Below are 50,442 nucleotides of genomic sequence, written 5' to 3'. Positions count from 1 at the left end.
CAAGAAGGTGTGCATAGAGCTACTCTCACAAATGTAGATAATAGTAAACAAGAGAGTTTTGGAAAAAAAGCCATGTACGAAGTTACAAAAGAAGGCCTGAAGAAAGTAGAGAAAATGCCAGAAACAACAGTTTTAGATGGAAATCAATTTGCGTGGTCTTTAAAAGGATATAATGATCGAGAAATCGCAAAAGTAGAGTATAACAAAGCAACAGAAAAAATGCAGATTAAATTAGAAGCGGGTATACCCCATTCCTATTTTACTAGTACGTATGCAAGCATTAAAGTCCAGAACTCATCGGGCAATATTTTGTACAATAAAGAAATTGTAGGAAATAGACAACAAGCTGTTGAAGGCTAAACCGTTCCCGTCAAAGTAGGAGATTATATTGAGTTTACTCATATAGAGGGAGAAGCACAAAAGGAAAAGACACGTGCCACACTTACAAATCTTGAGAATAGTAAACAGGAATTTGTGGGTAAGAAAAAAACATATCAAGTTACTCCTACGGGATTATTAATAAAATAGATTAAAAGGATGTCTAAAAAAATAGAATTTTTTTGGACATCTTTTTTATTATTAAAAAAGCATTAATTATTGATAGTGATGTATGATGAATTCTATAGGCCCATTAAATATTATATATATCTATACATAATCAAAAAATTAAGTTATAACTAATGTTCCAAGGATCGACACATCTATTTTTGTTTAATCATGTTATACTTTTCACAAGTGAAACGCTACAATATCAAATCCTAGTTTTATGACATCCTTCTGTTGCCACAGTCTATAAAAGGTCAATTCCATTGGGGTTGACTTTTTATAGTTGTAGCAGAAAGCTATAAACGTCCATATTTTTTTATAGGATAAATGTTGTAATTTCACGTACCGTACTTATGAATATATAAATAAGTACAACAAACATTAGTCTATATGTAGCTTTTATGGTATATAACTTTTAAAGAGATAATATTTGATATTCTCGTGATATTTTAAATTATGGTTAAAAGAAAAGACAGTAAAAGTAGTTTGTTAATACATAAAGTTATTGGTAATATTTAGTGGTTAATCGAAGTGTTGTTAAAAGCATGAATAGAATTAATACACCAAAATTGAAGAACTAAGGCATACCATTGTGAACATCTTCACAATGGTATGCCTTAGTTCTTCAAAATTATTTCAAAAGGAGGTCATAGGTAATGAAAAGAATTATAACACTGAGCACTTGTAAACTGCAAGATACTATAAAACATGGTGGATGTGGTGCATGTCAGACATCTTGTCAGTCCGCTTGTAAAACCTCATGTGGAGTTGCAAATCAAAAGTGTGAAAATACAATAAATAGATAGGAAACAAGTAGTATTGTACGCAGTTATATTTTATTGGGCGGCAATCTTTATGAAAAAGGAGTTTGATTATCCAGTATGATTCATCAATATAAATTAAATGGATACAATATCGTATTAGATACTTATAGCGGGTCGGTACATGTTGTTGACGATCTTGCTTATGAAATAATTATGCTATATGAGAATACTCCTATGGAAGAAATCCTGTCAACGATACAAGAAAAGTATAAATATGATTTCCACGTTTCCGAGAAGGAAATTCGAGAAACAATTGCGGATATTGAAGAACTAAAAAGAGATGGGAAGCTTTTTACCGATGATGATTATAAGGATCTTTCAATTGATTTGATAAATCGTCCCACTTATGTGAAGGCTCTTTGCCTTAATGTCGCGCATACATGTAATCTGTCGTGTGAATACTGCTTTGCTAGCCAAGGAAAATACAATGGAAATAGGGCCATCATGAGTTATGAAGTTGGAAAAAGAGCCATCGATTTTCTATTAGAAAACTCAGGTAATCATCGAAATCTCGATGTTGATTTTTTTGGTGGGGAGCCACTCATGGCGTGGAAGACTGTCAAACAGATTGTCGTCTATGCAAGAAATAAAGAAAAAGAGTACAAAAAAACTTTTCGTTTTACCTTTACTACAAATGGTATGCTGCTTAATGATGAAATTACTGACTTCTTGAATCAGGAAATGCACAATGTTGTATTAAGCCTTGATGGAAGAAAAAAAGTTCATGATTATCTACGTAAAACTGTCAATGGGAAGGGTAGCTACAATTATATCGTTCCAAAGTTTCAGGAATTTGTTGAAAAGCGTGGAGATAAAGAATACTATGTACGTGGAACCTATACTCATAATAATGTTGATTTTACCAATGATATTTATCACATCGCTGATCTAGGTTTTAATAAGATCTCAATGGAACCAGTTATCTGTAATCCACGAGAACCATATGCACTCGGTGAAGAAAATCTTTTGGAAATTTACAATCAATATGAAATTCTCTCGAAGGAAATGCTAAACCGTGAAGAAAAAGGCAACAGTTTTACTTTCTATCATTACATGCTTGACCTTTCAGAAGGCCCATGTGTTCAAAAGAGAATTTCTGGTTGCGGTTCTGGAACTGAATACCTTGCTATTACCCCATGGGGGGAGATATTTCCTTGTCATCAGTTTGTTGGGGAAGAAGAATATAGTATGGGGAATATCTGGGATGGCATTACAAAAACAGAGATACAGTCTCAATTTAAGGAGAATAATTGCTATTCAAAACCGGAATGTCAGGAATGTTGGGCACAGCTTTACTGTAGCGGCGGTTGCCCAGCTAATACAATACATGCAACGGGTTCCCTTAAGGGAACACATGAGTTCAGCTGTAAAATCTTCCGCAAGAGGATAGAATGTTCTATGATGGTTAAAGTAGCTCAATCCATTAGAGCTATGAAGAAGGAAGAACAAGCCATAGTTCAGTAAATATAAAAGTGCACAAGCGTTGTTATAGCATAAATTTATAAAGATAGTTACAAACAAAAATTCTTTAGTCCAATTTAGAATAAACGAGTTTAAAAGAAGATAGCCATTTGTAATGGCTATCTTCTTTTGTAAAAAATATATAATTTATTCAATTATTTTTTCGATAACAGGCATAACAGCGATTGGTGGAATAGAGTGAGTCCATCCTACGGAAAATATATTTAGTTTTTCACCTACGCTATAGTTATCTTTGCTAGTAATAGGAACACGTAAAATTTTATTCTGAGAAGCTAATTCCCACCAATTATTTTGATAAGAAAGTGCCTCCTCTTTTGTATTAGTGTCAGCTACAACCAAATAATTATCATCTGCTGAAATAACATATCCAGTGAAAGGTATCTGTATTCTTACTTGTTCTTCCTTAATAGGAGTAGGATTACTTATAGAATCTGCTGAAGTAGGAGTTAATCCGAAAGCTAATCCACATCCTAGCGTCAGAGTGGTAACCACTGTTACTAATTTTTGTTTTTTTGAAAACATAATATAAATCCCCCTTATATTTTATCCGTACACCATCACCTTTCTATTTTTTATATAGAAAGCCTTTTTGTATCCCTAAATTTAACAATTATGTCACAGATAATCCATTATTTTTTAAAATGGGTATTATTTAAAGATAACATATGTTATAATTTACCAAATTAAATATTAATTGTACCTGTATCTTCTAGTGAACATATATTTTTGAAAAAAATGATAGCGTTATCTTTTGTAAATGTTCTTATTTGCATGATTACCTAATTTTTATGTACAATAAAGAAAAGAGAGTTTCTTAGACAGGAAGAGGAAGTCATGACCAAGTCATTAGTAAATTTACGAATTGATTTTGCTTTTAAGCAATTATTTGGAACAAGTGGTAGTGAGGATATTCTTATCACATTTTTAAATGCCATGCTAAAGAATTCATTAGAATCACCTATTATGTCACTACAATTAGAGGATCCACATTTACATCGAGAACACGAGGATGATAAATTATCAATTTTAGATGTCTCAGCCACGTTAGACACAGGTACTAAAGTAAACGTAGAAATTCAGCTGAATAATAATCACGACATGATTAAACGAAGTTTATATTACTGGGGTAAATTATATACTTCACAGTTACAAAAAGGGATGCCGTACAGCTCTCTTAGTAAAACAATTACTATTAATTTGTTAAACTTCGTACTTTTTCCCGAATATGAGGAATTTCATACTACGGGAAAGCTATGGAATGTACAACAGCAAAAGCAGTTTAGTGATGATATAGAGATTCATGTTATAGAGCTTCCTAAATTAATGGAACAATGGCGGGAAGAGAAAGTTAATCCGTGGGAAGATTCATTTGTTCGTTGGCTGTTATTACTTCCGGCAAATGAAGATGAACACTTAACTCAAACATTGGAGGACATTGCGATGAATCAAGATCCGATTTTACAAAAAGCAATGAATAAGTGGGAGCGAATGAGTCAAGATTCGACTTTCCGACAAGCCTATGAAGCGAGGGAAAAAACCCTAATGGATGAAGCTGCAAAGTTTGCTCACGCAGAGGAGCAAGGAATCAAAAAAGGTATTGAAAAGGGTATTGAAGAAGGCAAAAAAGCCGAACGTATACAATTGGTGTGTGGTATGTATAAAAACGGAATGTCTGTAGAGGATATTGCGAAATTTACGAAGTTACCTATAGAAGAAATAAGAGAAATTATCCAATTATAAATAAAAAAGAACACCTACAGCATTTGTAGGTGTTCTTTTTTATGACCAATAATGTCCGGAGTATAATTATTAGTTGATGTATCGTCAGGAAAATAAGAATGTATAACATTAAATATTTTTTAAAGAGCTTACATGGATTTTACCTTAAATACATGCTCTATATTCCATCATAAGATTATTAATAATTGTTTGGACGGGCAAAATCTCTTTGACTTCATTTACTCGTGCACCTGCGAAAACAAGACCATTTTCACAATCACCATCCATAGAGGTTATCAAAGAATCTAGCGTGCAAAAACGATAAGAACAGTTTTTTAAGCAATTTATACACTTTTTTATTTTTATCTTTTTATTATTATCAGCTATTAATTTAGTAAAGTTATTTTTAACCGCACGACCTTGGAGACCGACAGTTGTTTTGACTAATATAGTATCTTCTAATCGAGCATTTATATATTTTTCCTTAAAGGATAGTGGTGCGTCACACTCATTACTTGCAACGAATCTTGTACCCATTTGCACACCAGATGCACCCATTTTTAAGGCATGAGCAATATCTTTTCCAGTCATAATTCCTCCAGCAGCAATTACGGGGATTTTGACTGCTGCGACTACTTCCGGTAATATATCGAATAAAGGTCGATCGGTACCCAGATGTCCTCCTGCTTCATGACCCTCTACTACAACAGCGGCCGCACCCAAGCGTTCAGATAATCTAGCGAGTTTGGCTGAGGATACTATTGAAATAACTGGTATGTCGGCATTTTTTCCCCAAGTATACATATCTCGTGAAATGCCAGCACCAGATATGATGAAATCAATTTTTTCCTCAATAGCTGCTTTCATTTTTTCAGCAAAATCATTCATTGCAAAAAGGACATTTACTCCAATATAACCAGTATTCCGGATCTTTTCTTTCGCCTTCCTAATATGCATTCTCATTTCATCTATGGAAATACCAGTTCCTGATATAATCCCAATTCCTCCAGCATTTGCAACTGCAGATGCAAGGTTACTTAATGAAATGCCTACGCCCATTCCTCCCTGCATAATTGGGACCTTTGGCATCATATGACCGATTTTTAATTGTGGAAAGTTCAAGTAAATACCCCATTTCATTAATGTTATTAGAGTAGATCTGTTAAACCCTCTCAGTTTAACACAGTGTTTGGAACAAACACTAGGAAATTAATACCTACTACTAGTAGTTTGTAATGTTTTTTGCTGATTTTCACAAAATGTTCGAATAGTGCGCTATAAACTTAGAATAATATCAAATGTATATTTAGGCTTCTGGATAAAAAAACAATGAAATTTAGATTTTCTAATAAAAAATGTCTTTAAAGAATTGATTTGTCAAAAATGAAGTGGGGTGTAATCATTAATTATTTTGAGTGGGGATATGAACAGATCTAAATAGAAATTTATATCCTTTTTAATAAAAGGAATTTTTGTATTATAAGTGTTAAATAATCATTAGTTATAAAGGGAAAAATCTATATTTTTAGTAATCTACACAATTGGATTAGAGACAATTAGATGTGCAGTCCATTTTAGAGGTATTAAATATCAATATTCCAAAAATCTTGATAATCAATATGCTTATCAAATTTTTTTAGTATTCTAATGATTTTAGTTGCAGATGTTAAAGTGGGAATACGATCCTTTTTATTTGCTAAATCACTTATTAGAGATTTACTTAATCCAGTTCTTTGTACAAGCCATTGTTGTTTGATTCCTCTGTGATCTAAATACTCACCAAATGGAGTTCTTTTTTTTCCTAGACCAAACATAAAGAATCCCTCCTAATTAAGAATGACGTATAAATAGCTTGTACAAAATTCCATAAATTTAAACTTTTGTCCATAAATATGGAATTATAATTTATAACAAAGCATAGAATAATATAAAAAAATGAAAAAATATGGAATAATTTTGAGGAATCTAGCATTCATAGTAATAGCTACAAGTTGCTGATACACTATCCTAATGGCAACTTGTTGCAAAGGGTATTACTAAAATAAAAAAATCTGAAACTCCTTACGTCAGAAGGATCTTCAGATTTTTTCTTTTTTAAATCTTTAATTTATAGATACGTATTTTATAGATTATTATGCATAATATGGCGAATGAGTAGAATGGATTATCTGCTTAAATAGTTTGATTGACCTTGTCACTAAGCATATAAATCTGTTGTAGATATGATGAAAGGAAATACTAACAAAAAATGTGAAATCCGAAATCAGTCATATCTGGTCCAGTATATTCATCACTTTCTACCCAGCTGTTAAGTTATGAGTTTGTAGTGAAAAAAGTACAGTCGGCCAGTTTGTGTAACAAAAAATATTTCTATCCCGTCTACAAATTTAGTTACTTTTTCACTGATATGACTAGGCTTGTAGGATTCATATTGTTTTTTAATGTAATTTAAACAACTTTAATATCTCTGTACCCCATATTATGTTTGGGTTGCCATACCCAACATAATATGAAAAATCTCAATCTCATTTTTATAGGATGAAATGAGATTGAGACTCTTTTGTTGTTTATTTGCTGGATAATGGAATGGTAACTAAAAATTCTACGCCTTGTTTGGTATTATTTATAGAATACGTGATAAAAAGGGATTCAAAAATTTGTTTTACAATATATAACCCTAATCCACTCCCTCCTGTATTTCGATTTCTTGACTTTTCGATTCGATAAAATGGTTTGAAAATATGTTGTATATCTTCTTCTTTTATTTTGACACCTGTATTGATAACTCGCATTTGGATGTTGTTTTGTTTAGAATCCTTTGTTAACTTTATATAGACTTTTTCGTTATACGGTGAATACATAATCGCATTATGAATGATGTTTTTACAAGCTTTTTCTAAAAGAACATAATCCGTATAAACAAAAATATCAGAATTGACTTCTTTTATTATTTGAATGCCTTTTTGAGAAGCAAAAAATTCGAGGCTTTTTGTGATTGCATCTATTGATTTCGAAAGATTTACTTCTTCCACTTGAAGTTTAAAGGTATGTTGTTCTAATTTTGACATGCTTAAAATTTCGCGAACCAGTTGTTCCAGACTTTCAATTATTTGATAATTTTTCTTTAAATACTGGTCACGATTTTGATAAGGGCCGATATTATATATCATCCCTTCTAGATATCCCTTCATAACAGTAAGAGGGGTTTTTAATTCATGTGCTACAATAGCAAAGAATTCCCTTCGCTTTGTTTCTAGTTCTCTTTCTTTTTCAATATCACTTTTTAATTGCTGATTCGCTTTTTGTAAATCAAAAATTGCTTGTTGTAAATTTATGGACATATCATTCAAGCTATTGGACAATTCTCCTAATTCATCCATAGAACGAACCTCAATTTTTTCGGAGAAATCCAAGTTTGCCATCTTTTGTGCACCTTTATTAATATAAATAAGTGGTTTAGTAATAAACCTTGAATAGAGATAAGCACTTCCTAAACCAATAACCAGTACAATGATACTAATATAGGGTAGAAAACGTACCAAGACCTGTGAAGCTTCATCGATTGGCTGAAATGTTGCGAACACCACAAGCGTTAAGTTAACATCTTGGAATTGTATTGGCTTGGTAGCCTCATATGAATTGCGAGATTGAGCCAAACCCTTTATTGGTACTGTTGTAACAAAACCTTTTGCCGGAGTCCCCCCCTGAACAGGACTCCCCCGAACAGTACCCTCTTGAATAGCGCCCTCTTGAATAGTACTCCCTTGAAAAGTACTTTGAAGAAAAGGATAATAAATAATTCTTCCCTCATTATCTTGAAGATATATCACTGCATTATTTTTTTGTGCGTATTCATCAACAAGTGGTGTTGCATTTTGAAGCGTAAGATCTTTAGATTTATCAATTATTTCTTGGATTCCCGTTTGAAGCTGATCTGTTTTGTATTTCTCATAAAATTTAGGGAGAAAGAAGTATAAAGTTACATAAATTAAGGTTGCAAAGGCTAACAAAATGAGGGATGTAGTCATAAAGAGTTTATAGGTAATTCTCTTCATCTTCATGATTTTTACAATCTTATTCATCGATTTTATAACCAATGCCCTTTACTGTTTTAATATAGGGTATATCTAATTTTTTTCGTATGTTTTTCATATGCGTATCAATCATTCTTGTGTCTCCGGCATACTCATATCCCCAAATTTTTTCTACAATATTTTCTCTTGTGAGTACCTTTTTTTCATTCTGAAGTAGTAGTTGCAAAATTTCAAATTCTTTTGTCGTTAAGGGAACTTCAACCCTATTTACATATACTTTATATGCATCGCCATCGACATGTAGTTCTCTAAATATGAAATGATTATCCGTACTTTGATTATTGCTTCTTCTCAGTACTGCTTCGACTCGTCTCATCAAAACATGAAAAGAAAAAGGTTTCGTAATATAATCATCGATTCCAAGATCGAATCCTTTCATTTGATCTTGTTCTTCTTCTAGCGCAGTTAGCATAATAATTGGTATTTTTGACTGACTTCGAATCATTTTGGCAACTTCAAATCCATTCAGGTTTGGCATCATCACATCTAGAAGAATTAAATCGAAGGATTGCTTATTAAATTGTTTCATGCCCTCTAACCCATCTGATGCAACTATAACTTTATACTGTTGTGTCATTAAAAATTGTTTGATTAATTCTTGTATTTCTTGATCATCTTCTACCACCAGAATGTGATAGTTCTTCATAATATCACCTCTTGTAGTCATTATAACCTTCCAATCTGGAGTTGATGTGGAGATGTATTAGAAACACTATAAAAACTTCACAAGAAAACTACATGTATTTCAAATCAGCTCCAGATGCATGAGATAGGTTATATACATAACAAGACAGAGGGAGGTAATCAAGATGTCACTGGAATCAAACATCATTCTTTCTTTATTAGATGTACAACTGTGGATGGCCCCTCATTCGAATAATAGTCGCATAAAAGAGAAAAAACAAAAATTAAAATTAGCGCCGTGCTTTAATAAATACACAAGTGTAAATAAAAGAAAACTATATAGGTCTAGTGAACAAAAATAGAGAGGATCAAATTGATTCTTTTTTTTTTGCATTCAATAACGAGGTACTGAAAATCTTTACTATAACTCTAGATTAACTACATATAGAATACAGATTAGATTTGTATGCTACATGTATCAAATAGAAAGGAATGATACATGATGTTGACGATTTACACAATCTATCAAATTTTATCCCTTCCTTCTTATTTACACACAAACCTATTACCATCCATTCTCACGAGAACGTTCGGCTCTAAGTTTATAATAAAAGAGTAAAGAACCTAATTGAGGTTATGATTCCTTCTTGCTGCTTTGTGCCAATACCCGTATAACATGCTATGTACATTGAATAATTGATTTGATGAGAGCCGAATAGGCTCTTTTTTTAGAGAACAGATCGAAGTAAGTTTGAATATCTTCATGTTAATATTTACAGAAAAACCAAAATATACAGTTACCTCTACAAAAAAATAGTTGATTTATGTCTAAACTATACCTAAAGTTAACATTTTATTTTTGGGAAATGGTGACTCTTAAATATCATATCCATACATTGGAATTTAAATATAAAAATGAAAATACTCAAGTAAAATAAAAGGTGAAAGGAATGCTTACAATGGAACATTTTGATACAAATCAAACAGAAAACAATGGGAATAAAGCCTATAAAAAAACAGGTTATTTTTTTACCGGAATAATTGGTGCAATGATTGGTGCAATTACCATTGGATTGACCTCCCCTTATATAAATGAAAGTAAAGGAAGTGCAGGGCAATCTCCTAAACATAATGAAGTAAACCAGGCTACTCCTACCTCTCACAAACCAGAAGATGTGAGCAATCTTCAAAATATGATTGAATCTGCAAAAGAAGTTGTAGTAGGTGTCATTAACTATAAAAAAAATACAGATCCATTTAATACGCAAGCACAATCAGAAGAAGCTGGTTCAGGGTCAGGGGTCATATATAAAAAAACAGGTAATAAGGCTTTTATTGTCACAAATAATCATGTGATAGACGGTGCGAATAAAATAGAAGTGAAATTGAATAATGGTAAAAAGGTGACCGCTAAAGTAGTAGGAACAGATCCCTTATTAGATTTAGCTGTATTAGAAATTGACGGTACAGATGTAAATAGAGTCGCAACACTTGGAGACTCAGAAAAAATTCGTACAGGGGAAACTGTGATAGCCATTGGGAATCCATTAGGGCTAGAAGGGAGTGTAACAAAGGGGATTATTAGTAGCAAGGAACGAGAAATACCTGTTAGTACCCTTGGAAATCAACAAGTTGATTGGCAAGCACAGGTCATTCAAACAGATGCAGCTATTAATCCTGGGAATAGTGGAGGAGCTTTGTTTAATGAACAGGGTGAAGTCATTGGAATTAATTCGAGTAAAATTGCACAACAAGCAGTGGAAGGAATTGGATTTGCAATCCCAATTCATATAGCCAAAACAACCCTAGAGTCTCTTGAAAAAGAAGGAACAGTTAAACGCCCAATGATGGGTGTACAGTTATTGGATGTGGAGAAAATAACAGATTCTGCACGTAATCAATTAAAATTACCAAAAGAGATAACAAGTGGTGCCATGTTGGGGAATATCTCAAGTCAATCACCAGCAGAAAAAGGTGGATTGCAACAATATGATGTTGTGATTGCATTGGATGAACAAAAAATAGAGAATGTCGTTCAATTCCGTAAATATTTATATGAAAAGAAAAAATTGGGGGATACAATTAAATTAACCGTTTATCGAAATGGTGAAAAACTAACAAAAAATGTGAAATTAACCGATCAAACACGTGCCGCTTAAAAATACAGCCACCTTACGGTGGTTTTTTCTATTTTACTAGTTTTAATATGTGCTTTTTGTGTGGGTACTAGATATATCAGAGGTGGTACATGTGATGAAGCAAAAAGAATGCTCACATTGTTATTCCATGCAGGAGGCTAATTTTCCAGCTATAGTATCCCATCCTGAACTGTATGGGTCATAAATAAAGAGAGTTATCCCGTGTTTGTATTCCTTCCTCAAGTTAATCGGTTGGTGACTGATATTTTATACCTATTATTATTATCCCGTTTGCCCTCATTCCACATTAAATGGACTGACTCCTTACCAATGTTCAAAATCGATTACGTATTTTAATTTGTGTTCCAGTTTTTCATGACTATATTAACGAATCACTACATATGCACTCCAGATAAGCCCTAATATCTTTAGGTAATCTACTCAATATCTACATATAAACTCCAGATAGTGTATTTAGTATAACAACTATCAAGGAGGTTAGGAAAAATGAATTTTATAAAACGCGCAATTCTCAGTATGAAAAAAAGAATAGGAACATCATTAATTTTGATGGCGGTCTTTCTGATTGTTACAAATTTAGTGTTGGCAGGATTCACAATTCAAAATGCATCAAAAAAAGCTGCGGATACAGCAAGAAAAAAACTAGGTGCAGATGTCACTTTAGGTCTTGATTTTGATAAATTAGGTCAAGAAGCTAGGGAAACTGGAGAGATGCCTAAACCACCAAAGCTCAACACAAAAGAAGCAGATCAATTAGCGAAGTCCAAGTATGTAAAAGACTATAACTACATAACTAATACTTTTGGAATTTCGGATGGATTTAAACTAGTAGGTGCTTCAGAAGGAGAAGACGAAGGAAAAGGTAGAGTTGGAATGGTGGCAGCAGCGGGTGGATCAGGTTCGGGCTCAGAAATAGATATGAATTCTTCTCTTATAATAGAAGGAGTTCGTAAAACTGTATTACAAGAAAGTTTTAAAAATGGAAAAAGTAAAATCATTGATGGGAAACCAATTACAGAAAAGATGAAAGATCAGAATGTAACTTTAATGGAAAAACGATTAGCGGAACAAAACAATTTAAAAGTAGGAGATAAGATTAAAATTCAATCAGGGGATAAGAAGCAAACTCTTGAATTTGAAATTATTGGTATTTATGAAACGAATGAGCAACCAATGGGTCAGCATGCCCCTCCTATGATGGACCCAGCTAATAAGCTATATATGCCTTACTCTACTTTAAAAAAATTAGAAACAGATGACGGTATGGGTAATAGTATTCAAGCCGTGTACTTCTTAAACGATCCACAATACATTGATGGATTTAAAAAAGAAGCAAAAAAATCTGATATTGATTTTGATTATTTTAAGTTAGATGCACATGATTCATTGTACAAACAAATGATTGGTCCTATCGAAAATATCGCTTCTACTTCTCAAATGATTATCTATATGGTATCTATTGCAGGTGCAATTATCTTAGGATTAATTATTATGTTATCGATTAAAGCACGTCGTAAGGAAATGGGAATTTTATTGTCCATTGGAGAGAAAAAATGGAAACTGATGGCGCAGTTCGTAGTAGAAGTAGTATGTATCGCTATTTTAGCATTTGGATTATCTCTAACAACAGGAGCTAAAGTTTCTCAATTCGTAGGGGATAATTTACTTTCGAGTGAAATTGCTACAGCAAGCGAAGAAACAGATACACCACAAAATGGTACTGTAATGATGTCTGGACCTGGTGGTACGCTACAAGACCAAAAAGAAGAGCCAATTGATAAAATTGATGTAAGTGTAACAGGAGAAGATGTAGGGAAAATGGGGGGAATTGGACTAGCTATTGCTATATTAGCAACGCTTCTTCCGGCATTATCTATTCTACGCTTAAATCCAAAACAAATTCTTTTAAAAGATGAATAAGGAGGATCGATATGGAGACAATTTTACAATTTAAAAACTTAGATTATTATTATGAAAGTAACGGAAAAAAAGTAAAGATACTAGATAATGTTAATTTTTCTTTTCAAAAAGGGCATTTCTACACGATTTTAGGGCCATCTGGATCTGGTAAAACCACAACTCTTAGCTTAGGTTGTGGGCTGGATATACCTAAAAATGGTTATGTACTGTATAATGGCAAGGATATTCGAAAAATTGGTTTGGATCGATACCGTAATCAAAATGTATCTGTAATTTTCCAATCTTATAATTTGATTACCTATATGACTGCTCTTCAGAATGTATTAACGGCAATGGAAATTACAGGTGTGAAGGTACAAAATAAAAAAGTAAGAGCATTAGAATTATTAGAGAAGGTAGGACTTACAGAAGTAGAAGCGAAACGAAATATCTTGCAACTAAGTGGTGGACAACAACAACGTGTAGCAATTGCTCGAGCACTATCTTGTAATGTTGATTTACTGATTGCGGATGAGCCGACAGGAAACCTTGATGAAGAAACAGCAAATGACATTATTGATTTGTTCCAGGAGCTCGCTCATCAAGAAAATAAATGTGTAATTGTTGTTACGCATTCACAAGAAGTTGCAAAAAAATCGGATCGAGCAGTTTATTTAAGTAAGAAAAAATTAGTAGTAAAAGACGCCCCTAGCGTCTAAAAAACAAATTCTATGATTAGAAGAGTATGAAGGATAAGGAGATCGGGAAAACGTATAAACGAAGACGGATCATATACAGAGATTGATGATGATGGGAATGAAAGACTCCTAGATTCTAAAGAGATAGGAAAATAGAAAAAAGGTATAGATAGAAATCTAGGAGTCTCAAACATGAATTAAGATATGATTTTAACTACTTTAAGGAATGTGAGAATATCCTTATTGCCAGCGAATGAAGATGAACATCTTACACAAACATTGGAGGATATTGCGATGAACCAAGATATGAATTTACAAAGAGCTATGAATAAGTGGAGGCGCTGTTAATATTTGTTATATAATGGAGTCAAACTATTATATAGGTAGTTTTCCTTTTGTGTCTGTTGAAATATGTTGTTTCCCCCTTGCGGTTATTTCGCAAAAAGAACTTGTAGTAATTCCTACAAGTTCTTTTTGTTTTTCTAGTTAAACATGGGCAGTAACTTTCAAATATTATTCCGCTTGAGATGTGTCTTTGATTATTTTCTAAAAATCGATTATAAAATTAAAAATTACCCTGTTTTAACATGAAAAGATTTGGTGGCTGAATTTATTTATATGTACTATCATTCCGTTCGTTCTCATTCCACATTAAATGGACTGACTCCTTACCAATATTCAAAATCGATTGCATATGCTAATTTGTGTTCCAACTTTTGTTGACCAGGTCAATGAATAACTCCAAATAAACTCCAGATAAACCCCTGATATCTTTAGATAAACTACTGAATATCTTCATATAAACTCTAGATAGCCTATATAGAATACAAGGTATCAAGGAGGCAGAAATAATGAATTTTATAAAACGAGCAATTCTCAGTATGAAACAACGAAAAGGAACAACATTTATTTTGATGGCAGTTTTCTTAATTGTTGTCAATTTAGTATTAGCAGGCTTCACAGTCCAAAACGCAACTCAAAAAGCAGCGGATGCTGCAAGAAAAAAATTGGGGGCAGAGGTTGATCTAGCTCCTGATGTAATGAAGCTACTAGAGAGTGGGCAGGGAGATAAATTTACTCCTCTTACTGACCAATTAGCCGGTAAATTAGCAAAATCAAAGTATGTTAAAAATTATAATTACTTGTTCACAAGTAATGGTACTCCCGATGGATTTAAACATATTGAACCAGCTAATAAAGAGAACAATTCTTCATTTACTAAGATGGCAGGAGAAGGAGACATTCCGACCCTAAGTATATATGGTGTTAGAGAAATGAGTTTACTGGACACATTTAAAAGTGGAGAAAGTAAAATGGTGGATGGCAAACCAATTACAAAGGATGTAGTCGATAAAGATGTTGCTGTTATTGAAAAAAGATTAGCCGCTGAAAACAACTTAAAAGTCGGAGATAAAATTAAAGTAAAAGGAAGTGATTCCAAAACTACACTGGAATACGAGATTATTGGGATTTATGAAACAAGTCGAAAATTGGAAGGGATTTTAGCTAATTTGGGTGACGCTATGTTAGAACCAGCTAACAACATATATACTACCTATAAAGCCGCTCAAAAGAACGCGGGGGGAAAGAACGAGAAGGCAAAAGCAGGTAGTCCTGATGCTACTTCACTTCAAGCGGTATATTCTTTAAAAGACCCATTATTTATTGATGCATTTAAAGAAGAAGCAAAGAAATCAGGTCTTGATTTTGAAGTATTCAAGTTAGATGCACATGACGAAGTATATAAACAAATGGTTGGCCCAATTGAAAACATCGCCTCTACTTCACAAATGATTATCTATATTGTATCTATTGCGGGTGCTATTATCTTAGGATTAATCATTATGTTATCAATTAAAGGGCGTCGTAAGGAAATGGGTATCTTATTGTCCATCGGGGAGAAAAAATGGAAACTAATGGCCCAGTTAGTAGTAGAAGTAGTATGTGTTGCTGTATTAGCGTTTGGATTATCTGTCACAACAGGATCTAAAGTGTCCCAGTTAATAGGAGATAATTTACTCTCTAATGAAATTGCTACAGCAAGCGAAGAAAAAGATGATTCAAGAAATGGGGTATCAATGATAATTGAAGCTAATGGTAAGATGCCAAATGAAAAAGAAGATCCAATTGATAAAATTGATGTAAGCGTAACAGGAGAGGATTTAGGAAAAATGGGGGGAATTGGACTAGCTATTGCAATATTAGCAACGCTTCTTCCTGCATTATCTATTCTACGTTTAAATCCAAAACAAATTCTTTTAAAAGATGAATAAGGAGGTACAATATGGAGACGATTTTACAATTTAAAAACTTAAATTATTATTATGAAAGTAACGGAAAAAAAGTAACGATACTAGATAATGTTAATTTTTCTTTTCAAAAAGGGCATTTTTACACGATTTTAGGGCCATCTGGATCTGGTAAAACCACAACGCTTAGCTTAGGTTGTGGGCTAGATATACCTAAAAATGGTCATGTACTTTATAAAGGCAAGGACATTCGAAAAATTGGTTTGGATCGATACCGTAATCAATATGTATCCGTGATTTTCCAAGCATATAACTTAATTACCTATATGACTGCTCTTCAAAATGTACTAACAGCCATGGAAATTACAGGTGTGAAGGTACAGAATAAAAAAGCAAGAGCATTAGAATTATTAGAGAAGGTAGGACTTACAGAAGTAGAGGCGAAACGAAATGTCTTGCAACTAAGTGGCGGGCAACAACAACGTGTAGCAATTGCTCGAGCACTATCTTGCAATGTAGATTTACTGATTGCCGATGAACCAACAGGAAATCTTGATGAAGAAACAGCAAATGATATTATTGATTTGTTTCAGGAGCTCGCCCATCAAGAGAATAAATGTGTAATTGTTGTGACGCATTCACAGAAAGTTGCAAAAAAATCGGATCGGGCTGTTTATTTAAGTAAGAAAAAATTAGCAGTAAAAGATGCGCCTAGCATCTAAAAAACAAATTCTATGATTAGAAGAGTTTGCAGGGTATGGAAATCGTGAAAATGATAAAAAACTAGTTAATTATTTTCCGAAAAAATATATGATTAATCTAAAAAGGAATGGAGATAAAAATCTCCATTCCTTTTTAGATAGATAATTTAATCCTTATTTAACAGCCTCTTTTAAAGCTTTCCCAGCTTTAAATGCAGGTACTTTTCCTCCTGGGATATGCATTTCTTCGCCCGTTTGGGGATTGCGCCCAGTGCGTGCAGAACGCTCACGTACTTCAAATGTACCAAATCCAATTAACTGTACGGATTCCTCTTTTTGAAGAGATTGTGTAATTTGATCTAGGATAGCTTGTACAGATGCGGTAGCATCTTTTTTAGTAAGTGATGTTTTCTCGGATACTTGGTTAATTAGTTCGGTTTTATTCATTATGAACCTCCATTAAATAATATTTATTAATTTAATTTTATAGTATAGTATGTTTTCAAGAAAGGGTAAATTTTATATAAATATAATATTAAAAGGTTGAAGATACTCTTACAGTTTTGTATAGGGGGATTAGGTATGTTTACTTTTAAATCTATACTATATAAATAGTTAAATAAGGGGAATTGTATTGTAGAGAAGATACAGGCTACCCATTTGCATAATTTTAAACTAGAAATAAAAATTAATTAATTGAAGTAGTATCACCTAACTATAAATTTAAGAGCAAATAGACCCAAACAAAAAAATTCACACCTTTTAATTAAAAGTGTGTGAATTTCTTGTTTTGGGTGCTTAATAATTTTTAAGTCAATGATTAAATGTCGGAAATTAAGTTATATATTAGACTTCTCAGCAATATTAAACATATATGGCGTAAAGATTAAAAAGAAACCCAATATTACCATCAAAGAATTTAATGAAAATAAAGAAGAATCGTTAATCAAAGATGATCCAAAAATAATTACAAAAGTCATACCAGTTCCACGCAAAATAGATTTAAAAGAAAAAGAATTTGTCATCATTTCAAAGGATTTCAATTGCAAATTTTGAATTGATTTAGCTACTTTGGTTTTCATGTTCAATCCTTCTTTCTAAAAAATAAGGTATATACTATATTCATTGTATTCCTGGGAGTGTTGAAATTCAAATTTTTATGGAATTCAATTTTGTGTAACACTTAAAACACATGGGGATGTTTTGTTAGGGTGATATTAAATAAGATTGACAAATCTAGACTACAAATGTAATCTAAATATAAGATTACATTTGTAGTCTAGATTTTTTTAATAATAAACCTATTTTAAGTAATTTATTCCAATGTTAAAATAGGAGTTGCAAATTTAAGATTACAAATGTAGTATCGACATTAGGATTACAAATGTAATCGAGGAAAGGAGGAAATTGGAAACGTGAAAAAAATACCTAAGATATCTGAAGCTGAGTTAGAAGTAATGAAAGTCCTTTGGTCAAAATCTCCACAAACGGCTAATGAAATAATTCAAGCTCTTGAAGGACAAATGGATTGGAATCCAAAAACGGTTAGAACATTAATTAATAGGCTAGTGAAAAAACAAGTGATTTTTTCTCAGCAGAAAATAGGAAGAACGTATATGTATGGCCCTTTGATCTCACAAGATGATTATTTACAAGTAGAAACAAAATCTTTTATTAAACGTTTTTATGGTGCTGCTTTAAAACCTTTACTTGTTAATTTTTTACAAGAAGAGAAGTTATCTTCAAAAGAAATCGATGAGCTCAAACGTATTCTAGATGATAAAAATAAAAATAATCAAAAGGAGGGAGAATAATTGTAATGGATATGTTAATACATACGTATCTCTCTACTCTTTTTGATTGGTTATTAGAAACTACTATTATGGCCAGTATATTGGTAGGTTTTATCTTATGTGTCAAGGTTCTACTAAGGAATCAACTAACAGCAAGATGGCATTACGCATTGTGGTTAATTCTAATTGTAAGATTAATTTTACCTTGGTCACCGGATAGTTCTTATAGCCTATACTCCATACTTTCACATGGATATGTAACTTCTACTTCTCTAATTCAGAAGGAAGCGAACGTTTCTGGTGTAAAAGTGATGAATGAACCTGCAAAGTATGCTGTTAATTCAAATGATACCAATAAATCATTGGTTGAATCGAGTTCCAAAGAAAAAGAAAAGGTTGCCAAACACATATCTATGTATGAAATCTGTCTATATGTATGGATACTAGGTATTTTTTGTTTAGGGGCTTTAACAATAATTGCAAATAGACGTTTATATTTATACATACAAAAGCAACCAATTATAACAGATGAAAGGATTTTAAATATTTTTGAGGGTTGTAAAGAAACGATGTCTATAAAAGAAGATATTCCTTTACAATTAGCCGGCAAGATTGCTAGTCCGACACTCCTTGGGTTTAGAAAACCTAGAATATTATTATGTGAGCATCATATACAACGATTAAATGATAATCAGATACGGTTTATTTTCTATCATGAATTAGCTCATTTTAAACGTAGAGATGTTGGGGTTAATTGGCTTATGCATCATCTGCTTATACTAAATTGGTTTAATCCAATCCTTTGGTATGCCTATTATTCAATGCGCGAAGATCAAGAAATTGCATGTGATGCATTGGCCCTTACCTTTATTGATTCGGAAGAAAGAATCGAATACGGGCATACAATCATTACATTATTAGAACACTATTCAAATTATTATCAAATGCCTAGTTTAGCAAATCTAAGTAAAAATAAAAAAGCATTAAAAAGGAGAATTCTTATGATAAAAAAATTCAATAAAAAATCGTATCGTTGGTCAGCTTTAGGATTGACAGCTGTATTAGGTATATCTACTTTTTCTTTAATGAATGCAAATGCTGAGGAGTTTAAGGGTGAATCACAGGCTACAAAAAATAAAATTGAACAAGCCGCAAAACAATCAGAAATGGACAGGCTTAGTAAGGCAGAAGAAGCCGCAAAACAATCAGAAATGGACAGACTTAGTAAGGCAGAAGAAGTCGCAAAACAATTAGAGATGGACAAACTTAGTAAGGCAGAAGAAGCCGCAAAACAATCAGAGATGGACAAACTTGAGCAAAGTAAAAAGAACACAGAGATTTCTGAAGCAGCAGTACTTAAACTTACCGAAAAACAAAAGCAATATCTTAAATCTAAAGGACTTCCAGTGAAGCAAACTTCTAAAGAATCTGAAGTTACGGGGCTTATGTTAGTTTCTTTAGTGAAACCTATTGATAATGGAGATGGAACAGGATTTCAGCCAGACCATGTTGGAGAGGTTGATATAATTCACCAAGATGAATATAAAAACAAATATGGTAAAGAAGATTATGTAGCATTTGCTGCATGGGAATAAGTCTAGTTATATTATCAATACGCTAAGATGAATTTATGATTATAATTAATAGGAAGCGTCATTCTTTTTATAGAAATCTATAGAAAGGAGGGCGCTTTTATTAAAAAATGAATATCATTTGTTTGCTAAAGAACTTCGGAGAGATATATTTATCCATCAAGAAATATTTGGCAAGCATATCAAAATATTAATTTTATTAATAATTGGAAGTGAAATGTTGTCATACTTGCTTTTACAGTTATAATCCGTTTTGATGAGCTTAGCCTTTAATTGTGTTGTAAGCAGTTATTAAACCTTATTCACCTATTATTTTTAATTGAATAACAAGTAATAAAATATTATGGAGATTGGTTAAAGAGTGGATTTCAAATGCCTTTTCTATTGTTCCTTTTTGTTTTTTGATGAAAAGAAGCGAGCTAGATATAATCAATAAAATTAACCGATTGTGCTTGTAAATAAAAATAGCATGATAGCAATTGATAAAAACAGGTATATTATATAAATTGTTAGCAATATATATCATCCCTTTCTATTGATATACGTATCATACAAACATAATCTGTAGTATATATGGAGTTTATGGGTAGTTATTGTAGTGATTATTATAATAATTTTTTAGCTGTGAGAAAGAATAGGAGAATCAACCATTACTTATTGATTTTATATCGTAATTTTAAGAAAATAGGATGTGTTTTACTGTCAGTTTTTCTATGCTATAACTATCATTAAGGTACGATAGTTACTGCTCATTGGTCATAAGTAGTTATTTGAAATTAAGAAGGAACGCCTTTACTATAAATAAATTATATAAAGAAAGGTGATATGATTATGTACTGATATGAAAGTAAAGGGGAACGAAACCAAAAAATGTTATTTTCTATATAATGTGTTTCCGCGATTAAAGTTGAAATAAATCAATTACCAAAATGGAATGAAATCGTAGTCATTGTACTGTTACTTTTAGGATGTTCAGCGGTTTGTTAATTTGTATTTTAATTGTTTTTATAAAATAAAAACATTTTAATCTAAATATGAATTGTTTCCAAAAATAAAAAAGAATCTAGTGGAATTTCTAGATTCTTTTTTATTTTATAATCCTAAAGATATGTCACATGAAATTTTTTTAAGTTCGCTGGATTCTTTATTTCCTTTAATATAGCATACCTGGAGAGAATACTCTTTTGGATATATAAGGTAATTGAACTTCTTCAGCCTACGGAGGGATAAAGGAACCCTTCAAAAAAATTAATTGGTGATAGCATATACTTTTACTGTAAATGGGTGATTCACACCACTTGGATTTGCGATATAATATTTAGAATTTGTATCTGCTGCAGTCCTGGACTCATTTGAAATATTGCTCCAACTAACACGATCTAGACCCAGAGAAACATCGACCATAATATTGAAAGAGATACTGTCAGAAGTCTCTCCCTGGGTAGGTTCAATAATCCATTTTAAACCGATTGTCCCTGGGGGTAAATTATTTATACTAAAGTTTTGGCTGGATCGGTTCTTTTCTCCAGGCAATGGCTTAGAGTCAGAAGAAATTTGGGAAATTAATATCTCTTTTTCATTAACGTTTATCCCATTTAATTTAATGATACTATCTATTAAACCTGGACCTGGAAAATCAGCTGCAATGATACCAGAATGTCTGATACCACCTTGTAGTATGAAATCTGTCCCCATTGTATTCATTCCACCATAAAATACTTGACCATTTGTATCACGAGGGAAGTCTTTCCATTCATTTGTTGTGTTTTTTTGAATTAACTGTGGGTTACTACCAGTATCTCGATTTTCCTTTCCACTTGCAACAAACCAAGGATAATAATTATTCCATAATGCTGTAGCGCCACCTGTACCACTAAAATGGTTGAGATAGATATGATTATTGTTAGAGTAGTTATTTGCCTTTAGAAGCTGGTTTTTTACTGCACTCCATTTCTCATACATTCCATCCGGTCCAGCGCTAACTTCAAAATTATCTTGGATATTTAATGATTCATAATTAATTCCGTATTCTTCAACTGCTGAGAAGTTTTGTAGTATTACAATTTTTCCACGGATATCTCCTAACTTAGGGTTATTTCTTTCTGAAAATGGCACAGAATTAGGTTCCCAAAAATAGGACACATTACGGTCTTTATAACTTTTAAATATCTCCTCGAATGACTGTGAGCCGTTCTCTGGATCAGTTTCCTCTTTTAAGCGCATTAAAATTGTTTCTTGAGGGTTTTCTCTTAAAAATTGGATTGTTTCTTTTAATACATCTTCAAACATTGCTTTTTGATTCACAATACCATGCTGCATGGCAAAAGAATTTTTCACACGTTTAACACGCATGTCTACATACCGAATTCCTGCATTGAACTGCTGAGGTAGGGGCATTGTTTGATTTCTTGTCAAATTCTCATCAATAAAACTCGCTCCATGTAAAGCCATAGAACCGTGAGTACCTGGAATAGATAATTCACTTATTCTTTTTGTATCTTCCAATTTTGACATCCAGTTTGGATTTCGATAACCTAAATCGGAGTCATATGAATAACCTGAATGTCTATCAGCAAATACTATTGAAGTTGTACATAAACTTGCTAGTGTAAAACAAGTAAGAATCCCGAATTTTAAGTGTTTTATAATCTTTATTTTCTTCATTATATCTCTCCTGATTTTAAACAGATTAGTCTTATATAATAATTTAGGTGCTTTTACCATATGCATAAAGTCCAGCATGAGAATAATAGACTGTATTAATTTGAAAATTTAGTTTTTGTAAATAGTGCCAAATTTATAATAGGTACCAAAAGGTTTGTAAAGTTAAAAAGAAAGTAAGTCAAATAAGATAATATAATAGCTACCATCAGAGTTACTATTGTCATTTACCTTAAAATATTGTGTTAGCTTTAAAATTTAGAGAGGAATATTCTCATTTAGATTTGCTCAAAAGCCATCGTGCACTGGGAACATAAGTTTAGAAATGTAATCATACAAGGATGAGAAGGCCAAAATAATCATGTGCAAGTTTAGTGAAATGATGACAAAGTATATTATCATACTTTATGTACTTTATAGGGCAAACAATTCAAATCTAATATTATACAAAGAAAACAGAAGTCTTAAACTAGACGTCTGTTTTCCGAAGTACAATGAATTATTAAAATCGGTAATATTTACATAATTCTTAATGTAAATTAATGTAGATATTATGTAACAAAATTATATGAATTCCATATCTGAGATCAAAAGACTTTTGGGGAGAGTCTCTCTCTTATTCCTGCATTAAAGTTAGAAATGGATTTGTTACATATGATATCATTTTAGAAAAATTTACGAATAATACTTCTCTGTAATCCTAAATAATGCTTATAAGCTTATTTCTCATTAAAGCTTAAACTAACTGCAGTAGCAATAGATTGTCCTGCATGTTCCCAACTACCATCGATAACTTTTCCAAGTTGTTGACCGAGTGAATTTAAATCATTTGGATTAACAGGAATTCCATTATATGCAGCAAGAATTGATAAAAGCGGAGCTACAATCGGTGTCCAGCCCCCTCTATCAATATGGAATTCGAATCCCGTTACCTCACCATCTTTTTTTGTGAATTTATAGTAAAGTTGATCATCTGGACGGAAGCTTAAATGATGAGAGATTTGTCCGTATACATCTTTACCAGCTGCACCTCGATCCACAACTTCAATTTCTTTTACATTAAATTCATGCTCAAATACTTTTATTTTTTTTACTTCGGGACCATTTAATGCAGCTTGAACAGCCGTTTCTAGATTACTTTGTGCAAACGGTTGAATACTAACTTGTGATTCCTGTTGTTGGATAGGAGCAACTGTCTCAGCAGCAAATACTGATGTTGTAGGTAATGCCCCTGTAGCTAATGTTGCAGCCAGAGCAGTTGCTGTAATGATTTTCTTCTTCATAATTTTACTTCCTCCTTTTTAATGTATGATAATAAACTATAAATTACTGACAGATAAATTATTTCTATACATAGATAGAAAAACATTATTGTGGGTAATGGAAGTTAGACTGACAGATAATTTATATCATAATAGTATCAATATGCATTTGATTTCTCAATTTTCAGTCAATGTATTCAATACTAACCAATTTTTAGTAAGTTTTAGAAGGTAAATCTCTAATAGCAATCTAGAAACATGGCAATATTAGAGTGAAAATGAAATGATAATCATAAAATATTCAATTAATATCAAAAAAATATAAAAAATTTCACATATATTTTTAGGTTATTTGATTTCATTGTAATGTGGAGAATTATAAATGTTTATGCAAATTAAAAATGCAGAATATTAAAGTGATCGTTAAAATTAACGAAATGTTCAAGGTTTCAATCTCAAAATATGAATATTAGTTATATAATTATTTTAAGGGGATAATTCACCCTTCCTCTAATGTTGTTGTTTACAAGTTTATAGTTCCAATGTGTTGAAGCTACGATAAAAAGAACTTGTAATTATATATTACAAGTTCTTTTTGTTTCGATTTTTTTGAAAGGTACCTTAACTAGTTATGTTTTTCATATTTTATTAAGAGAACGGTAGAATTCTATCGGAAGCATATGTACATTATCTTAAAATAAATAGTAATGTGTATATAAACTAAGTGATTCTTAATCGTATTCTAATAACAAAAGGAAAGACCAACTAAAAATATAGTTGGTCTTTCCTTTAAGTTGGTGTAAAAACAAATAAATAAAAGATAGGTGAGAATTAATGCTGCTAAGCAGTATTGATTCTGAATTAACTATAACACACTTCCTAAGAAGTAGTTGTGTCGGTTGATTGAACATTCATCCTTCCTTTTTTAACAAATAAGTATCTAAAATACATCACTTAATTGACAAGGGATGCATTTTAATCGAGACATAGATCAATGCTCTAGATTTAGAAAGTAAATAACGAAATGTTTGAAGTGACAGATACCTGCTAACATCGATGTATTTACCAGCTTTCTTAGTAGGCTTTGTCAGTAGTTCCTACGCTGAGAACTGAAGTATCTTGTGCGTTGACGTAACTTCGATAAGTATAGGACGATAAAACATATTTTTTAAAATGCCCCTTAAACTAATTATAGATCTTTTTTTGCATATATCTTCAGTGAAATTATCATTGATATAATGCTAATAACTATTGAAATGAGACAAGGCATCCATGCCATGATAATTGATGGGAATGGAAGAGGGAGTGTAAAATTCAGATGGCTCAACTGAATTTCTTTTATAAGAGTAGGAGCTACAAAAGGTGTCAAAAAGACAACAATAAAAGAAATCATTCTTGTTTTATCAAAACCAAATTTAAATTGGAAAGGGAGTAGTATTCCAAACAAAATACTAACAACTAAGAATGTTATTCCGAGAGCGTTTATACTAAGATTCTCGATACCAGATGGTATAATAATTGAAATTATCATTCGAATAATTGAAGCACAAAGAAAAACTACCAATAGAAAGAGATATTTTGCTTTTACAAAGGCACTTCTAGTATATGGTGTTGCACAAAGTAGAGCTGCTCCTTTGTATTGGTCTTCAAACTTGGATATTGTACCAAACAAAATATGTTCCATAAAAACTACTGTTAAAAGAAAACCAATAAGCCCACCATCGTTAAGTTTTAATTGAGTAGAAAGATAGATTGGTGCAATGGCTGCAAAAATGAGTAAAATAGAAAAATATTTTTTGACTAACATTATGTCTTTTACAACAAGATTAATAAGCATATGTATTTCCTCCAATATAAGAAAGCATTATATCTTCTATAGTTGGTCTTTCCATCAAAACACCAGGCATAAGCCGGCACACATCATCTATTTTATGAGTAATCCCTTCAAATCCATATTTAGTTTGACTCAAATTCAAAAAGAGTTTTTCTGTTTGATTATTAATCAATTGATTATCACCTTTTACTAATGCATGTTTTTCCACTAGTGCATCTTTTTCTTCATCAATTAATATTTGACCATCATCTATCAAAATAATCATGTCTGCTATTTTATCTAGATCTGAGGTAATATGAGTAGAAAAAAAGACACTCTTTCCTGGTTCTTTCATAAAATCTAGAAGTATGTCTATGAGTTCACTTCGAACCAATGGATCAAGTCCACTTGTGGGTTCATCCATTATTAATAGATCTGCGTGGTGGGATAAAGCTAGAGCAACTGCAAATTTCATTCTCATTCCTTTGGAGAGGGTAGAAATTTTTTGTCCTAGATTTAAATTAAATCGTTTAATATACTTTAAAAAAACCTGCTCATCCCATTCAGTATAGGAAGGGGCGATTACATTCTTCATTTCTTTTAATGTTAATTCATCGTAAAAGTACCCTTCGTCTAACACGACACCAATTTTATTTTTGGATTTTCGTTCATGTTTATCTATATCCTTTTCTAAAAAATTAATTTTACCCGAATCTTTGAGTATAAGCCCGAGGATAGCTTTAATAGTAGTAGTTTTCCCAGAACCATTAGTACCAATAAAACCAGTTATACAGTCCTGGTTAAGTGAAAATGTCACGTCTTTTAATGAAAAATTCTCATAAGCTTTGTTTAGATTCTTCACTTCTAACACTGCATTCATTCTTCATTTTCCTCCTTTAAGATTAAATCTAACATCGAATAGAGTTCCTCATTATGGATTCCAATACTTCGAGCCATTTTGCACACTTCTGTCAATTTTACTTCAACCATATGACGCTTAGATTCCATTAATAATTCCAAGTTTGTAGATGCTACATAAGTACCTTTTCCAACCCTGGTAACGATAAAACCTTCGGATTCTAGTTCCGCATAAACTCTTTTTGTGGTTAACATACTTACATGTAAATCATTAGCCAATACACGGATTGATGGTAATTGTTCACCTTCCGTCAATTCATTATTAAATATAGAATCTTTAATTTGTTCCTTTATTTGTTGATATAAAGGTTGATTTGATGCATTATTTAAAATAATTTTCATTTAAATACCTCTCCATCGACAAGTGTGACTGTCTATGATGCACACCATACACACCATACACACCATACACAGTTAAGATTATAAGTTATTGAAAATGGTTTAACAAGTTATCTTGTTATAAAGTTCACAAAATTTTCATTTTAGGAAAATCTATAACGAAATCCTCATATAAATTTCTTACTTTTTTTATTAATATAATGCTAAAATCTTAAGTTTTAGATACTGGGGCAGAGGAGCTTAAATGGTGGAGTTATATTAATGACTTGTGAGACATATGAAAAAGAGTAATAAATATATAAAAATGGGGGTTAAGGATAGATGAAAACAAGCTATTGCTTCATTGCTGAAGTTGCTAGCTTGTTTTCATCTATAAAACTTTGTTTTTTTTAATATTTCTAGTGAACCTTTCAAGAATGAAAGGAATTGAAAAATAGAGATAAGATAATTGATGTGTAAAATAAAAGAGAAGAAATAAGATAACTATTGCTAGTAGCCTAATTACTTTAAAAATAAATAGAATTTTGTTTGCTTGCATAAATATCCTCCTCTAAAACCTTAAATTCATTTTTAAAACAATAGCATTTTTTACTGTTTTTATATTGTTATTAATCGTGCCAATTAGTTATTAGATATTTCTCCCATTAAGAAAATATAGTTTGCTGTTTATCAAGTTAAGCTTTATTTATATATCCTCTGAATGAACTTTTTATATATTTATTTGGATATAGGTCATTAATCATTGCGTATGGGCTTCCATTCCAGTATCTTACTACAGGTGTCCATAGTCTATGACTTTTAAGCCACTGCATTGTGTATTGCTGTAATAATTGATTATCTGTCAGCTTTTCTTTTTCTTCAATTGTCCACCGTAATGCATCTAGCGCTTTTTCTCTCGTCCAAAAACCACTAGGTGTCATCTTAAATTCCCATTCTTTAAATTGATTTGGATATAAATCATTAATCATTGCATATGGACTATCATTCCAATATAATTGACAGGCTCCGCGCAATCCTGATTGGGCTAACCATTTATTTTCGTATATATTCTTCAATTGATCCAGATTTAATTTTTCTTTTTCTTCAATTGTCCATTTTAGTGCTTGTAATGTTTTTTCTTTCGTCCAAAACTTATTAGGAGCCTTATTAAATTCCCATTCTTTAAATCGATTTGGATATAAATCATTAATCATCGCATACGGGCTTCCATTCCAAATCACCCTTAGAGGTGCACTTAATCGATGTTCAATTAACCATTTTTGCCCATAAATTTGTAAGAGTTTTTGTGGTGGTAATTTCTCCTCTTCTTCAATTAACCATTTTAATAATTGTAGGGCCTTTTCTTTTGTCCAAAAATTTAATGGTGTCATTCTAAATTCCCATTCTTTAAATTGATTCGGATATAAATCATTAATCATCGCATATGGACTATTATTATATTTGTGCTTCAATACACCACGTAATCGATACTTTGCAATCAATTTGTTATTCCAATTTTGTTTTATCTCTTCTTCATTCCAATTCAAAATTTTTGTTACTAAATACTTTGTTACTCTTCTGGCCAATTGATTATTTCTATCTAATTTCCAAGTGTTTGGTGGAAATCTATTTCTTTTTCCATCTAATATCTCCTGATAGATGTCCTCTATAGTATTAGTGTTCGTCTGCATCTTAAAACCTTCTTTTAATTGTATATATAGTTAAATAGATTTTAATGTTAGGACTTTCGTCCGAACTATTAAAAATGTAAACTCTATCTTAACTTAGAAAATATGATGCTTAATCAAATCATAGTAATGTAAAATAAGAATTACCTATAGAAAATATATAGTCTAGGGCAAATGAAAGAATAGATTTGTAAAATATAATTTTCAATTCATAAAAGACATCAATCTGAAAAGAAAGATGTCTTTTATTTAATAGTATTACGGTTTATTTAATTACTTTCCATAAAGCTAATGAGAAAATCCAATTTGGATCACCGTATCCTTGATAACTTTGAACTGCTTCATAAATTTTACCTTGATGTTCTACTCTATCTCCTTTTTTATATGCAGCATACGAATCCCATGCCTTATACTCAGAAGAGGGGGTATCTTTTGTTGTGATTTTGATTTCATTACTCGCAACTGAAACTTTTCCTTGAGTATCTATAGCTTTTACCATATATCTATATTCTGTACTAGCCAGTAAATTTTCATCTGTATAGTAAGTTGAAGGACTTGTAGCTATTTTCGTACCGTTACGATAAATCTCATATTCTTTTATACCAACATTACTTATGGATTCTTCCCATATTAAATGAACACTGTTTGTAGTAGTTTCTGATGCTTGTAATCCTGTTGGAGCTGTTGGAGCTATTTGTTCTGGATTCTCTTCTTTTGTTGTAACTGAAACTTCATTGCTACTTTTTGACTTATTTCCTGCTGCATCTGTAGCTTTAATTGTATAATTATATTTTGTATTGGCTTGTAATCCTGCATCTTCATAACGTGTTGTTTTTGTTGTTCCTACTTTTTTTCCATCACGATAAACTTCATATTCTTTCACACCAATATTATCTGTGGAAGCCTCCCACTGTAGCTCAACAGTTGTTGCTGTTTGACTAGCAGAGCGTAGGTTAGAAGGAGCTGTTGGAGCGATTACGTCAATTTCAGTACTACTATTAAAAGCAGAAAATAGTTTAGAAAAAGCACCGTCGTCTACATCGGGTAATCCAGAAGCATCTCCAGTTGCCTGACCGATTTGCCAACTTTCAGTAGCTTTTTTATCACGATACACTGACCACATACTAATTTCCCCAATACCTTTTTCTTTGGCAAATTGGAACAATTCTTTTGCATTATTTAATGTGAAAATTTCATTTTGAGTATCATTTTTTCCTATCATAGGTGTAACAGCAATCATTTTCCAAATGTCAGAATCTTTAATAGTACCTTTATATAAATTAGTTAATTGTCCATGCAAGCTATTAATAGCATCTATTGCAGCTTGTCCCATTTGTTGGTTTTGTTGCCCGTAATCCATAGTCATAATATTAACTGAATTTAAATCTACATCATGTTTTATAGCGCTTTGAATTACATTTAGTCCATCATTAGTTAGGCCATATGGCATTACTGGTAAGGTATAACCAATTTTTACATCTTTACCTTCAGCTTTTAATTCCTTTTGTAATAACGCAATTGCTTTTGATCTTCTTTCGATAGATTCTGGGTGAGCAACTAAGACGCCTTCAATATCAAAATCCATGTGTGTTAAATGTAATGTGTTAATTACACTTTTATAAGCATCTTTTAATTTATTCACATCTGTAATAGCTGCGGCAAGATCTGCACCTAATCCAGGGATATTACCAGCATTTGCTCCACCAAAAGATACTTTAACATCTCCACCTATTTTTCTAATTTGTTTAATTTGATCATCTAAGTTACCATCTCCAATAGGGGTATGACTTCCTCCCCATACTGGATTTCCATTTTTATCAGCCACTATAAAGGAAAGCGTGAAGAAACTAGTATTTGTTTCTTGGGCATATTTTAATAGGTTTTGAGGATTCATGCCGTTATCTACATATGGTGCAAAAACATGAGTTGGCCAAGTGATTCCTTCACCAAATAAATCATTTGGATCGCTATTGTCAGGTATATATTCTGAACCAGTATATAATTCCCAACCGCTAAATTGTTGGGTAGGTAATGTACCTGCATTTACCCAATATACAGAATGATAAATCTTACCTTCATATGTAACGTAAGATTCACCTGGATAATCTTTATTTTTATTCCAAAATGGCGCTACTTGTTGTTGAGAATTCGCTATATTTTCTTGAGCGTAGGCAAACGTATGGCTAATGGCTTGGGATGTAGGAATGATCATAGTTAATGCAACAGCTGTTTTTGCTAGAGTACAAAATGGATGTTTCTTTCTAATCATAATAATATCTCCTCACTTCTAATTTATAATTAAAAAAAGAAATTATATTTGGCATTATTAAAATTCTTTTAATATATATTTTGAAGAATTAGTGCCGTAACTCCCAATACTGATACTTTTATACGTGATGATTACCCTCATTTAGTAGGATAACAACTTACAAAAAATGAAACAAATTAGAGGGAAATATAATAATATTCATCCAAAAACAATATATTTCTTCTCATAAACTACAGAAAATCGAATTAAAATGTACATATATATACCATTTTTGTAAGGTGGGGATAAATAGTGAGCTAGAAGTAATATAAATGTACACAAAAGTGTCGATTCTAATAATCTAGTTTGGCTAAAAAATTTTTATCTTGAGTACAAGACTAACTACTTCTATTACTAAATCTAAACAATTTGTTGTATTCTTTAGTAATAAAATGAGAATATTCTTTTTAGGTTTTCTAAAATTGTCTTACTTTAGTTGAGTAGGTAAACTGGAAGCAGCATAAATTAAGTCCTTTACTTCTCCTACATTTTTTATGAATTATATCTTTTTAGTATTCTCATAAAAACTATAGGATGTTTGAAAAATTGACACATAGATTTTTGGTTTTTATATGTTAAGATGGTGTTGCTAACCTATTGTTTATAATAAAAACAGCTTATTTTTTTATCAAAAGTATAGGACTAGAAAAAACCTCATAAAGAGGTTTTTTTTTATTTCTATATTTATTTTTGGTGTGAAAATTCAGTTGCAAAATTAATTTTGACATAATGCTATGATTCATTTAAATATTTCGTGCTCTTATATGTTGGATGAAGTCTTCAGAGTATTTCATGATATATACAATTTTAATGCTTATTTAGTTTTTAATATATGGTATTGTAATTTTGCTAAATTCTTAAAAGAACACATACAAAATTAAATAATGTGTAATATACACTTAATTAATTTTTTGGATTGTAATTTTGAACTGATTTTTTTAATTTATACTCTGTAGCATAAGCATCAGCAGCAATAATTGCATCAAAAACCATTTCTGGTGAAATTTCAAATGGCATATTATGTATAGTTTCACCATCTTGACAGGCAGCTTCAGCCACTTTCATCAATTCTTCTTTACTTGCATCACCTAGGTTCAGATCTTCAAGTGTAGTAGGTAAGCCAAGCTTGATACAGAAATCAATGTAGTTATATAGTTCTTCAGTTGTCCAAGATTCCAATGCCATTTGTACTAATGTGCCAAATGCAACCTTTTCTCCATGCATCAAATCATGAGTCTTATCATGTAAAACAGTAAAACCATTATGGATGGCATGAGCTGCAGCTAACCCCACACTTTCAAATCCAAGGCCACTAAGCAAGGTGTTTGCCTCTATTACGGCTTCAACTGCTGGAGTAACAGTTTTTTGTTTAACTGCTAAAAGAGCAGCTTCTCCATATTGAAATAAGGTATCCCAACAGAGTTCTGCAATCTTAGCAGCTGCTAGGGTAGAGAGTCCTCCAGCCATAGCGGGTTTTCGTGATTCTAAATTTGCTCTAGCTTCAATCCATGTAGCCATTCCGTCTCCAATCCCAGCAGCTAAAAATCTGGATGGAGCTTGTGCAATGACTTGGGAATCTACTAAAATAATATCCGGATTTTTTAAATAAAATTTGTATTTCTCAAATACTCCATCATCAGAGTAAATAACAGAAAGAGAACTGGTTGGAGCATCTGTTGAGGCAATAGTGGGAACGCTTACAACTTTGGCCGAAAGAATTTCTCCTACCGCTTTTGCTGTGTCTACTGATTTACCACCACCAATACCAATGATTACATCAGCACCAAATTCTTTTCCTATTTTCTCAATTCTTGCAATTTCATTTTCAGAACTTTCACCATTAAAACCGACTTTTTCAAAGCTTAGATTTTGTTTATGAAAGCTTTCCATAACTTTTTCACCAACAAGATGCCAAACACATTCATCTACAATAACTAATAAATTGGTTCCTAGAGGTTTTACATACTCTCCAATTTTTTTAATTACATTTCTTCCCTGAATATATTTTTGCGGGCTAATTAGGATACGTTCCATGATAATCACTCCTTGATTTTTTTGTAAGTAAGCTGAAAATCTAGCCTTGAATCTAATGTTATCAAAATTCTGAGTACAAAATTATGAATATTTTATGTATATTTTTCGTCTGTTATATGACGGATTAAAAGATAGTGTTATGATTATCAAAAATCAAATACTATTATTTAAGAAAGATGAAATGGGAAAAATAGTATTAAAAACCTATATTATCAGGTTTTGTATAAATAATCTTATTATATAATAGTTAGAGTTTTAATAATGAAAATAAAAATACATAAAATTCACTGGTTAAATTTTATGTATTTTTATGCGTGTATTGTTATGGAATAGGTTCTTATGATACAAAAGATTGAAATTAATATTCATATTACAAATGGTCCACATGCTTGAGCTGTAGCTACACTTATAGCAAAATTGAGCGGAATACTTTTAACGATGAATCTATTCATGAAACACAATCATTATTAGACCAATTGACTCTTGAAAAGAACAGAATAAAGTATTTAGAAAGTGAATTGTCGAAATATAAAAAACTAAAAAACTCTTTTCCAGACATTATTAGTTATAGTGCTACTTTAATAAAGACGCTCTTTGTTGTGAATAAAGTGACAGAATTAGATTCTACGATTCTTATTACTGGAGAGAGTGAAACAGGAAAAGAACTTATAGGTAAAGGTATCCATAAAGCTGTTTTCAGAAAGGATAAGTCGTTTATTCTAGTAAATTGTGCGGCTATCCCCCCTAATTTAATTGAAAGTGAGCTATTTGAGCATGAAAAAGGAGTATTCACTGGAGCACTTCCACTTCACATGAGGAAAGGGAAATTTGAGCAAGCAAACATTGGAACAATCTTTTTAGATGAAATTGGAGGCTTAAAGCTAAATGTCCAAGTGAAATCATTATAGGTTTTTATAATAAAAGGGAATTGTAGGAGGGAATAAAATTATAAAATTAAATGTTAGGGTACTAGCGGCGACTAATGGAAAGGAATAGATGCCATGAAAAAGTTTATTAATAATCCAGAAAAAGTAGTTAGGGATATGATTGACGGAATGTTGTTTGCACATTCTGATAAACTACAAAATATGGGTGAAACAAATATAATTCTTCGAGCTAATAGTCCATTTCCAGGAAAAGTGGCAATTGTCAGCGGAGGCGGGAGTGGTCATGAACCAGCGCATATAGGGTTTGTTGGTAAAGGAATGCTTGATGCTGCTGTAATGGGCGAAATTTTTACTTCTCCTACACCAGACCAGATTTTGAAAGCGATTCAAAAGGTGGATGCTGGAAGTGGGGTTTTATTAATTGTAAAAAACTACTCAGGAGACATAATGAATTTTGAAATGGCTGCTGAAATGGCTGAAGCACAGGGAATCCCAATTGCTACAGTCATTGTTAATGATGATATTGCTATTGGTAATAGTTCACACACCATGAGAAGAAGAGGAATTTCTGGAACAATATTTGTACATAAAATAGCTGGAGCAATGGCTGAGAAAGGAGCATCGCTTAAAGAAGTTGAAGATGTTGCAAATAAAGTGATTGCTAATATGCGTAGTATGGGAATGGCATTAACAACGTGTACTATACCTGGATCTGATACAGTCGGTTATAAAATTGGTGAAAATGAAGTAGAGGTTGGTATAGGCATTCACGGTGAACCTGGAACTCATCGTATTAGTATGATAGCAGCCAATGAAATGGCTGAACTCCTTTTAGAGCATATTTTAAGTGATATGCAATTGAAAATTGGTGATAAAGTTGCAGTAATGGTAAACGGCTTAGGTGGAACGCCGTTAATGGAATTATATATTTTAAATAAAATGATTAACATAATATTAAACAAAATTGGTATCGATATCAGTAAAACATATGTTGGGGAATACATGACAGCGATTGATATGGCCGGTTTTTCTATTACTTTATTAAAACTGGATGAACAATTAACTGCTTTGCTTAATGATCCAGCAAATACGACTAACTGGCGTGTACAATAGGAGGGCCAACATGTATATTACACCAAGACATATCATCAATTGGATGCAACTCACTGCAAAACAACTTGAGTATCAAAAAAAAAATCTAACGCAACTTGATCAATTTATAGGTGATGGAGATCATGGTATTAATATGAATAGAGGGTTTAAAGAGGTTGAAAAAAAGATATCATATACAGCTTATGATGATATTGGAAATGTATTTCATGATATTGGAATGATACTTATTTCAAAGGTTGGCGGTGCATCAGGGCCTTTATATGGAACAGCATTTTTAAGGGCTGGTAGTGTCTTGAAAGGGAAAAATAAAATTACAATCAATGAATTGGGGATTGCTTTTCAAGAATCTGTAGATGGCATCTGTCTAAGCGGAAAAACTCAGATAGGAGATAAAACAATGCTTGATGTTTGGGATCCTGTTTTGAAGTATATCCAAAGGAATGGAGAAAAAATAAAACCTATTGGTCTTATCATTTTTGCAAGAGAACAAATGGAAAAAACTAAGCCATTATTAGCTAAAAAAGGGCGTGCTTCTTTTCTAGGAGAAAGGTCTATTGGTCATTTAGATCCAGGAGCAGTCTCATCTTTTATTATCTTTGAAACTCTATGTTTATCTCTTATAGGTGAAAAAGAAATTGTTAATGAACTTAGGGAGCAATTGTGATGAGTAATGCAGGAATAGCTTTAGTTTCTAATGGTTATCTACTAGTTAAGAGATTTACAAGCTTTACTCGTTCAATTAAGTACCAGTGTTTTAATAGTTTCTGCATGAGGAGTAGATAACGATGAAATAGGTAGAAGCGTTAGATAAATTCAAGAGGCTATTTATAATGAATGAGTTGTAATTGTATTCCTAAATTTGGGAGGCGCTCTAATTAAGAGTGATTGAATCAAAATAGCAGATTCACCATTAATAGAGGGTCCTACGTAGCAGTTGTTGAATTAGGGATTGGCAAAACATTAGAAGAAATATATAAGATTTAAGGCTGTACTTGAAGCGAAAACCATTACGAAAAAATAAAAGGAGCTAATCTTATGAGAATTGAAAGAAAATTAATTGTAACTCGTAAGGATGGAATTCATGCAAAATCAGCAAGTGAAATTGTAGATGGCTTAAGGGATTATGATTGTTCGGTTCAGTTTATATTTAAAGATAAAAAAATTAATGCAAAAAGTACTCTTCAACTAATCGATTTAGCAGTAAAAAGAGGAGCAGAAATACATGTAATTCTTGATGGGGAAGATGCTGATGATGCCCTTGTGTATATACAATGGTTTTTGAAATAACAAAGGGGGTCATAAATATGTCTCCATTTATGGGGGAATTAATTGGAACCTTGGTTCTTATTTTATTAGGGAACGGCGTTGTAGCAGGTACTTTGCTGAAAAAATCCAAAGCACAAAACTCCGGATGGGTTGCAATTACTCTTGGCTGGGGATTAGCAGTTACATTTGCTATATATATAGTAGATAACATAAGTGGTGCGCATTTGAATCCTGCAGTTACAATTGCTTTTGCTTGTATAGGGTTATTTCCTTGGAGTGAAGTTCCTTCCTATATTGGTGCACAGTTGATAGGGGCTTTTTTAGGTTCAATATTTGTCTGGCTCCAGTATTTTCCGCATTGGAAAGGAACTAAAAATCAAGAAATTATATTGTCGGTATTTTCTACAAGCCCTGCAATAAAAAGTTGGCCGTCCAATTTGTTAAGTGAAATTATTGGCACTGCAGTATTTGTATTTTCAATTTTAGCTATGAGTCATAATAAAATTACAGATGGACTACTTCCAATAATAATAGGAGGGTTAATAGTATCTATAGGTTTATCTCTTGGTGGAACAACTGGATTTGCTTTAAATCCAGCTCGAGATTTTGCCCCAAGACTAGCACATCAAATCTTACCAATATGTAATAAAGGCTCTTCGGATTGGGGATACGCGTGGATTCCCTTAATTGGTAGTACCATAGGAGGAATCATAGGAGCTATAGGTTTTCAATTGATTTATTAAGCACTTAATATATTAAAATTCAATTAGAAAGTAATTAGTTAACCACATTTACTATCGATTATGTAATGCGAAGGGGTATCTAAGTAAAAAATGTATGCTAAAAAAATCACTATACATTTCTTATAATGTGGAATTGTTTTATTCATAAAATGTTCAATTTATATCCATTGTGAAAAAATTCACAATGGATATAATGAATATATAACGGTTGTAGAGGATGATAGTGGTTTTATTCTTTTGCGACGAATCAACTCTTATATCAAATTTCTGTCTCCAACTATAAACTGTTTTCTGGATAGCTATCTTTAGCAAACTTTTGACTCGTAAGAAGGGGTTATTGTTTTTTTGTTTGCTATTTTGTATGCAGGTGATATAAATCATCTTATCAGATAGAACGGCAATGTTTTTAGTAAATGGAATCGATTTCATTATGCGAATAACAGTGCTTGTCTTTAGTTGGGAAAAGGAGCAATGTGTATACTCTGTCATTCTATTGAACTTCTGGTAAGTAACATATGCGTAATAAAAACTTACATGGTATTTTTATCATTCGAAAGAACTTTAAATTGTTTTCTGTCATGTTCGTTTGCATTGATAATCATGTTTTTCGAGATAAACGCTTTCCTTATCAATGAGGCAATTCGCAAATGGAGTTTTACTCCTATTTTGGTTTGACGCAATTCAGTCTATATATAGTTGGTTAGGTTTAGAGTAAGTGTATTTGAAACAATGATTTTCAACGGTATGTTTTTTCTATATTTTGAAAGCGTTTTCTTGTAGTGGGTTATTTTATAAGATTATGAACCTTTTACTTAAGAAATTATGTGTTTTAAGTAATGATTTGAAAAATGATGAATTGGAGATTCACAAACTCATTTTTAGTAGTAAACAAAGTTTTATAAAAGAAGTGAGATTTAAATAGCCTAGGAGGTGGTTTTCTCAAAGATAGAAAAAGTTGGTTTTTAATAGTTAAAGATTGATGAAATGAAGAAGAAAAGTTGTATTGGTTGCGTCAATTCAGAAAAAATTAGGATGAAATATTTAGGAGGTAGAGAGATGGTAGGGATTATCCTAGCAAGCCATGGCCAATTTGCTGAAGGCATTTTACAATCTGGCGCAATGATTTTTGGAGAGCAAGAGAACGTTAAGGCTGTTACCTTAATGCCAAACGAAGGGCCAGACGATTTGAGAGCAAAAATGGAAGCAGCAATTGCATCTTTTGATAATCAAGATGAGGTATTATTTTTAGTCGATCTATGGGGCGGTACTCCATTCAATCAAGCTAATGGCTTGTATGAAGAACACAAAGACAATTGGGCAATCGTTGCTGGTTTGAACTTACCTATGGTGATTGAAGCTTATGCATCCCGTTTATCAATTACGTCTGCTCAAGAAATCGCAGCACATATCGTTAAAACAGCGAAGGAAGGGGTCAAAATTAAGCCTGAAGAGCTGGAACCAAAAGAAAATACTGATATCGCAGTTGCTAAAGATGGAAAATCCAAAGGCAGACTAGCTCCCGGTACAGTAGTGGGTGATGGGAAAATCAAGTTCGTTTTAGTCCGTGTGGATTCTCGTTTATTACATGGTCAGGTAGCGACTGCATGGACAAAGTCTACACAACCAAATCGTATTATCGTAGTTTCAGATGCAGTGTCTAAAGACGATCTTCGTAAAAAATTAATCGAACAGGCGGCACCACCAGGGGTTAAGGCCAATGTTATTCCAATCAGCAAAATGATTGAAGTTGAAAAAGATCCCCGTTTCGGTAATACTAATGCACTGGTATTATTTGAAAACCCACAAGATGTCCTGAGAGTTATAGAGGGTGGTGTGGATATTAAAGAAGTAAACGTTGGTTCTATGGCTCATTCAACTGGAAAGGTTGTTGTTAATAAGGTTCTTTCTATGGGAAGAGAAGATGTTGAGGCTTTCGAGAAAATGAAAGCAAAAGGCATTCATTTTGATGTACGTAAAGTACCTAATGATTCTCGTGCAAACATGGATGATATTCTAAAAAAGGCGAAGGTCGAATTATCGTAGTTACATAGCAAATTTAAATGAAATGGGGGATCATAATGTCTACTATAGAAATAATTTTAGTGATACTAATTGCATTTCTAGCCGGTATGGAAGGAATATTAGATGAATTTCAATTCCATCAACCACTAGTGGCATGTACACTAATCGGTTTAGTAACAGGTAACCTGGAGGCTGGTATTGTTCTTGGCGGTACGCTTCAAATGATTGCACTTGGATGGGCAAATATTGGAGCAGCCGTAGCGCCAGATGCTGCATTGGCATCAGTTGCATCAGCGATCATTTTAGTATTAGGCGGACAAGGTGTTAGCGGTGTTGCATCAGCAATTGCAGTAGCGGTACCACTTGCAGTAGCAGGACTTTTCTTAACAATGATTGTTCGTACACTTGCTGTTCCTATTGTACACATGATGGATACGGCAGCTGAAGAAGGAAATATAAAAAAAATTGAAGTGTTACACATCGCTGCGGTGTGTTTACAAGGTATCCGAATTGCGATTCCTGCCGGAGCACTTTTATTTATCCCTGCACAAAGCGTTCAAGGATTCTTGGAATCAATGCCTGCATGGTTAACGGATGGAATGGCTATTGGTGGCGGAATGGTTGTTGCTGTTGGTTATGCACTAGTTATTAATATGATGGCAACAAAAGAAGTATGGCCATTCTTCATTATTGGTTTCGTAATAGCTGCGATTTCTCAATTAACACTTATTGCTCTTGGTGCATTGGGTGTGGCTTTAGCTCTTATTTATTTGAGCCTTTCTAAAATGGGTGGTTCTTCAAATGGTGGTGGAGGTAACTCTGGTGACCCGCTTGACGATATCTTAAACGATTATTAATTCAGGAGGAGGAGAAGATAAATGGCAGAAAAAATACAATTAACAAAAAGAGATCGTTTAGCCGTTGCATGGCGATCTACATTTATTCAGGGCTCTTGGAACTATGAACGTATGCAAAATGGTGGTTGGGCCTTCTCGATGATTCCAGCGATTAAAAAGTTATATAAATCAAAAGAAGATCGAAAAGCAGCATTAAAACGTCACTTGGAATTCTTCAATACACATCCTTATATTGCTTCACCAATTCTAGGAGTTACATTAGCACTTGAAGAAGAACGTGCTAATGGTGCAGAAGTTGATGATGTGGCAATTCAGGGGGTTAAAGTTGGGATGATGGGTCCTTTAGCCGGTGTTGGTGATCCGGTATTCTGGTTTACTTTACGTCCGATGTTAGGTGCTTTAGGAGCATCATTAGCAATGGGGGGGAATATCCTTGGGCCAATCCTTTTCTTCTTAGCTTGGAATCTGGTTCGTTGGGGATTTATGTGGTATACACAAGAATTGGGTTATAAAGCTGGTTCTAAAATCACTGATGATCTTTCAGGTGGATTATTACAAGATATTACAAAAGGTGCATCTATCCTTGGTATGTTTGTACTTGCAGCCTTGGTGGAACGGTGGGTATCAATTAAATTCAAGCCAGTTGTATCTGAAGTTCAGTTAGATAAAGGTGCGTATGTTGAGTGGGACAAACTTCCTGGAAATGGTGAAGGGATTCGTCAATCTTTTGAACAAGTAAACTCAGGAATGGCACTGTCACCTACGAAAGTAACTACCTTGCAAGATAACTTAGATCAATTGATTCCTGGTTTAGCTGCATTACTTCTGACATTCTTCTGCATGTGGTTGTTGAAGAAAAAAGTCAGCCCAATTGTTATTATTCTTTCATTATTCGTAGTTGGGGTAGTTGGTCACGTAATTGGACTTTTATAATTTAAGTTGCTCACGTTTTCAATTTTTAAGATATATTATTTAGGAATTGTTGAGATTGAGGTGTAGATTAGTAGCCTGTGAATTGATAATAGTTCGTATAAAAAAGTGGCTGGGGATTATCGTTTCAGCCACTTTTTGTATTGATCTTATTGTTTGAAGTTACGAATTATAAATAGGATAAATGAAATGGAGTGGATATGATGGTTCAATCAATTAATACAAGGGTAGATTTAGTAATAGATGCTACCGCTTTTACGGGACTTACGGACTATGGGAAAATTATGATTGGTGATAAAGGGTTTGAATTTTATAATTCTCGTGATACGCGTAAATTTATTCAGATTCCGTGGGAGGAGGTAGATTACGTTATAGCTTCTGTAATGTTTAAGGGGAAATGGATTCCACGTTATGCTATTGAAACCAAGAGAAATGGAATCTTCACCTTTTCTTCTAAGGAACCTAAGAAAGTTCTTCGGGCCATACGAGAATATGTAGATCCAGGTCATATGGCACAATCTCTAAGTTTCTATGATGTTATTAAACGTGGTCTTAAATCGCTAGGTAAAAAGAAATATTGAACTACTCACCACTTAACGTCCTTACGGACTTTTTGAAGTGGGAGATTCCTGCGAACACCGGTGTATCCACCGGTTATCTTAGCAGGCTCTACCCGTAGTCCCTACGGTGAGAACATAAGTATCTTGTACGTTAACTCACCACACTCCCTACTTTAGCTTGGTTTTCGCAACTTCGGTAAGCATGGGGCGATAGAACGTTGAAGATTTTACGGTTGCAACGTTTTTCTGCAACCAATCTCATATCTTCAGTTTTCGAAGAGCAATCTGTACAAGTAAATGATAACAAACATGTTGGCTTATGCCAACCGACATTCATGTCCCACCTAAAATTGTTGTTTCACACCTTCACATTTTTGAGGAAGGAGTCTCCTGTCGGAAAACGATAAAATGAAAAGAAGGGGTATATTTGTTATATAGGAGCTAACATGGTTTTGGTGTAAAAATAGATTAACTGATTATGCTCCTTTTTAGAGTCATACTATTAGTATGTTCAAGATTAAGGTATTAGTTGTAAGAGCCTTGGGATTGTTGCACCAGAACCGTTTTATACATTAAAGGATATTTATGTTTTTTAATTATATTTTTGCAATCGTGCTGTGTTATAATTCTGAAATACTGATATATCTAGTAGGACTTATAGATTTCAGTTTATCGTATGAAATGAAAAATTAAGCCATTATTTTTGAGGTTCAGGCTACCATTATTCAGACTATTATTCACACTAAAAGAAGTACAAGGAGGAAGGTATATCTACTAAAATAGTGAGGTATACCAAATTCAAAATGAATATTAAATTTAATAAAAAAGTAGTAGCATTCACGGCAGGATTAACGGTATTATCTTCACCATTGGTATCGATTGCAGAGGAACAACAATCAGTAAACAATAAGCAATCTACAAGCCTTCAAGTGCAAGGTAACACAGACCAACTTCAAACAACAGATGAACAGGCTTTAAAAAGTATTGAAGCTAGTTTTGAAGGGGTAGACGGGCGTGGTGGAGGTACTGTCGACAATAAGAAAGTAGATAGTCTTCAACGTTCAGAAGGTATTCATGAAGAAACAGGTACATTAACGGTTCCTAATAATTCAAACAGAACAAAACGTAGTCTGTCTCCCATATCACCTAGCACCTCTAGTACTATAAACGGTGTTCCATTCACGGAATGGATTGTCCCACCAGGTAACGATAATATTCGTCCTCAAAACTACATGAGTCCAAAGTACATTACAATTCATGAGACTGATAATACAAGTGTAGGAGCAGGTGCTAGAAACCACGCTCAATACCTATATAACCAAGCAGTAGGCAACACAGACCGAGCTGCATCGTGGCATTTTACAGTAGACGATAAAGAGATTTATCAACATCTACCATTAAACGAGAACGGATGGCACGCAGGAGACGGTAATGGCCCAGGTAATAGAGAATCTATTGCAATTGAAATCGCAGTTAACAGTGACGGTAACTATAGTAAAGCGGTAGATAATGCTAAGAAACTTGTAGCTTATTTAATGAAAGAAACTGGTGTACCGTTAAATAACATTGTAAAACACCAAAAATGGAGTGGTAAAATCTGTCCTGCTAATATGATTAATAATGGACAATGGGATGCATTCGTAAATGGTGTTGGTGGGTATTATAATAATCTTTATCAACCAAAAGATGACATTACTGGAGGTTGGTATGAAGAAGCTATACGAGAGTTAAATAGAAGGGGTATTATGATAGGGGAAGGAAACGGAGTTTTCGCACCCAATAGAGCGATAACAAGAGCCGAATTTGCTCAATTAATCTCTAAATCTCTAAACCTGCCAGCTGGAGATGCTTCATTTAAAGACCTGAACGATGCAAATTCAACTTTACGAGATGGTATTAAACGTACTGCAAGTGCAGGTATCATTCAAGGTAGGGGAGATGGTTATTTTGACCCAAACACACCTATTACAAGAGAAGAATCAGCAATTATTGTAAACAAGGCTTTACAGTATAAAGATATATGGGGACCAGTTGTAAACCTACCATTCTCAGACAAAGACCAAATTATTTATAAAGAAGACGTACAAAGACTGTATGGCCTAGGTATTGTAAGAGGTAAGGGTGACAATCAATACGACCCTAAAGGAACAACAACTCGTGGTGAAACAGCAACATTCATTCTAAATATGCTACAAGTAATTGAAAATGGTAGTGTTGAAAAGGTAATTGGAACAGCTCAAATTAATGGTATTGGGGTAAATGTTCGAAGCGGATCAGGGACAAACTATTCTATTGTTAGAAAGACAAGTAAAGGCGAAAAAGTTACAGTATATGAAGAGAAGAACGGCTGGCTAAGAATTGGAACAGGGCAGTGGATTTATTATGACTCTAGTTATATTGACTATAACAGATTATAAAAGACTTAATAGTTAAAAGAACAAATCATATTTGGATATATAATTTACTCTCAGGTTGTGAAGAAGACTTTCTTCACAACCTGTTTTTATGCCTGGCTCCCCTTTACTTACCAATACTGATAAAAAGAGGTGAAGGAGGGATTCATTATGATGCTGGCATCGGTAAATCAATGAGATTCTTTTCTTTAATTTTCCTTTTGGAACACAGTTTTTTATTAGCTTGATGGATATGAGATCCCGCCAGCATTTTGGAAAAAAACACGCTAAGAAAATTTTGATATTAAAAAGACTGATTAATCCATGCTTAGATTAATTAGTCTTTTAATATCAATAGATTTAATTAATCCATTCTTCAAGAATTGTTAATGTTTTATTTGTTGCATCCATCTCTATTTTGAAATCAATTAGGACAGTTAACATCGGGTGAGTATGGCAGCAATCAAATTCTGCAATAAAGGGTATGTAACTCCCCTTTAGAACCTCTAATAGAATCTCAGATGGTTTTTTATTTGTACCCAGTTATTTATGAGGCTTTGGCGTGTTTTATTTTCGTTTGGGAACAATTAATTTCTTAAGTCAGTACGTATATGAGGTGCCCCTATAAGAAAAATATCTGTCTAAATTGAAAAGTTTTTTAGTTGTAACGGTTAATTTTTTGAATTGCTTCCGTAACATTAAATGGTCAATTTTTTGTAACATACCTAAAAAAACCGTCACAGTAATGTGACGGAAGCATGGAAAAGTATTAATGTATTACTATTATTATTTATTTGTAGCTTTTAAAATATTTAAAACGGTTTTGGTTGCATCTGCAATAAGTTTATCATCGTATTCAGCATCTTCTTTATCATGATTAGAGAGGATGGCAAGAACAATTGGTTTTTTATTTGGTGGCCAAATAACTGCAATATCATTTCTTGTTCCATAAGAACCTGCACCTGTTTTATCAGCTACTTCCCATCCTTTTGGTACGCCCGCACGAATTAATTTATCCCCAGTCGTATTTCTCCTCATCCAATCTACTAATAGTTCACGTTTCTCAGATGGTAGTACAGTTCCTAATGCAAAAGACTGAAGTGTCTTAGCGATTGCTTTTGGTGTACTCGTATCATGTGTTTCTCCTGGATTTACTTCATTTAATTCAGGTTCAAATCGCTCGGAATTAGTAACAGTATCACCAATTTCTCTCAAGATTTTTTCAAATGCGGATGGACCACCTAACTTTTTAAGAATTAAATTATGTGCTGTACTGTCACTATATCGAACAGAAGCATCTGCAAGTTCTTTTAATGTCATTCCTGTATCCACATGCTTTTCAGTAATTGGATTATAATTAGAAAGGTCTTCACGCGTATACGTAATCCTTTCATCAAGAGCTTCTATTGAGTTCTGACGTAAAAGAGCGCCCACTGCTAATGATTTAGATGTAGAGGCAAATGCAAAACGATCATCTGATCGATAAGAAACAGTTTGATTCGTACCAGTATCCAGTGCATAAATACCAAGCTTGGCATCATATTCTTTTTCAAGTTTAGCAAAAGAATTATCACCAGTATTTTCTTGTTTAATTGGATTTGTTTGTTTCGTTTGTTTAGGTGATTCAGATGGAGTATTACTATTGGAACAGCCTATTAGTGTTACACATGAAAGTAATACGACAGATACAATCTTTTTGTAATGTGTAATGTTAAAGAACTTGCTTAATATGAACATAAATTTTCAACCTCTTTCAAGAATATATGGTTTTTTCCTAGGTTTTTCATACTGATGTAAGTAAAGAGAATATGGGGTAACAATACTTCTACAGCTAAAATTTTATAGCTTAAAGCACATGCAAGATGTTTATATGATTGATAAGCTATTGTTTAAGTTATTCCTTCTTCAATCTCACTTGCAATGCTTTACCTGTAAAAGGATTAAGCTTGTATCTCTTAAATACTCATCCTTCTTTTGCATCCTTTTCCTTTTCAAAATAAAAAGTCCTTTCATATTTTTGTAATACTTAAAAATAGATTTCAAACGTGATTTATTATATCTAAATTGAACATCTAATTTTAGGAACACATTTAATAGACAATCTAAGTAATAAAATTGTTCCACTTTAATTTGAGGAAGAACTTGATGTTTAAATAAAATGAAAGGAAATTGAAGAGATAAAAAAACAATTAGAAGAATCTGGATTTTCTTATAAACTTGCAACAGCAAAATTTAAAATAACACAGAATGACATTAGATTAATTAATCTTTCTACGTATAATGAATACGCTAAAACACTAGGATATGAAATAGAAAAATTAACAAATGAAAATGAAAGTATCGTTATACTACCAATGAAAAAACACAAAAGTGTAGAGGACCTAAAACCTTATGTGTTAAGGCATGGTGAACTAGAAGTACCAGTTACTGTTCAAAAAACATTAACTGTCCCAGAATTAAAAGAAATGCTTACTAAAACTGTTATTATCTCTGATGCTATTTACAATGAAGTCCTAAATATTAAAACTGTAGATGTTGGTATCTCGCAAGATTACACTATATACGGTTTTATTATAAAAAATTGGCCTGAAACAACTGCAGTTTCGAAAAATCTTATGAAATCTGTTGGTAGGAAATTAGGCGATTCTTATACTTTTTCATCTTTGAGTTTGAAATGGCTTGAACTAAAACAACAAAATGGATTACTTTCTATTACAAGTATATTGGTGGGAGTTGTATTTTTCGCATTTGCAATAAGTTTTTTATATTTCCGTCTATTTACTGATTTAAAACGTGATCAAGAGCAGTATCAAATGATATCAAAATTAGGTTTAAGTCAAAAAGAGTTAAAGAAAATTATAACAACACAAATGATGATATTATTTTTCTTACCCATTGTAGTAGCTATGATTCACAGCAGTTTTGCATTTCCAACTTTTCATCAATTAGGACAAACCATAAGTAGGGAAATGTCCGTTATTCAAAGCTCAATTGTTGTATTAGTAAGTTTTTTTTGTATTCAATTTATTTACTTCCTTATTATTAGAAATTATTATATAAAACGCATATGCACAAAAATAAATTCATAAAAAAGATAACTAAAAAATTGAAGGTGCAGATGCACTAAATATGATTGAATCTGCATCTTTATTGGGGTACCGCAAAATCTTAGCTTGATAGCGATGTGGCGATACCCCACATCCATCAACTTAAGAATTCAGAATTACCCCAAAACGAAAAAATGAGTTTTTTGTTACAAGTTAGCACAAAATTTCGTTCTGGGGGTACTATAAAATTTTAGCTTGTTAGTAATGTAAGGCTACCCTAATTCCTAATTAGTTATAATATAAGAAATTCTCTCTATTAGTATATATTTGTGTTTTCCAGTTGCAGAATCCTTATAATAAGGGTTCTTTTTTATATTAAAGGCCTACAAGCTCTCGATAAACTACCGATTATCTCCATTAACAATGACACAAAGTTTTTGCCAGAAGGGTTGCGTCTAACTGTAGTATTTACAATACGTCCCTTTATCTCACGACTTTTGGAAAATCGAACAAGACCTAGTTTTGGTAATTTTATTTTGTTTCCTACAACGGCAATGTTTTCATTTGTTTGTTTTGTGGTATAAGATTGTACGTTATTCTTTTTAGATTTGAAACGCGGGGCACTATTTTGTTTTTTGAAAAAGCGTGTATACGCATCCGCAAGGTTGCGAACAGACGACTGAATCGCAATACTATCCACTTCTTTTAGCCAAACAAACTTTTTCTTCATGGTAGGAAGTTTGGCAGAGCATGTACCATATGTTAAACCTTTCCCAGTTTGTTTGTATGCGTGATCCCATAGGGATAGAAAATGATTGAATACAAAACGAGAACAACCTATTGTTTTGCTGATTAAAATTGCTCGAGAGTGATTTGGATAGATACGAAACTTATAGGCTTTATTCATCATTATTTGATTCACCTCCATTTCGGTATATGACTATTATATACCGAACATACATTCGAAAGGTAGTGAAGTAACACTTTGTGTATGTCAAACAATTAAGGTGGCGCCCTGCCATCCCTTGTCCAAAGCCAATTCATCTCCCACCTACTCACTGGGCTGTGACCCTTCACGCTCCTTGAGGAAGGAGTCTTCTTGGCTAAAATGATAAAAGAAAACTGTATAAGTTGAGGGAATAAAGATTCAACACCACTGATTATCAATAATTGAAGTGTTAATGATTATATTAAAAAAGAACCTTCAATAGGTTCTTTTTTATAGTTGGTAAATATGTTATCAACAATAGATGGTAATAAAGATAGAAATCTAGACACTTTTTATTAATGGGCTAAGTTTTCTTAGGAAGAAATCTATTTCTCATGACTGATCGCTAGATATAATAGGATATATCATTTATTAATTTGGGTGGGTGATTTAGCTTTTTGAGTTTACCACAATTAAATTTAAATTTTGTTTAGGGACAAAATGTTATTATACATTCTGAATTAACAGAAAATTAATGTGGTAAAAATCCTATTTAATCTTTTATCAGGTAACTCATATTTCTTTGGCCTTATTTTCATGGTATTACCGAACGTTTATATGTCTCAAAGGGAAAGAAATACTTTAATTTTTATTACCATCTAATGTTTGATTAAGATGGTAACATGAAAATAAAACGTTTACAACTATAAAATAAAGAAAAAATATAAAAATTCGACTTTTTTCGACATTGCTACTATGAGAGAAAGAATCTAAATTAAGTAAATCTTATATTTAGAGGGGATATTTACCTTATACATAAAGGTAAAAACATTTGCAAATGTTTCACGAGTAATTAAAAACGTCAAATATAAAATTATATTGTGACAATTTTAAACGAACATACTTTGTAATTCATACTTAGATTAATAAATTAATTAATAATAAATTAAATACGTTATATTTAATAGAGTATAATATGGAATATTTAACTATAATATTCCATATTATAAATAATTATAAATCATTTAACATATTTGTTGCAGGAAATTTTGACATAAGATATTTTAAATATTAAGCACAGAAACATTTCAAAGAAAAAGAGTTATTTTAAAATGTACCCTAAAAACGTTTTTTCTAAAAAGTAGTAAGATTTTGTAAATCGTTTCTGTGCCTAATTAGATGAAAATAATATAATAAATTGTTTAAAAGAGATAAAAATAAGTTGCTTTTATGAAGCAATATACATTCTATACTATTAGAATTATGTCAAATTGCAGCATACAAATTACATTCTTCTATCTTACAAACCGCACAAATACCATTATAGGTAACTTGCCTAAGTTTTAACATCACATTCATCACTCTTGTCCAATAAGATTAATAGGGGTAGAAAAATGTGTCGCTATCTACTATGAAAATATAAGAAATATGAAAAATTATTTATAAAGAAAGTAATATAGTAATATAATTATCCGGATGTTTATAAGTTAATTTTTAATATTTTTGACGTTTTTTAAATGATTTTCATTTGTTTTTTATTAAGGGGACATTTTTTGTGTTGTTTGAAGAGAAGGGCATAGGTGTTAACAGTTCATTTGTATATAAAAGATAAACAGTTGAGTGTATAATAAATGATCTTTTAAAATGGATCCGAGGAAAGCATATACAAAAGGGGATAGAGTAGAGTATCAAGGGAAAATCTATGAAGCTGTTCAAAGTTACCAAGGAAATGGAGATTCGAATTGGATATTCTTGTTATCCTTATGGAAAACAATTTCAATAAGTTGAAGATATCTTCTGATATAAATATAGTCTATTTGAGGGAATAATTATTTCATAACTAGCTAAATAAATTTCACCTTCTTTTTATGTAGTAATAAATTACTTAACTTGATGATGGGAGAAATCAAGGGATATTTAGAAATATATTACAAATGGTCAAGTACACGAACTAGACGTCTTATTATTTCCGCAGACTGATCGACTTTTTTCTTCTTTTGTAATCCATGCTTGTTCAAAAAAAGATTGGCTATTTCAGATTCCAACCAACCAAAAATATGATAACATCTTTCATTCCAGCCATTAGCTTATGCTTAAAAGCGAATTGAAAATCTTTGTTTTTAGTGAATATATATTACATTTTCAATGAAAATATACAAAATCTATTTCTTATAAAAATTTTGTTTTATTAAGGAAATAAAATATACTAGACTATAAATCAATTTAGTAGAATGGGGTATAAAACATTGAATAAACGACATATTTTTATAGGTGCTGCAATGAGCAGTATTTTATTATTATCTGCATGTGGTAA

General features: G+C 32.4%; 37 protein-coding genes and 6 pseudogenes. 25 read left to right on the top strand and 18 right to left on the bottom strand.

Features of this window, described 5'->3' with window-relative positions; all coding sequences use genetic code 11:
• The 3 genes and pseudogenes from QO049_RS25265 to scfB all read left to right on the top strand — a co-directional run.
• Positions 1 to 528, top strand: a pseudogene (locus tag QO049_RS25265) (putative mucin/carbohydrate-binding domain-containing protein); the annotation flags it as partial.
• A 674-nt stretch (positions 529 to 1,202) separates the two neighbouring features.
• Positions 1,203 to 1,352 carry a six-cysteine ranthipeptide SCIFF gene (gene scfA / locus QO049_RS25260; protein WP_000821352.1) on the top strand — a complete coding sequence of 50 codons (150 nt, stop codon included), beginning with the start codon at positions 1,203 to 1,205 and terminating at the stop codon, positions 1,350 to 1,352.
• 75 nt (positions 1,353 to 1,427) lie between these two features.
• Positions 1,428 to 2,834 (top strand): thioether cross-link-forming SCIFF peptide maturase, encoded by a 1,407-nt coding sequence (scfB, locus tag QO049_RS25255; protein ID WP_284489588.1) that lies wholly within the window; start codon positions 1,428 to 1,430, stop codon positions 2,832 to 2,834.
• A gap of 144 nt (positions 2,835 to 2,978) precedes the next feature.
• On the opposite strand, the gene QO049_RS25250 is transcribed toward scfB, so the two are convergent.
• Positions 2,979 to 3,374, bottom strand: a complete 396-nt coding sequence (locus QO049_RS25250; RefSeq protein WP_000491772.1) for a DUF3221 domain-containing protein — start codon at positions 3,372 to 3,374, stop codon at positions 2,979 to 2,981.
• A gap of 312 nt (positions 3,375 to 3,686) precedes the next feature.
• On the opposite strand from QO049_RS25250, the gene QO049_RS25245 reads away from it, so the two are divergent.
• On the top strand, positions 3,687 to 4,592 hold the full coding sequence (locus tag QO049_RS25245; protein WP_000167466.1) for an Rpn family recombination-promoting nuclease/putative transposase: 906 nt from the start codon (positions 3,687 to 3,689) through the stop codon (positions 4,590 to 4,592).
• A gap of 144 nt (positions 4,593 to 4,736) precedes the next feature.
• On the opposite strand, the gene QO049_RS25240 is transcribed toward QO049_RS25245, so the two are convergent.
• The 4 genes from QO049_RS25240 to QO049_RS25225 all read right to left on the bottom strand — a co-directional run bounded on the left by QO049_RS25240 (position 4,737) and on the right by QO049_RS25225 (position 9,311).
• The gene (locus tag QO049_RS25240) at positions 4,737 to 5,711 is read right to left on the bottom strand and encodes an NAD(P)H-dependent flavin oxidoreductase (protein WP_284489587.1); all 975 of its coding nucleotides are present in this window, start codon (positions 5,709 to 5,711) and stop codon (positions 4,737 to 4,739) included.
• 443 nt (positions 5,712 to 6,154) lie between these two features.
• On the bottom strand, positions 6,155 to 6,385 hold the full coding sequence (locus tag QO049_RS25235) for a helix-turn-helix domain-containing protein (protein WP_000467334.1): 231 nt from the start codon (positions 6,383 to 6,385) through the stop codon (positions 6,155 to 6,157).
• Between the two features lie 753 nt (positions 6,386 to 7,138).
• Positions 7,139 to 8,632: a sensor histidine kinase gene (locus QO049_RS25230; RefSeq protein ID WP_065706031.1), complete on the bottom strand. Its 1,494-nt coding sequence runs from the start codon at positions 8,630 to 8,632 to the stop codon at positions 7,139 to 7,141.
• A gap of 13 nt (positions 8,633 to 8,645) precedes the next feature.
• Positions 8,646 to 9,311 carry a response regulator transcription factor gene (locus QO049_RS25225; protein WP_065705984.1) on the bottom strand — a complete coding sequence of 222 codons (666 nt, stop codon included), beginning with the start codon at positions 9,309 to 9,311 and terminating at the stop codon, positions 8,646 to 8,648.
• A 163-nt stretch (positions 9,312 to 9,474) separates the two neighbouring features.
• Here QO049_RS25225 and QO049_RS25220 point away from each other — a divergent pair, with 163 nt between their 5' ends.
• From QO049_RS25220 to QO049_RS25190, 7 genes and pseudogenes are all read left to right on the top strand, one after another.
• The gene (locus tag QO049_RS25220) at positions 9,475 to 9,651 is read left to right on the top strand and encodes a hypothetical protein (protein WP_213747452.1); all 177 of its coding nucleotides are present in this window, start codon (positions 9,475 to 9,477) and stop codon (positions 9,649 to 9,651) included.
• 588 nt (positions 9,652 to 10,239) lie between these two features.
• Positions 10,240 to 11,448, top strand: a complete 1,209-nt coding sequence (locus tag QO049_RS25215) for a S1C family serine protease (RefSeq protein WP_284489586.1) — start codon at positions 10,240 to 10,242, stop codon at positions 11,446 to 11,448.
• Positions 11,449 to 11,934: 486 nt separating this feature from the next.
• Positions 11,935 to 13,368 carry an ABC transporter permease gene (locus tag QO049_RS25210; protein ID WP_284489585.1) on the top strand — a complete coding sequence of 478 codons (1,434 nt, stop codon included), beginning with the start codon at positions 11,935 to 11,937 and terminating at the stop codon, positions 13,366 to 13,368.
• Positions 13,369 to 13,379: 11 nt separating this feature from the next.
• Positions 13,380 to 14,066, top strand: a complete 687-nt coding sequence (locus QO049_RS25205; RefSeq protein WP_065705978.1) for an ABC transporter ATP-binding protein — start codon at positions 13,380 to 13,382, stop codon at positions 14,064 to 14,066.
• A 219-nt stretch (positions 14,067 to 14,285) separates the two neighbouring features.
• Positions 14,286 to 14,387: pseudogene (locus QO049_RS25200) on the top strand (Rpn family recombination-promoting nuclease/putative transposase); the annotation flags it as partial.
• Positions 14,388 to 14,896: 509 nt separating this feature from the next.
• The gene (locus tag QO049_RS25195; protein ID WP_214632157.1) at positions 14,897 to 16,318 is read left to right on the top strand and encodes an ABC transporter permease; all 1,422 of its coding nucleotides are present in this window, start codon (positions 14,897 to 14,899) and stop codon (positions 16,316 to 16,318) included.
• 11 nt (positions 16,319 to 16,329) lie between these two features.
• Complete coding sequence (locus tag QO049_RS25190; RefSeq protein ID WP_214632158.1) at positions 16,330 to 17,016, top strand: ABC transporter ATP-binding protein; 687 nt, start codon at positions 16,330 to 16,332, stop codon at positions 17,014 to 17,016.
• Positions 17,017 to 17,169: 153 nt separating this feature from the next.
• On the opposite strand, the gene QO049_RS25185 is transcribed toward QO049_RS25190, so the two are convergent.
• On the bottom strand, positions 17,170 to 17,442 hold the full coding sequence (locus QO049_RS25185) for an HU family DNA-binding protein (RefSeq protein ID WP_016083288.1): 273 nt from the start codon (positions 17,440 to 17,442) through the stop codon (positions 17,170 to 17,172).
• A 392-nt stretch (positions 17,443 to 17,834) separates the two neighbouring features.
• Positions 17,835 to 18,077, bottom strand: coding sequence for a hypothetical protein (locus tag QO049_RS25180; RefSeq protein WP_242297764.1), 243 nt, complete (start codon positions 18,075 to 18,077; stop codon positions 17,835 to 17,837).
• Positions 18,078 to 18,410: 333 nt separating this feature from the next.
• On the opposite strand from QO049_RS25180, the gene QO049_RS25175 reads away from it, so the two are divergent.
• Together QO049_RS25175 and QO049_RS25170 are read left to right on the top strand one after the other, a co-directional pair.
• Positions 18,411 to 18,809, top strand: a complete 399-nt coding sequence (locus QO049_RS25175) for a BlaI/MecI/CopY family transcriptional regulator (RefSeq protein ID WP_029443199.1) — start codon at positions 18,411 to 18,413, stop codon at positions 18,807 to 18,809.
• 11 nt (positions 18,810 to 18,820) lie between these two features.
• Positions 18,821 to 20,383, top strand: coding sequence for a M56 family metallopeptidase (locus QO049_RS25170; RefSeq protein WP_284489589.1), 1,563 nt, complete (start codon positions 18,821 to 18,823; stop codon positions 20,381 to 20,383).
• A gap of 1,245 nt (positions 20,384 to 21,628) precedes the next feature.
• On the opposite strand, the gene QO049_RS25165 is transcribed toward QO049_RS25170, so the two are convergent.
• The 8 genes from QO049_RS25165 to QO049_RS25130 all read right to left on the bottom strand — a co-directional run bounded on the left by QO049_RS25165 (position 21,629) and on the right by QO049_RS25130 (position 33,382).
• Positions 21,629 to 23,044, bottom strand: a complete 1,416-nt coding sequence (locus QO049_RS25165) for a phosphatidylinositol-specific phospholipase C (RefSeq protein ID WP_284489584.1) — start codon at positions 23,042 to 23,044, stop codon at positions 21,629 to 21,631.
• A 716-nt stretch (positions 23,045 to 23,760) separates the two neighbouring features.
• Positions 23,761 to 24,324 (bottom strand): hypothetical protein, encoded by a 564-nt coding sequence (locus QO049_RS25160; protein ID WP_000726947.1) that lies wholly within the window; start codon positions 24,322 to 24,324, stop codon positions 23,761 to 23,763.
• Positions 24,325 to 25,492: 1,168 nt separating this feature from the next.
• Complete coding sequence (locus tag QO049_RS25155; RefSeq protein WP_284489583.1) at positions 25,493 to 26,140, bottom strand: ABC-2 transporter permease; 648 nt, start codon at positions 26,138 to 26,140, stop codon at positions 25,493 to 25,495.
• Positions 26,130 to 26,996 carry an ABC transporter ATP-binding protein gene (locus QO049_RS25150; protein WP_284489582.1) on the bottom strand — a complete coding sequence of 289 codons (867 nt, stop codon included), beginning with the start codon at positions 26,994 to 26,996 and terminating at the stop codon, positions 26,130 to 26,132. The genes QO049_RS25155 and QO049_RS25150 overlap by 11 nt, the downstream gene beginning before the upstream one ends.
• On the bottom strand, positions 26,993 to 27,376 hold the full coding sequence (locus QO049_RS25145) for a GntR family transcriptional regulator (protein ID WP_000691660.1): 384 nt from the start codon (positions 27,374 to 27,376) through the stop codon (positions 26,993 to 26,995). The genes QO049_RS25150 and QO049_RS25145 overlap by 4 nt, the downstream gene beginning before the upstream one ends.
• A gap of 671 nt (positions 27,377 to 28,047) precedes the next feature.
• The gene (locus QO049_RS25140) at positions 28,048 to 29,043 is read right to left on the bottom strand and encodes a DUF4046 domain-containing protein (protein WP_098280107.1); all 996 of its coding nucleotides are present in this window, start codon (positions 29,041 to 29,043) and stop codon (positions 28,048 to 28,050) included.
• A 262-nt stretch (positions 29,044 to 29,305) separates the two neighbouring features.
• Complete coding sequence (locus QO049_RS25135; RefSeq protein ID WP_284489581.1) at positions 29,306 to 31,309, bottom strand: fibronectin type III domain-containing protein; 2,004 nt, start codon at positions 31,307 to 31,309, stop codon at positions 29,306 to 29,308.
• Positions 31,310 to 32,251: 942 nt separating this feature from the next.
• Positions 32,252 to 33,382 carry a glycerol dehydrogenase gene (locus QO049_RS25130; RefSeq protein WP_246963747.1) on the bottom strand — a complete coding sequence of 377 codons (1,131 nt, stop codon included), beginning with the start codon at positions 33,380 to 33,382 and terminating at the stop codon, positions 32,252 to 32,254.
• A 389-nt stretch (positions 33,383 to 33,771) separates the two neighbouring features.
• On the opposite strand from QO049_RS25130, the gene QO049_RS25125 reads away from it, so the two are divergent.
• The 10 genes from QO049_RS25125 (at position 33,772) to QO049_RS25080 (ending at position 44,177) form a co-directional block, all read left to right on the top strand.
• Positions 33,772 to 34,290, top strand: coding sequence for a sigma 54-interacting transcriptional regulator (locus tag QO049_RS25125; RefSeq protein ID WP_284489580.1), 519 nt, complete (start codon positions 33,772 to 33,774; stop codon positions 34,288 to 34,290).
• A 93-nt stretch (positions 34,291 to 34,383) separates the two neighbouring features.
• Positions 34,384 to 35,382, top strand: coding sequence for a dihydroxyacetone kinase subunit DhaK (gene dhaK, locus QO049_RS25120; RefSeq protein ID WP_284489579.1), 999 nt, complete (start codon positions 34,384 to 34,386; stop codon positions 35,380 to 35,382).
• Positions 35,383 to 35,392: 10 nt separating this feature from the next.
• The gene (gene dhaL / locus QO049_RS25115) at positions 35,393 to 36,046 is read left to right on the top strand and encodes a dihydroxyacetone kinase subunit DhaL (protein ID WP_246963743.1); all 654 of its coding nucleotides are present in this window, start codon (positions 35,393 to 35,395) and stop codon (positions 36,044 to 36,046) included.
• 371 nt (positions 36,047 to 36,417) lie between these two features.
• Entirely contained in the window at positions 36,418 to 36,669 is a 252-nt protein-coding gene (locus QO049_RS25110) for an HPr family phosphocarrier protein (protein ID WP_284489578.1), read from the top strand.
• Between the two features lie 17 nt (positions 36,670 to 36,686).
• Positions 36,687 to 37,391, top strand: a complete 705-nt coding sequence (locus tag QO049_RS25105) for an MIP/aquaporin family protein (RefSeq protein WP_284489577.1) — start codon at positions 36,687 to 36,689, stop codon at positions 37,389 to 37,391.
• 1,056 nt (positions 37,392 to 38,447) lie between these two features.
• Positions 38,448 to 39,434, top strand: coding sequence for a mannose/fructose/sorbose PTS transporter subunit IIA (locus QO049_RS25100; RefSeq protein WP_246963741.1), 987 nt, complete (start codon positions 38,448 to 38,450; stop codon positions 39,432 to 39,434).
• Between the two features lie 35 nt (positions 39,435 to 39,469).
• Entirely contained in the window at positions 39,470 to 40,270 is an 801-nt protein-coding gene (locus QO049_RS25095) for a PTS mannose/fructose/sorbose transporter subunit IIC (RefSeq protein ID WP_000103758.1), read from the top strand.
• Positions 40,271 to 40,291: 21 nt separating this feature from the next.
• On the top strand, positions 40,292 to 41,203 hold the full coding sequence (locus QO049_RS25090) for a PTS system mannose/fructose/sorbose family transporter subunit IID (RefSeq protein ID WP_246963739.1): 912 nt from the start codon (positions 40,292 to 40,294) through the stop codon (positions 41,201 to 41,203).
• Between the two features lie 197 nt (positions 41,204 to 41,400).
• Complete coding sequence (locus tag QO049_RS25085; RefSeq protein ID WP_250903207.1) at positions 41,401 to 41,781, top strand: DUF956 family protein; 381 nt, start codon at positions 41,401 to 41,403, stop codon at positions 41,779 to 41,781.
• 782 nt (positions 41,782 to 42,563) lie between these two features.
• A complete protein-coding gene (locus QO049_RS25080) occupies positions 42,564 to 44,177 on the top strand; it encodes an S-layer homology domain-containing protein (RefSeq protein WP_246963738.1) in 1,614 nt (537 codons plus the stop codon).
• A 336-nt stretch (positions 44,178 to 44,513) separates the two neighbouring features.
• Here the strand turns inward: QO049_RS25080 and QO049_RS25075 are convergent.
• Both QO049_RS25075 and blaIII read right to left on the bottom strand, forming a co-directional pair.
• Positions 44,514 to 44,693, bottom strand: a pseudogene (locus QO049_RS25075) (LD-carboxypeptidase); the annotation flags it as partial.
• 246 nt (positions 44,694 to 44,939) lie between these two features.
• Complete coding sequence (gene blaIII / locus QO049_RS25070) at positions 44,940 to 45,890, bottom strand: class A beta-lactamase BlaIII (RefSeq protein WP_246963737.1); 951 nt, start codon at positions 45,888 to 45,890, stop codon at positions 44,940 to 44,942.
• A gap of 431 nt (positions 45,891 to 46,321) precedes the next feature.
• Between blaIII and QO049_RS25065 the strand changes: the two are divergent.
• A pseudogene (locus QO049_RS25065) lies at positions 46,322 to 47,242 on the top strand (ABC transporter permease); the annotation flags it as partial.
• 370 nt (positions 47,243 to 47,612) lie between these two features.
• Here the strand turns inward: QO049_RS25065 and QO049_RS25060 are convergent.
• Positions 47,613 to 48,110, bottom strand: a pseudogene (locus QO049_RS25060) (RNA-guided endonuclease TnpB family protein); the annotation flags it as partial.
• A gap of 1,659 nt (positions 48,111 to 49,769) precedes the next feature.
• On the opposite strand from QO049_RS25060, the pseudogene QO049_RS30810 reads away from it, so the two are divergent.
• Positions 49,770 to 49,916: pseudogene (locus QO049_RS30810) on the top strand (carbohydrate-binding protein); the annotation flags it as partial.
• Positions 49,917 to 50,442: the final 526 nt, after the last annotated feature.

Source organism: Bacillus sp. RB3 (assembly GCF_030164735.1).
Classification (GTDB): domain Bacteria; phylum Bacillota; class Bacilli; order Bacillales; family Bacillaceae_G; genus Bacillus_A; species Bacillus_A cereus.
Note: the sequence above shows the minus strand (reverse complement) of the source record. Positions and strands in the feature narration are given on the sequence as shown.

What these genes read in the sequence shown, in the direction of transcription:
- scfA (WP_000821352.1), top strand. Translation starts at nt 1,203, where the DNA reads ATGAAAAGAATTATAACACTGAGCACTTGTAAACTGCAAGATACTATA.
- scfB (WP_284489588.1), top strand. Translation starts at nt 1,428, where the DNA reads ATGATTCATCAATATAAATTAAATGGATACAATATCGTATTAGATACT.
- QO049_RS25250 (WP_000491772.1), bottom strand. Translation starts at nt 3,374, where the DNA reads ATGTTTTCAAAAAAACAAAAATTAGTAACAGTGGTTACCACTCTGACG.
- QO049_RS25245 (WP_000167466.1), top strand. Translation starts at nt 3,687, where the DNA reads ATGACCAAGTCATTAGTAAATTTACGAATTGATTTTGCTTTTAAGCAA.
- QO049_RS25240 (WP_284489587.1), bottom strand. Translation starts at nt 5,711, where the DNA reads ATGAAATGGGGTATTTACTTGAACTTTCCACAATTAAAAATCGGTCAT.
- QO049_RS25235 (WP_000467334.1), bottom strand. Translation starts at nt 6,385, where the DNA reads ATGTTTGGTCTAGGAAAAAAAAGAACTCCATTTGGTGAGTATTTAGAT.
- QO049_RS25230 (WP_065706031.1), bottom strand. Translation starts at nt 8,632, where the DNA reads ATGAAGATGAAGAGAATTACCTATAAACTCTTTATGACTACATCCCTC.
- QO049_RS25225 (WP_065705984.1), bottom strand. Translation starts at nt 9,311, where the DNA reads ATGAAGAACTATCACATTCTGGTGGTAGAAGATGATCAAGAAATACAA.
- QO049_RS25220 (WP_213747452.1), top strand. Translation starts at nt 9,475, where the DNA reads ATGTCACTGGAATCAAACATCATTCTTTCTTTATTAGATGTACAACTG.
- QO049_RS25215 (WP_284489586.1), top strand. Translation starts at nt 10,240, where the DNA reads ATGCTTACAATGGAACATTTTGATACAAATCAAACAGAAAACAATGGG.
- QO049_RS25210 (WP_284489585.1), top strand. Translation starts at nt 11,935, where the DNA reads ATGAATTTTATAAAACGCGCAATTCTCAGTATGAAAAAAAGAATAGGA.
- QO049_RS25205 (WP_065705978.1), top strand. Translation starts at nt 13,380, where the DNA reads ATGGAGACAATTTTACAATTTAAAAACTTAGATTATTATTATGAAAGT.
- QO049_RS25195 (WP_214632157.1), top strand. Translation starts at nt 14,897, where the DNA reads ATGAATTTTATAAAACGAGCAATTCTCAGTATGAAACAACGAAAAGGA.
- QO049_RS25190 (WP_214632158.1), top strand. Translation starts at nt 16,330, where the DNA reads ATGGAGACGATTTTACAATTTAAAAACTTAAATTATTATTATGAAAGT.
- QO049_RS25185 (WP_016083288.1), bottom strand. Translation starts at nt 17,442, where the DNA reads ATGAATAAAACCGAACTAATTAACCAAGTATCCGAGAAAACATCACTT.
- QO049_RS25180 (WP_242297764.1), bottom strand. Translation starts at nt 18,077, where the DNA reads ATGAAAACCAAAGTAGCTAAATCAATTCAAAATTTGCAATTGAAATCC.
- QO049_RS25170 (WP_284489589.1), top strand. Translation starts at nt 18,821, where the DNA reads ATGTTAATACATACGTATCTCTCTACTCTTTTTGATTGGTTATTAGAA.
- QO049_RS25165 (WP_284489584.1), bottom strand. Translation starts at nt 23,044, where the DNA reads ATGAAGAAAATAAAGATTATAAAACACTTAAAATTCGGGATTCTTACT.
- QO049_RS25160 (WP_000726947.1), bottom strand. Translation starts at nt 24,324, where the DNA reads ATGAAGAAGAAAATCATTACAGCAACTGCTCTGGCTGCAACATTAGCT.
- QO049_RS25155 (WP_284489583.1), bottom strand. Translation starts at nt 26,140, where the DNA reads ATGCTTATTAATCTTGTTGTAAAAGACATAATGTTAGTCAAAAAATAT.
- QO049_RS25150 (WP_284489582.1), bottom strand. Translation starts at nt 26,996, where the DNA reads ATGAATGCAGTGTTAGAAGTGAAGAATCTAAACAAAGCTTATGAGAAT.
- QO049_RS25145 (WP_000691660.1), bottom strand. Translation starts at nt 27,376, where the DNA reads ATGAAAATTATTTTAAATAATGCATCAAATCAACCTTTATATCAACAA.
- QO049_RS25140 (WP_098280107.1), bottom strand. Translation starts at nt 29,043, where the DNA reads ATGCAGACGAACACTAATACTATAGAGGACATCTATCAGGAGATATTA.
- QO049_RS25135 (WP_284489581.1), bottom strand. Translation starts at nt 31,309, where the DNA reads ATGATTAGAAAGAAACATCCATTTTGTACTCTAGCAAAAACAGCTGTT.
- QO049_RS25130 (WP_246963747.1), bottom strand. Translation starts at nt 33,382, where the DNA reads ATGGAACGTATCCTAATTAGCCCGCAAAAATATATTCAGGGAAGAAAT.
- dhaK (WP_284489579.1), top strand. Translation starts at nt 34,384, where the DNA reads ATGAAAAAGTTTATTAATAATCCAGAAAAAGTAGTTAGGGATATGATT.
- dhaL (WP_246963743.1), top strand. Translation starts at nt 35,393, where the DNA reads ATGTATATTACACCAAGACATATCATCAATTGGATGCAACTCACTGCA.
- QO049_RS25110 (WP_284489578.1), top strand. Translation starts at nt 36,418, where the DNA reads ATGAGAATTGAAAGAAAATTAATTGTAACTCGTAAGGATGGAATTCAT.
- QO049_RS25105 (WP_284489577.1), top strand. Translation starts at nt 36,687, where the DNA reads ATGTCTCCATTTATGGGGGAATTAATTGGAACCTTGGTTCTTATTTTA.
- QO049_RS25100 (WP_246963741.1), top strand. Translation starts at nt 38,448, where the DNA reads ATGGTAGGGATTATCCTAGCAAGCCATGGCCAATTTGCTGAAGGCATT.
- QO049_RS25095 (WP_000103758.1), top strand. Translation starts at nt 39,470, where the DNA reads ATGTCTACTATAGAAATAATTTTAGTGATACTAATTGCATTTCTAGCC.
- QO049_RS25090 (WP_246963739.1), top strand. Translation starts at nt 40,292, where the DNA reads ATGGCAGAAAAAATACAATTAACAAAAAGAGATCGTTTAGCCGTTGCA.
- QO049_RS25085 (WP_250903207.1), top strand. Translation starts at nt 41,401, where the DNA reads ATGATGGTTCAATCAATTAATACAAGGGTAGATTTAGTAATAGATGCT.
- QO049_RS25080 (WP_246963738.1), top strand. Translation starts at nt 42,564, where the DNA reads ATGAATATTAAATTTAATAAAAAAGTAGTAGCATTCACGGCAGGATTA.
- blaIII (WP_246963737.1), bottom strand. Translation starts at nt 45,890, where the DNA reads ATGTTCATATTAAGCAAGTTCTTTAACATTACACATTACAAAAAGATT.